We start from the raw sequence: 57,671 nt of genomic DNA, 5'->3' as shown, positions 1-57,671 counted from the left end.
TGGCTGCTTACGCGTTCACTGGCAGCGCCGACCGCATCATACGACTTGGCAACCGCATCGAGACCGGCATGCTGGGAGTGAACACGTTCTCGATCGCGGGCGCGGAAACCCCATTCGGCGGCGCCAAGGACAGCGGCTATGGCCTGGAGGGTGGCATGGAGGGTCTGGAAGCCTACATGGGCACAAAATTCGTCGCTCAAGCGCCTGTACTTTGATTTACGATTGCGGCCTATGCGGGTGGCCGCAGTGCGGCGGTATCATCAACCGCTGGACACGCCGCCGCAATCGGTAAATCAACTTTATATGGAGTACGAATGGCTCAACTACAACGTGCCGGCAACCCGGAACGCACCCCGGTGCGGCTGAGTTACCTGATTTCGCAGGCTTGGTTCGCATTGCGCGACCATATTGACGGCGCATTAAAACAACACGGCGTGACGGGCATGCAGTTCACACTGCTATCGGTGCTTGCCAGCCGCGAAGCGCTGTCGTCCGCACAATTGTCGCGCCGTTTCCACATCACGCCGCAAGCGATGGGTCAGGTACTCACCACGCTAGAAGAAGCCGGCTTGCTCACACGTACCGAGGACCCGGCCAACCGCCGCGTGCTGCTGGTTAATCTGACATCCGCTGGCCGCAGCCTGGTGCGGACGTGCGACGCCGAAATGAAGATGATTGAACAGGCAGCCTTCGCCGGCATCGACGCGAAAACCCTTGCCGCGATGCACTCGGGGTTGCAGACCGTGGTCGCTCAGTTGCGCGATGGAGCGGCGACAGCCGACGGCTGATTCACAGTGCCGTACTTACTCGCACGGTGCTTGTTTTTTGGAATGGGAAACGGAACAGTGAACTTAGTGCTTTTCCGTGTGATTTTACGTTACCGGCAAACCGATGGGTAGAAAAAAGAGGAGACATTCATGCGCAATCCATTCAAGTTGGCGGCCAGTGTTGTTGCTGTGACACTGTGCTTCGGTCAGGCAGCATTGGCGCAGAGCGCTGCGGCTAGCTTCCCGAACAAGCCGATCAAGATCCTGTTGTCGTTCCCGCCAGGTGGCAGCTCCGACCAGATCACCCGCCTGGTGGCGCCGATCATGGCCGAGCGCCTCGGTCAGCCGGTTATCGTGGAAAATCGTCCCGGTGCGGGTGGTGCCATTGCCATCGGCGCGGTCGCGAAGGCCCCACCCGACGGCTACACTATCGGTGTTGGCGCTGCCGGTGGTTTGGGTGTCAATGGCGTGCTCACCGGTCAGCAGCCGTACGACCCGCTGAAGGATTTGACACCCATCGGTAACATGGTCTGGGCATCGTTCATTCTGGTCGCGCCTCCCGACTTCAAGCCGCAAACGATCAAGGAAATCATCGCCCAAGGCAAGCAGCACCCGGGCAGCTTGTCGATAGGACACGGCGGGCCAGGCACAATGATGCATCTTTCCACCGAGCTGTTCAGGCATATGGCGAAGCTTGACACCGTGGTCGTGCCCTATAAAGGCACCGCGCCCGCAACCATGGATGCGATGGCCGGTCAAATTTCCCTCGCCATGAGCGACGTGCCGACCGCGATCTCATATATTAAGTCTAAGAGACTAAAAGCAATTGCGGTGACCTCCAGCGCTCGCGACAGCGCGCTGCCCAACGTACCCACGTTCACCGAATCCGGTCTGCCCGGTTACGAGGCTACAGGCTGGATCGCGATGGTTGCACCCGCAGGCACACCACCGGCGATCGTAAAGCGCCTGAACACCGAGCTGGGGGCTGCGCTCGCGCGTCCTGAAGTGCGAGAGAAAGTACTGGCCAGCGGCTACCAAACCGCCACCGGTACGCCGGAAGAGCTGGGCCAGTTAATGAAAGCCGAGATTGCGAAATGGGGGTCTCTCGTCAAGGAAGCCAAAATCAAAGTCGATTAAGGTTTTGCGCAAGGATGACTTGAGGTATTTTGGAATAGCACGGGAATCAAGATTCGGTGAGTAATCAGTCGCTCCGTCTTGGTAGACAGTGAATAGCTGCTGCCAAGTGGAGCCTCACAAAATCCAATTGTCAACACGACTGACTGGTCGGATGACAACGAATACTTGTAGGCTTGTAGGTCGCTAATACGGAAATGCCGGGCAACTATGCAAAAGCAATTTGACCTCGACCTTGCGGGCTCCAGGTCAAATCCGTTTCATACGTCTATATAGCTGATCAAATTACGCGTTTATTCCGGCTTGATATCCGCAGCCATCGCAATCCTATGCGCACCTTTGACCTCCTCTCTGATACGAACAGCAAGCTCCTCCGGCGTGCTGGAAGTGGTTTCCACACCGAGGTTTGCAGCCATCTGAAGGACGGCCGGCATACGCAGGATTTCGCTCACTTCCTTATTAAGGCGGTCGACGATAGGCTTCGGCGTACCGGCAGGTGCGACCATGCCGAACCATACGATCATGTTATAACCTGGGACCGTCTCGGCAACGATCGGCACATTGGCTTGATCCTTGATGCGCGCCGTTCCGGTGGTGCCAAGCAGACGCAGCTTGTTCTGGCGCACATACGGCATTGAAGACGCTGCACCTTCAAACATAATGTGAACCTGGCCGGTTGCCACATCGGTAATCGCGCCGCCGCTGCCACGATATGGCACGTGCATGATATCAATGCCGGTCATCGATTTAAACATCTCTGTCGCCAGGTGCTGTGCGGAGCCATTGCCGATTGAGGCATAAGTGAGTTTCCCCGGCTGCGACTTGGCCAAGGCAATCAGCTCGGAGATGGAGTTGGCCTGCAACGACGGATGAACGACGACGTACAGCGGCGAAGTGGCCAGCATCGTGATCGGCGCAAAGTCCTTGATCGGATCATAGGGCAGCTTCTTCTTCGCAATCGTATTGAGCACCATACCGCCCTGAGATGCCAGCGCAATCGTGTACCCGTCCGGAGCAGCCTTTGCCGTTGCCTCCATTGCAATGATTTGGCTGGCGCCAGCCCGGTTTTCAACGATAACCGGTTGCTTGAGGCGTTCGCTCAATTGCTGGCCGACGGCACGCACGAGCGTGTCACCCAGGCCGCCTGGAGAGAACGGGACTAGCCACCGGATTGGTCGGCTCGGATACCCTGCTGCTGCATTCTCATTCTGCGCGGCGGCAGGCAAGGCAGGCAAAGCGCAGCATGCGGCAACGATGAATAGTTGTTTCAGTTTCGAAGTGTTCATTGGTTTGTCTCCGTTTATCTATTGATATTCATGGCCCCTGCTCTCTGGCCTACAGTTGCCACCATCCAGATGAAAAAACTCAGCCTTACTCACCCCGTTCGTTCGGAAGTTGTGCAGCAAGGAACTTCTGTGCGTAAATCGCCCGTAAATCAGTTTTCGTACCGCTTGAGCATCGCCCGGGCAATGACGAGCTGCAAGATCTGGCTGGTTCCTTCATAGATGCGCACGCCGCGGGCGTCACGGTACAGGCGCTCCACAGGATAGTCGGCCACATACCCCGATCCGCCGTGAATCTGAACGGCGCGGTCAGCAATCCGTCCCAGTGCCTCTGAACTGAAGTATTTTGCAGCGGCGGCCAAAGTGCGGGCATCCTCGCCACGTTCTAGCGCCTCCGCGGCGCGCATGGTTAGTGCGTGGCTTGCAAGATAATCCGTTTCCGAATCTGCCAGCATGGCCTGGATCAGTTGAAAGTTAGCAATCGGCTCGCCAAACTGCACGCGCTGCAAAGCGTAACGCGCCGCCTCGTCGATCAGTCGTTTGGCCATGCCTACCGCTGAAGCGGCCACGCTCACGCGCCCTCCATCGAGTACGCTCATGGCAATCTTGAAGCCCTTGCCTTCGTTTTGAGGCCCGCCCACAATGTTTTCAGCGGGGATGCGCAGGTTTTCGAACGTGACGTCGCAGATTGGCGAGCCGCGCTGGCCCATCTTCTTTTCCTTTTTGCCGACGATAAGACCGAGCGTGCCACGTTCAATGATAAAGGCAGTGATGCCTTTCGGTCCCTTCTCGCTCGGATCGGTGCGGGCCATTACAGTGAGGACGCCTGCACGCGTCGCATTGGTGATGAAGCGCTTGGCCCCGTTGATCACGTAATGGTCACCATCACGCCGTGCCGAGGTGGTGATACTGGCGGCATCCGAGCCGGTCCCCGGCTCGGTCAGGCAGAACGATGTCGGCAATTCACCGGTAGCCATGCGGGGCAGATATCTACGCTTCTGCTCTTCGGTACCGAACATCACGATGCCGCGCGAGCCGATGCCCACATTCGGCCAGAACACGAGACGGAAGGCCGGCGAGGTCTCGCTGAAAGCCATCTGCACCTTCATCTCCTGCATAAGGTCAAGTTCGAAGCCGCCGTATTCCTGTGGGATGGTCAGACCGAACAAACCCATTTCCCGCATTTCTGCAATCACATCGTCCGGTACTTCATCCTCTTCCTCGACTTTTTGCTCAAGCGGCGTCAGCCGCTTTTTGATGAACCGATCGACGGTATTGAGCAATTCCTGGAAACTTTCGTGATCAAAGGCTGAAGCCATTTTCCCTTGCTCCTCATTGGCTCTTTCCAGACATGACAATCAATGCATCGAGTGCAAGCCCACCTTCGCCAGCCGGGCTGGCGACGAACGGGTTGACGTCAATCTCGGCGATTTCCGGATTTGCGATCATCAGATCCGCGAGGCGACGCACTGCATGGGCCACCGGCGCAATGTCCACGGCTGGCTGACCGCGCAAACCGTCGAACAATGCCGCACCTTTCAGCTTACGAAGTGTGTCGCCGATGCCGGCCTCATCCATATCGGGCGCGATCAGGCATACATCCTTCAATGCTTCAATCCAGATACCGCCCAGGCCAGCCAGCAGAACTACGCCCCACAGCGGATCCCGTCGGGCGCCAATCACCAGTTCCAGACCCTGCCTGGCCATTCCTTCGACCAAGATGCCATCCAGTTGCAAATTCGGCAGCGCTGTTGAGACCGACATATGCATGTTGGTCCAAGCCACCTCAAGCTGAGACTCGTCCTTGATGTTAACGGCAACCCCGCCCACATCACTTTTGTGCATGAGTTCATCAGCCTGCGCCTTGAGTACCACCGGGAAGCCGATATTTCGTGCAATGGCGACTGCTTCATCGAATGCGCGCGCCAGGTGGCCTTCCGGGACGGCGATGCCGAGTTCGCGCAATAGTTGCTTGCCTTTGTATTCCGCAATCGGGCCGTGCCGCGACTCGCGCATGCGCGGTGCCTGGCCGGCGATGACACGTCCAGCCGCGGCAGCAACCATCTGTCCGTATCGGTGCACATGGGCGATCGCGCGCAGTGCGCGGTCCGGTGAACGGAAAAACGGGATGCTGCTGCTGGCGATGATCTGGTTGAATTCATCTGCAAGCGGGTTGGCATCTCCCATTATGACAAAAGCCACTGGTCGATCCGACTTCTCGATCACGGGCAACAGTGAATGCGCCTTGGCGACTTGCTGCGGACCGGACCCGCCCATCAACGAAACGATTACACTGCCGACGCCAGGATCGTCCAGCATCGCCTGCGTGGTAGCGCCGAATAATTCAGGCTTCTGCATTCCGGCGGTCGTGAGGTCGAGCGGATTATCCGGTGTCGCAAAGTCAGGCAACAAGCTGCGCAGCGTGCTGAAGGTGGAATCCTGCAGGGCCGCCAACTCTATCCCGAGGTCAAAACAGGTATCGATCGCAATGCCCCGCAGCGCGCCCGAATTCGATATGACTGCCGCAGCGCCTTTCACCGGCTTCGGGAAACACGCCAGCAGCCCGGTAACATCAAACAGTTCATCAAGCGAATCCACTACCACCACACCTTCTCGCTCCACCAGCGTGCGCATGACGCCATAGTCACCCGCGAGCGCTCCCGTATGCGACTGGGCGGCTTCTCGCGCCTGCGGGCTACGCCCCGCGTGCATCAGCACGACAGGCTTGCCGGCTTCGCGAGCACGGCGTGCGGCACGGAGGAACATCGACGGATTGCGGATCATCTCAACGAATATCGCAAACGCGTCAACCTCTTTAGCCTCGACCAGATGGTCGAGCAGCTCTTCCACGCTGAGCGCCGCTTCGTTACCCGTGGAAATCGAAAACGATACGTTCAAGCCCTTGCCGGTGAATGCCTGACGCAGATTTGCATTCATTGCACCGCTCTGGGCAATGATGCCGATGCGCGGACCGGAAATGTAGGATAGCGGCTCGATAGGCTCAAAGGTGAGGGGCACACCATCGGCGAAATTCACCAGGCCCATGCAATTAGGGCCAACCAGTGCAAGGCCAGCGTCACGCGCAGTCGCGGCGATTTTTTGCTGCACTAACCTCCCATCCTCACCCATCTCGGAAAAGCCGGAGGCGAATACGACCGCTCCGCCAATGCCACGCGCTACACATGCCTGGACCGACTCCAGTACGGCCACCTGCGGGACAATCAACACGGCAACGTCAACGCCTTGCGGCAAGTCGTAAATGGAAGGCACGCAGCGCGCGCCATTGACTTCTGTGCGACTGCGGCTGACAAGATGCACATCGCCGGCGTAGTTGAAACGTCTGAGATTGGCTTGCAACAAGCCCGATACCGATTTGGGATCGTCCGAGGCGCCAACGACCGCGATCGAACGCGGTCGCAGCAAACGGTTGAGGTTGTGGATGTTCATGTCTGCACGCTGCCCTGGATTATTTATCGTTTCGATTGTAGGTGCCGAGGCCCGGGCGATAAGTCTTGTCGTCCAGGAACTGCTTCATTCCTTGCTGACGCCCCTGTTCCTTGTCTTCCACCGTGGATTGCCAATGCTTGGCCATCAGGTAATCGGTGCCCTGCTCCCATGTCATCTCTTCCGACATACGGTATGCAACCTTTGCCGTGCGGAGTACGGTTGGATTTTTTTCCATGAGCACCTTGGCCAGTTGACGGGTACGATTGCGCAGATTTTCGAGCGGCACCGATTCGTTTACCAGGCCCATCTCCGCTGCACGCTTGCCGTTGAAGGTTTCGCCGGTCATCACGTAATACATCGCGTCGCGCTCGCGCACCACTTGCGCGAGCGCACGGCTGACCACGCCCGCCGGGATGATGCCCCAGTTGATCTCCGACAGCCCGAACGTCGCCTCGTCCGCGGCTATTGCCAGGTCGCATGAGATGAGCGGCGTGAAGGCGCCGCCGAAACACCAGCCGTTCACCATCGCAATGGTTGGCTTGACATAGGTACGCAGCTGGCGCCACTGCCATTGCGCATTGGCGCGATACAGCTTGATCTGCTCATTAACTTTACCGTCGGTAGCGCGGAAGTATTCGCGCAAGTCCATCCCGGCCGAGAATGAATCGCCGGCTCCGGTCAATACGAGGACCTTGCAGCGGTCGTCGCTCTCCAGGTCGTTCAGCACCTCGCACATGCTGTAGACAACTGCGGGATTGATGCAGTTGCGTTTTTCCGGCCGATTCAAGGTCACCCATGCAATACCGTCCTCGAACTCGACGGTGACTGCATTATCGCGGATATTGCCTTCGTACTTGGAAGCAGCTGTGGACATAAACACTCTCCTTTATTGGGGTTTGGTCAGGATGTCAGGGAAAGAAAGATTTATTTGTAAAGCTACTTTATATAAAGTTCTATTACTTTGTCAACAGTTTAAACAGTCTGGAATGTTGAGGCACTTTGGCAATAGGATCGCACTGTTGCGGCGTCAGGTAGTTGTAGTGTGTCGGAGCTGGAAAACGGAGTGGACAGCGCGCAAGGAACCGAAGGCGGAACCGAGGAACAGAACGTGTTAAGGAAGCTACTGCATGCTTTGCCGTAGAGTTGCTGCGCGACACCCGCAACAGCAACTGCAGCAGATGCTACTTGCGTGTCCAGTCAATCTGCCATGCCGGTTTTTTGAGGTTTTACGACGGGCATGCGCAGGCAGACCAATGAATGGCTGAAGGCGGCGATCAGCATGCCGCTACATCGGGAGAACAACGATGCCTGTTCGTGCAGGATAAAATTCGATTCTTCGAGAATAGGCCGGAGTCCCCTCTCCTTAAACGATTATTTCAGTCCGTGCCGTGCTTCAAATGACACAACCGGCGCCATCGACTTGAACTGGCGCACTGTCTTTTGCTTCCTGCACTCGCATGGCCGAAGGAATCTTTACGCCGTTTTTCACCGCGGTCAGTTCGGCCAGAATGGAGATGGCGATTTCGGCGGGTGTCTTGCTGCCGATGTACAGTCCGATCGGGCCATGCAGTTTGTCTATCTGTTCATCCGGCAGATCGAACAGTTTCAGTCTTTCCCGCCGCTTGGCATTGTTCGCGCGAGAGCCGATGGCCCCCACATAGAAAGCCTCCGAACGAAGCGCCTCCATGATGGCTAGATCATCCAGCTTGGGATCATGGGTAAGCGCTACCACGGCGCTGCGCGCGTCGAGACCCATTTCCAGAACGAGATCATCGGGCATCGCATGCACGACGCTGACGCCGGGGACCTGCCAGCCGGCCCGGTATTCTTCCCTTGGGTCGCAAACGGTGACATGGTAGTCCATTCCTGCCGCGATCGTGGCAAGGAAGGCGGGGAGTTGTCCTGCACCGATGATGATCAGTCGCCAGCGCGGGCCATGGATGGTGGTGATTGATTTGTCGGTCACACGTAGCTGCATCTCGGGGGATGCAGGGGCAAGCGTCGCTTCGCCGGTCTCAAGATCGACGCTGCGCATGACTAGCTTGCGCTGCGCCAGATGACCGAGAAGTTCCTGGAGGCGGTCATGCGCGGCCAACGGTTCTATAAGGAGTTGAATGGTGCCGCCACAAGGTAGGCCGAAGCGATGGGCTTCGTCGGCGGTAATGCCATAGGTGACGAGGTCAGGTTTCGTCCTAGTAATGCCTTCAGCGCGTACGCGCGCGATCAGGTCATCCTCAATGCATCCGCCCGATACGGAACCGATTACCTCACCGTCTCCGGACATCGCCATGATGGCACCTTCCGGACGCGGGCTGGAACCCCAAGTCTTGATGACGGTAACGAGTTCGCATGGCTTGCCGGCAGCAAGCCATGCGGCAGCCTGGTTAAGAACTTCGTAATCGATGCTGTGCATGCTTGATTATGGAATGTATCTGGTTATGCCTACCGTTTACGCAACGAACATGGCCGCTGTTCCGGCCAGATGAATGTAAACCAGTCACGCGAAAAAAAGAAACAACAATATCGGATTAAATAATTCGAATTACTGAATAATCCGATGGAGATTAGAGTACGGGGCATCTCATCTCTCGCCCGAGTCATTTTACTTCCGACTCCTTCCGGGACGTCCTGATTCATTCACCTTGGTCGCCTCGATGCCGCGAATCGCTAACGCAAGCAATTCACGTAGGCGCGCGATGCCGGCATCGACCTTGGGACTGGCTTGGTTGAGCCAGCGCCGCACCTCGGTCAGGTAAATCGTCATGAACAGTGAAGCGATCAGGGAAGACTCGACATCGCCTGCAATCTTCCCGGCTTCCTGCTGCTGCCGGATGATATCGACAAGAAGCTTTTCAATCTTGGGACGCCGAGCGTAAAAGCGCGCAGTTTCGGGCCCCTGCTCGCCTGTAATTCCTAGAAAATCGAAAGTTTCCTGCACCGCCGGCCGGGCCAGCGCTGGCTCGCTCGCCCAGTAGGCATAGCGGGCGGTGAAGAACGCGGTGAGCTGGTCGATCAGCGGAAGGCTGAGATCAATCGAGGCGACGCTAGATTCGTTGATTTCATCAAGATCGTCGTTGATGATCATCATCAGGAGTTCCCGCTTCTCTCTGGCGTAATTGAACAGTGTGCCGATTCCAATATCGGCCTGGGCTGCGATTTCCCGTGTGGTTGCCGCTTCATAACCCTTGCTGATGAAGACAGCACGCGCCGCTGCCTTGATGCGCCTTCTCTTGTCCAGCTTGCTGCGCTCGCGCAATCCAAGCTGCGGTTGTGAACTATCGTCCGCATCCACGGTACCTGATGTTGCTAATTCTCTTTTTGACATGATGGTTCGGTGACAATGTTGACTGAATTCTTGTAAAGCAATGATACCCGTTCGCTGCCACCCGCTCGCCCCAATGCTCTCGCCAAAACACTGGTGCATAAATACAAGGTTTCTTTGCCCTAAATCAATGTTCGCATAAACAGGTTGACTGTTTAAAAACAAGGACACTAAAATAGAGCGCGCTCATTTTTGTAGTGCGCTCATTTTATTTCGGCGACTGGAACATTTGCAATACTTTCAACATAACGAGGAGACGTAATGCGTATCTGCCGTTTCAACGAAGGCCGCCTTGGTGTGGTCGAGCAGGATAAAGTCTATGACGTAAGCGCGGTGCTTGATGCCCTGCCGGCGTTGAAATGGCCTGTTGCCCCCGGCGATCTGCTTATTGAGCGTCTGCCGATGTTGCTTGAGGCAATCCTGGCCGCGAAAAAAGATGCCAAGACCTTCTCTCTGCAGGAAGTCAAACTGCTGTCGCCGGTGGCAACGCCCTCCAAGATCATCGCTGCACCGCTCAATTACAAGCTGCATGTGGAAGAATCCGCAGCCGATGCACAGATCCACAACAACGTGCACAACTCCGGCTATGAGGGATTTGCAAGTCCTGTCGCAAAGTTCGGCGTGTTTCTGAAAAATGCTGCCGGTCTTGTCGGCCCGTCGGAAGGGGTGGTCATCAACTTCCCCGGACGCCGTAACGACCATGAAGTCGAACTGGCTGTAGTCATCGGCAAGCAATGCAAGAACGTTAAGGCAGCTGACGCGAGGAGCGTGATTGCCGGCTACTGCATTGGCCTGGACATGACTGTACGCGGCACCGAAGACCGCAGCTACCGCAAGTCTGCCGACACCTACTCGGTGCTAGGCCCTTACCTCGTGACCCAAGACGAGATTCCGAATCCGGGCGAGCTGGCTTTTTCGATCCATGTCAATGGCCAAGTTCGCCAAAACGCCAATACGCGCGACTTGATCACCGGTGTTGAAGAACTGATTGAGGTGGCGTCGCATGTATACACGCTTTACCCCGGCGACGTAATCATGACCGGTACGCCCGAAGGCGTTGCCTCCGTACAGCCCGGCGACCTAATGACTGCACGTGTAGAACAAATCGGCGAGATGGAAGTACGCATTCGTTGAACTGTGCTGAATCAGGCCGGGCCACCGCCGTGATAGACGACATCTAGGTCCGACGCATCGTCCGACTGCAGAATGAAGGAGACAGGTGCAATAATGCTGAACCAAAAACAAATTTCGCCAGAGGTCCGCGCGGAGCGCCAACGCTTTTATGAAAAGATTGGGCGTGATGACTTCGCGCCGCTATGGGAACAACTGCATAATCTGGTGACCAAGGTGCCGACGTCGGACTGCCGCACCGCGCACTGGGAATATGCTAAAGCCCGTGCTTACCTTGACGAGGCAGGGGAGCTCATCACAGCCAAGGAAGCTGAACGACGCGTGCTGATCTTGGAAAACCCGGGTATCCGCGGCAAAGCGGCAATCACTCCGGCGCTGTATGCCGGCCTGCAAATGATCCTCCCCGGGGAAGTTGCGCCGGCCCACCGGCATTCCCAATCGGCACTGCGCCTTATCCTTGAGGGAGATGGCGCATTCACGACAGTAGATGGCGAGCAATCGCTCATGAAACGCGGTGACTTTATCATTACGCCGTCATGGACCTGGCACGACCACGGCAACCACACCGATACACCTATGGTTTGGCTGGATGGTCTCGACGTTCCTATGGTCGCAATGCTCGATGCCAGTTTCGCCGAATCCGGCACCACCGAAGCACAAACCTTCCTGCGCCCGCCAGGAGACAGTTCCTTGCGCTTTGGAAACAATATGGCGCCGGTTGACTGGCAGCCCACACCGAACCGGGCCTCTCCGCTATTTAGCTATTCCTACACGAATGCTTCTGCATCACTCGCCGCGATGGCGGCTTCCAGTACGCCAGACACCTGTCACGGCTACAAGCTGCGCTATCTGAATCCGCTCACAGGCGGTCCGGCAATGCCGACTATTGGCGCCTACATCCAGCTGCTTCCCGCAGGTTTCTCCAGCGCGCCATACCGCAGTTCCGCCGGCACAATCTTCGCGGTTATTGAGGGTGGCGTGACAGTCGTTACGGCCGATAAGACCTTCATTGCCGGTACCAATGATGTCTTCGTCATTCCAAGCTGGGTCACACATGAATTTAACGTAATGGAGAAAGCGGTGCTGTTCAGCTTCTCTGACCGTCCGGTGCAGGAAACCTTAGGGCTGTGGCGCGAGCAGCGCAGCGCCGAATAACGCATTTATACACTAACCCTCCGCCTGCGCCTTTGATAGTCCATAGGTAGAGGTTTAAGTCCTCACTCGACAAAAGATATGGAACAAAAACCGATAGTTATTTCAGGCGGCGGTCCGGTCGGACTCGTTGCCGCCCTAGCCCTTGCAGAAAAGGGGATCCAGGTCGTGTTACTCGAAAGCGCCAAGGAAATTCCGCGCGACCTGCGCGCCGGCACCTTTCATCCGCCTACCGTCGAAATGCTGGACCGTCTTTCCATCGGCAACGAGCTGTTGGCCCAAGGGATCAAGGTTCCGGAATGGCAGATCCGAGACCGGCGTACCGGCGTCGTCGCGCAGTTCGACCTCGGCATGATCGCCGACCAGACGCCCTATCCTTTCCGATTGCATTGCGAACAGCACAAATTATCTCAGATTGCTTTTAAGGCGCTATCGCGCTATTCAAATGCTCGCATACTGTTCGGACACAAGTGCACCGGTTTCGCGCAGGACGCGGGCGGCGTTACGGTCAGTGTCACCTCGGAGCATGGCGATACTGAAATTCGTGGCAGTTATCTGATCGGCGCTGATGGCGCACACAGCATCGTCCGCAAGACACTAGACGTCGAATTCGAGGGATTCACCTGGCCAGAGCGCTTCCTCGTCTTCGCCACTACCTATGACTTACGAGAGCAGGGATTCACCGGAAACGCTTATATAGCCGATCCGGATGAATGGTGTGCCATCTTCGTGCAGCCACACGACGGTCCACCGGGCATCTACCGCATCGCCTTTCCTATCAAGCCTGAAATGGAAGAAGAAATGGTCCTCTCAGAACGCTATGTACAAAGCCGCATCCAAGGTTTTCTCTCACCCGACGTGGAATACAACATTCCATACAAGAGTGTATATCGCGTGCATCAGCGGGTCGCAAAGAGCTTTCGTGTCGGCCGTGCCATGCTCGCCGGGGATGCCGCGCATGTAAACAATCCGCTCGGGGGCATGGGTCTCAACAGCGGCATTCATGATGCCATGAATCTTGTGGAAAAATTGCTCGAAGTGCTGGAACATGGACGCGACAACCGCATCCTTGATCTTTACGACCGGCAGCGCCGTCAGACCAACATCGAATATGTTCAGGCCATCACGATCCGCAACAAAAAGTTGCTCGAAGAACGCGACCCCGCCATCCGGACACAGCGTCTGGATGAAATGCGACAGACCGCCGCGGACCCTGAAAGACACCGCGCATTCCTGCTAAATTCATCGATGATTAACAGTGTTCGGCGTGCAGCGGAAATTAAATAAAAAGCAGAAGCGGCAGGCAGCAGGGCTTGACGATAGCGGACTGCCATGAAATGCATGCATCAGAACGCATACTGGAATTCCAACAATTGGAGCGAGGAGACAATTATGACCCACACTTTCATTCCGAAACGCCGCCAACTGCTCACGGCGGCCAGCGGCTGCCTGCTGCTAGGTACAGCACTAGCCAGTTTTGCACAGTCAACCAATGGTTCGGCCCCCCTCAAGATCATCATCCCGTTTAGTCCCGGCACCACACCCGACCTGATGGCGAGATTGCTCGACCCGAGACTGGCGCAACGTCTCGGCAGGCCAGTTATCGTCGATAATAAGCCTGGCGCATCCGGTATTCTCGGCATGGACGCCGTGGCGAAGGCTGCGCCAGACGGTCAGGTCCTGATGATCGGCACGTCGACCGCGCTGACTATTCCCTATTTTTACAAGAAAGTTCCGTTCGACGTTATTCAAAGTTTTCAGCCAATTACCATGGTGGGCCGTACGAATTTCGCCCTCGTCGCACATCCATCGGTGCCTGCAGTGAATGCAAAGGAACTGATCGCCTATCTCAAGAAAAATCCTGGCAAGGTAACCTATGGCTCACCAGGCAAGGGCACTTTCCACCACTTGGTTATGGAGCAGCTCGCATCGCAGACCGGTACCGCAATCACGCATGTGCCTTACAAAGGATCGGCAGGAGTATTCACTGATCTAGTAGGGGGGCATGTCAATCTCGCGATCATGCCGCTGCACGTGGCCGCTCCGCTGGAAGCTTCTGGCAAATTGAAAATCATCGGCGCGACTCGGGCCGAACGAGACCGATCCTATCCGAAAATTGCAACGCTCCAGGAAGGCGGCATTGCATCGTTCAACAACGATGCTTGGTATGCGGTTTGGGGCCCGAAAGGCATGCCTAAGGTACTGGTGGCAGCTTACGCATCAGCATTGCACGAGGCGCTAGGTAATGAGGAAGTTAAGTCAAAACTAGACCAGCAAGGCGTCAGTGTCACGCCAAGTTCGCCAGAAGAGTTGAATAAAGTATCGCATGCCGAGTATGAACACTGGGGTCGTATCATCAAGGCGGCGAACATTCAGCCGGAATAATTCATGTTTTCACAATATCAATGCATGTCACAGGCGCCGGATCACAAGTGCAACCCCGACGCATTTACGGTGACTGCGCTGCAGACAACACAACAGGGTCACCTGGTTTTGGCAGTTCCCGCACCCATGCAGTGCACGGCCCGACCTCCGAGCTCTACGGTTCGAAACGTCTGATCGAAAGTAATCGATTGGCAAGAAATGCTGGCGGAGCTCTTGGCCGCTTTTATCCATATCGCTTCGCCAGAACAACCGCCTCAAACGTGTTTGCCCTTCTCCATTATCCAATGCGTTACGATCGGCGGCGTATCACCACGATGGAAATCGAATTTCTGCTTACGCAAAGCTTTATCTGCCATAGTGGAGCGGCGGAGACGGCGCAAATGTTCAGTCCATGACTCGTCAATCACTTGTTCGACATATCGTCCGGGCTCCGCCGCGTTATGCAGCAAGTTCCACCCAATAGCACCTTGGCGCAGGCAGTTTCGACGACTTGCCTTCATGACTTCAATGAATTTCGGAGCCTGTTCTGGATTGATGCAATACTCAATAAATAAAAAAACCTGCCCACTATCTGAAACTTCGTTAATGCACTGGCTGGAATCATCATATGAGGAAGTGAGATCCTCTTCACCATTATGGATTGCGAAGACGCGATGCGCGACTATCATCGCCGCTACACCAGCAATGCAGGAAACCAGTAGGCTCAATTGGACACTAGTCAATGCCGCCAACTTACCCCATAAGGCGGCACCGACCGCGCCTGCGCCCATGATGGACATTTGATACATTGCCATACCTCTCGCTCTTACCCAGTTGGGTAGGGCGAGCTGTGCAGACATATTGAGCGAATTGGCTACCGTCAGCCACCCGGCCCCGGCGAGGAACATTGCAGGCAACGCAACGTACACACTCGGAGCCAACGCTACGGCAACGGTAGACGACGACTGCACGAGCGCACCTGCAATGACCAGAACGCCGCGATACTTTGAGGCACGCAGGCGCGGCAATAGACTTGCACCACTGATCGCGCCTGCACCCATTGATGCCAGAAGCATGGTAAAGACTTCGGTGCTGCCATCCAGGTCACGTGCAATTAAAGGCAACAGGGCAAGCAGCGAGGTGGAGTGGAAAAAGAAAAGGGCCACCGTCAGAAAAACGCTAATGAGGTGGTTGGACTGACGGACGAACTGCACGCCCACTCGCATGGCACTGCGCAGTCGTTCGGGACCAAGGGGGGCAGAGACAGCATCAGGCTTCCAGCGCAAGAGCATGAGTGCTGCGATCATCGAAAGCACCGCATTGAGGATGAAAACATAGGCGGTACCAGCACTGGCAATCACTAGTCCTGCGATCAGGGGCCCCGCGATACGTGAAGAATTCAGTGCAATGCCATTCAGGGCTAGCGCAGCCGGCAGCTGTGGGCGACTCACTAACTCTGGCACGATGGCTGCAAACACCGGCCACCGCATCGCGAGCCCGATGCCGTTGGCGAATGTTAGTGACAGCAGCAACAAAGGCGTTACCTTACCGGTAATTACAGCAGCACAGAGGATCAATGCCACACCGACAACCCATAACTGAGTGGCGATGAAATAGCGCCGCCGATCCAGAATGTCGGCCAGCGCACCACTGGGCAGTCCAAGCATAAATACCGGCAAGGTGGATGCTGTCTGGACCAGAGCTACCCAAACCGGCGAGGCAGTAAGAGAGGTCATCATCCAGGCTGCCGCGACATCGTTCATCCATGTACAGGTATTAGCGATGATCCAAACAATCCATAGCAAGCGGAAGATGGAGTTTTTGAGCGGCACAAGTGCGGAAAGCGGAACGGGGGTAGGCTCTTCCAAGACAGACGAAAGTGTCGACGGAGCAGGCAATTTGTTTGGTTCAGAGACGGACATGGATATATTTCGCTCGGCAACCAGAGACAACGTTGTTGCCGGATGCGGTTCGGTCTAGCAATTCTGAACCGAATACCGATTGGTTCTATGAGCAAGATGGCTAGAGCATTGTCACATTGACCGGCTTAATTGAGACCGAGTTAGATAGCCTCTGGGATATAACGTGGCGACGCGACATGGCGGGGTCATAGCTATGGAACTTCGTCGGCCCACACACAACGCGGCACCATGGGCAAACCGCACGGAACCGGCAAGGCGATCACGGTGAAAACGCTTTAGCGCCAATGCCCTTGAAAACAGGAGCCGCCAAATTGCTTCTTTGTTACGGCTTCCTGCATGTGCCAATTCTATTCTACGAACGCTTCTTCGCGCTTCTTTCTCAAGGACGGAAGCACCACCAATGCCATGGCCAAGGCCGACAACACCAGCATCACTGCACTGATCGGTCTTTCAAGAAACACCATCGGATCGCTGCGTGAAAGCAATAGCGCACGGCGCAAATACTCTTCCATCATCGGGCCAATAATAAACCCTAGGAGCATCGGAGCGGCTTCCATTTCCAGTTTGGCACAGACATAGCCAAACAATCCGAACAACGCCATCAGGTACACATCGAATTCACTATTATTTAAGCTGAACACTCCAATTGCGCAGAATACTAGAATAGCCGGATACAGCAGATGATAAGGCACCATGATCATACGAACCCACAGGCCGATCATTGGCAAGTTCAGAACGACCAGCATGAAATTACCGATCCACATCGAAGCAATCAAGCCCCAAAACAATGCTGGCTGTTCCGTCATGACTGCCGGCCCGGGCTGGATGCCCTGAATAATCATTGCACCAATCATCAACGCCATTACTGGATTAGATGGAATCCCAAGCGTTAGCATTGGAATGAAAGACGTCTGAGCACCGGCATTGTTTGCTGACTCGGGAGCAGCCACACCTTCAATTGCCCCTTTTCCAAAATTGCTAGCATTCTTTGATACTTTTTTTTCAATAGAATAGGCTGCGAATGAGGCAAGCATCGCGCCACCACCGGGAAGGATACCGAGCGCCGAACCAAGGGCCGTACCGCGGAGGATCGGTGCGACGATGCGCTTTAGGTCTTCCTTGTCTGGCATAAGCTTTTCGATTTTTCGGATCGTCAGCGTACGGGTTCCCTCGTGTTCCAGATTGCGAATGATTTCACCCAGGCCGAACATACCCATCGCCACCACTACAAAATTGATTCCGTCTGCCAACTGTGGAAGGTCGAAGGTATAACGCGGCGTGCCGGAGTTTACGTCAGTGCCAACCAAACCTAGCAACAGTCCAACGACAATCATGCCAATGGCGCGCAGAAGCGAGCCGTGAGCCAAAACGACCGAAGCCACCAAGCCGAGCACCATTAGCGAAAAATACTCAGCGGGACCGAAGCTCAATGCAAGTTCCGCCAACGGCGGCGCAAACAGTGCCAACAGCACAGTGGCCACTGAACCGGCAAAGAAGGAGCCAAGCGCCGCAGTCGCCAGCGCCTTGCCAGCATTGCCATTGCGCGCCATCTGATAGCCGTCGATGGCGGTCACTACTGATGATGACTCTCCCGGCAGATTGACCAGGATGGCGGTCGTTGATCCACCGTATTGAGCGCCGTAATAAATACCAGCAAGCATGATCAGCGACGAGATCGGCGGCAACGAAAACGTCGCCGGAAGCAGCATAGCGATAGTGGCAACCGGGCCAAGACCAGGCAGCACGCCGATAGCGGTGCCAAGGAATACACCGATCAAGCAATACAACAGGTTGGACGCAGTGAAAGCGGTATCTAGGCCGAGAGTCAGATTACTAATTATTTCCATTACTGTCTTTCTTCGTTCAAGATCCAAACCAGGTGCCGAGTATCGGCATCGGCAATCCGAGCCCTTTAACAAATACCAATGCACTAAAAATGGCCAAGCCAGCGGCCAGAAGCAATGAAGGCAAGAGCTTAAACTTGACGCTGGCGCAAGCACCGATCAGCACCAGGCCTACGATTGCAGGCACCACGCCGGCTCCGCGCATAAGCAATCCGAAACCTAAGACGCCTATTAGTACCAGTAGCAGACTTTTGACGGCAAAACGTTCGAGCGATTCCCCGGGACGCAGCAGCGAGCGCAATACGCTGACTGATCCCAGCACCGCTAACAACGCACCGAGAATAGTTGGAAAATATCCTGGGCCCATTCTTCCAGTTGTCCCCAAAGAGTAATCACGCCCTATCAGAATTGCCGCCAAACCTATGCCAATGAATATTACTCCAGACCAGAAGTCCTTCGGATTGCGAGTAAACGATGATGCCAAATCATCCTCCAATGATGACCATACGCGCAAATGCGCAGGGAAATGAGACGCGAGGTGTTCCGCATAGCCGCGGAAAGATGTGCGGCGCCAATATGGAATAGCCGTATTAGATATCCACGCACCAGACTATGGTGACGTTTGAAGCGAACGGTTTATTGCGACTGCTTATTCAGCGACAATGCCCGCGCGCTTGATGATACGTCCCCACTTTTCCGTATCGGACACTACCGCTTTCGCGAGATCAGCGGATGTACCCAACCAAGGTTCAACGCCAATCGAACGCAGTGACTCGCTCAAGCCCTTGTCGGCGACCACTTCCCGCACGTGCTTTTCCAGCAGCCTGGTAATCTCGGGGGGCGTCTTAGCCGGCACGAAAATCCCGAACCAACCGATCAAGTCGTAGCCTGGCAGGCCAGCTTCGGCCATTGTCGGCACGTCCTTGAGTGCCGATACACGGGTCGCATTCGTGACCGCTAATCCTCTCACGCGCCCACCCTTGATCTGCGGAATCGCCAACGAAGCATCCGCCATCACAAAGTCGACCCGGCCACCGATAAGATCGGTGACCGCTGGCGGCACGCCCTTGTAGGGCACATTCAGAATATCAACGCCGGCCAGATGAGTGTACAGCGCGCCCGCGACCTGTCCGGTAGCATTGCCTGTGCCATAGCTGTACTTGCTCGGATCCTTTTTTAATAGCGCGGTCAGCTCACCGAGCGTCTTGACGGGCAGCTTTTCTGGATTGACTAGCACTACGAAGCCGAGTGTGGCTACTGGGGCAACCGGTGCGAAGTCCTTGACTGGATCGAAGGGGAGCTTTTTGAACAGATGCACGTTGGCCACCGGTGCGGAGTTCGGTGTGAATAGAATAGAATAGCCGTCAGGTGTCGACGTGGCCACGTTTTGCGCGGCGATGTTACCGAGCGCTCCTGGTTTGTTGTCAACATAAACAGTTTGACCCAGGGTTTTCTCCATGCGCTGGGCCACCTGGCGCGCCACATTGTCGATACCGCTGCCTGCAGGGTAGCCGAGTACCATCCGGATCGGCTTGCTCGGATACGTTTGTGCCGAAGCGGCGCCGGCTAAAGCGAGCATGGAAAATACCTGCATGAGCAAGGCGGCTTTCATCAGGGTGCGTCTCATTGCTTGTCTCCTCGTTATCTGTTTTTCAACTCGTGCAACCGCCGTTTTCTCAAAAGCGGGCTGACAGCGCAGTGGCTGCGAGATTGGCCGCAAAGCTACTCGCAGCCTGGCCCGACATCTCTGGCGCAAGGCGCAGATACTGTTTTACAGCGCGCAGGCTGACCGCGCTGTTGGTCAGCATGGTGCCGATCAGTTTCTCAGCTTCCGCTTCGAGTTGCTCCGCCGGCAGCACCCGTTTGACTAATCCCGCCTGCATGGCCTGCTCCGCTGTCAACGATTCGCGGCTGTACACGAGATAGCTCAGAGTCTTGACCGGTACGCGGTCGACGAGCGCCGTCATCACCAAAGTTGGAGGAATGTCACGTTCCATCTCTGGGATGGAATATGTTGCATCATCGGCGCTGAGCGTAATGTCGCACACGCAGGCAAGACCACAGCCTGCGCCCGCCGCCCTGCCACGCACCAGCGCTATCACCGGGGCCGATGCATTCTTGATCGCGTCGTACAGCGCCAGCGGTGGTGCGGCAACCACCTTGCGTATAGTTTCTGCCGACGGCTTAGGGCCGAGCGTCGGAATAGGGGAATCCCTGCCTGCACAGAAATCGGCGCCAGCACCGGACAAGCGCACGACCTTTACCGTCTCGTCTATCGCATCGAGCGCGGCGATGATGGCGTCGCCCATTTCGGCCGTCAGAGAGTTTCCTTTCTCTGGCCTGTTGAGCACGATATCCAGCAAATCGCCGTCGCGGCGGATGATGACCTGATCAGACTGCATTGGCTTGATCCTTATGTTGTTGAATGTAATTCCAGATCACGGCGGGGGTGGCCGGCATCGGAATTTCGTCATTTCCGACATCACGCAGTGCATCCGCCAAGGCGTTGAAGATGGCTGCCGTCGCGGGAGTAATTCCACTCTCTCCCCCACCCTTCACCCGCAGCGGGTTTCCACTCGTCGGGTCTTCCGAGAATTCCAGCGTCAGCGGAGGAACGGCACCGGCGCGCGGTACGCCGTAATCCATGTATGAGCCAGACAGCACCTGCCCACTACTGCGTTCGATGTAATAGCCTTCAAGGAATGCCTGCCCGATTCCCTGAGCCAGGCCGCCATGCACCTGTCCTTCGAGAATCAGGGGGTTGATCGGCTGACCAACATCGTCGATCTGCGTATAGTTGAGCAGCGCGGTGTCGCCAGTGTCGGGGTCAATCTCCAGTTCGCATACCGCGCATCCGGTAGGATGCGCTGGCATCCGGCCGTTGAATTCGGCATCCGCCTTATAGGCGCGCTCGCTCATATCGTTCCTGGCACCCATGCCGTGTTGCTGGATGTCTGATGCAACTTCGAACAGGCTAACGAAACGCCGCATCCCGTCGTCACGAAAGCCGCCGTCGGCGAAGACCAAGCTCCCCGGAGAAGTATCCAGCATACGAGCCGCAACTTCTCTGCCCGTTGCAATTAGCTTCTCCGATGCCTGCACCAGCAGTGTTCCCGCCAGACGCATGCTGCGGTCTGAGTGCGAACCGCCGCCGAGCTTGACGAAGGCGGTATCGCCGGTGCGCAAGCGCACAGATTCAATTGGCACGCCGAGCTGGGTTGCGACAACTTGGGCGAAGGTAGTAGCATGGCCTTGGCCTTGCGTCTGCGTACCGGACACAATGTCAACGATGCCTTCCGGCAGGATTGTCAGCTCTATGCGCTCACGCGGCGCACCGACCGGCGCCTCGACGTAGTTAGCCATACCAATGCCGCGCAATCTCCCTTTTGCGGTCGACGCGGCGCGGCGCAACTCGAAACCTGCCCATTGGCCGACGTCCAGCGCACGCTTCATGTTGCCTTCGAAATCGCCGCTGTCGTACGTGAGACCCATGGGACTGCGGTAGGGAAGCTGACTGCGCTTGACCAAGTTGCGCCGGCGGATTTCCAAGCGGTCGATGTTCATCTCCCGCGCCGCAATGTCGAGCATGCGTTCCATCATGTGATGCGCCTCGGGTCGGCCGGCGCCGCGATAAGGCCCGGTCGGCACGGTGTTGGTCAGCACGGCACTGATGTGCACGGCCGCCACTGGAACGTCATAGACTGTAGTCATCACGCGGGTGCCATTGGCCATCGGTACATATGACACGGTATGCGCACCGACGTTGCCGATCCACTCATTGTCGATAGCCAATATACGGCCATCCTTATCAAAGGCGAACGCCGCCTTAATAATCTGGTCACGGCCTTGGTAGTCGGATAGGAAGGCTTCGCTGCGGTCACCTGTCCACTTGACTGGGTGTCCAACGTGACGGGCACCCCACACCACGGCAAGCTGCTCCACATTGAGCATGCTGCGTGGACCGAAACCACCACCCACGTCTGGGCAGATTACACGCACCTTTTCCGGCGGCACTCGCAATGCGCCCACCAAACAGGCTTTTTGGCGGTGCGCACCCTGACTGCCGGAGAGCAGCGTATAGCTATTATCCTTTTCGTCGTACATGCCGATGGCCGCTCGAGGCTCCATCTGACAATTGACGATGCGGCTGTTGCGGAACTCGCGGCGCACTACATGAGCGGCCTGCTGGAACAATCGCCGCGCTGCCTCCTTGTCGCCGAGTTGGGTCTGGAAACACAGGTTACCTGGTGCGCCTTCCCACAACTCAGGCGCGTTGTCCATCATTGCGTCGTCGGCGACCACCACTGCTTCGAGCACTTCATAATCAACTTCAATCAACTCCGCGGCGTCCCGCGCTTCAAGTGCAGTGGCGGCGATGACCATCGCGACCGGCTCGCCGACATGGCGCACTTTGTCTATGGGCAACGGCAAATGCAATTGGTTGAACACGGTTCCGGTCAGTGAACTAGTGAACGCAGGTTGAGTATGGATGATTGCATCCGCCGGGTTAGGCACATGCTCGATACCCTGATAGCCGGCGTTGAGATAGTCTTGCCCGGTCAATACCGCTAGCACGCCGGGCGCCGCGCGCGCAGCGTCGGTATTGATTGCGCAGAGAATGGCATGTGCATGTGGAGAACGTAGGAACGCGGCATAGACCTGACCGTCGATGTTGAAATCGTCGGTGTACTGACCATTGCCGGTCACCAGACGTCGGTCCTCTAGGCGTGGCAGCGGCTGGCCGATCATGCTGCCACCTTTGCCATCACATGCTTCGGCAGGTCGGGGTACATGCGATAGGCCGCACGCCGCACCGCTTCGATGATGTTCACATAGCCGGTGCACCGGCAGATGTTGCCTTCCAGTGCGGTATGAATAACATCGTCGTCTAGTGAGACGGGGCGTTTTGAAAGAAAGTATTCGATCGCCATCATCATCCCCGGTGTGCAGAATCCGCACTGTAGGCCGTGACACTGGATGAAGGCTTCCTGTACCGGATGCAGCGTACCACCATTGGACAGTCCTTCGACGGTCACCACCTCTCCGCCGCTGGCTTGGGCTGCGAGCACGGTGCACGATTTCACAGCCACACCGTTGAGCTTAACGGTACAAGCACCACACTGTGTTGTGTCGCAGCCGACGTGCGTGCCTGTGAGGCCACATTTCTGGCGCAGGAATTCGACCAGCAGTGTGCGGTCCTCGATGTCTTCGGCCCTACGCTCGCCGTTGACCTGAAATTCAACTCTAACCATTTCTTTTCGTCCTGACATGCCTGCAATCGCATTGAACATGAGCCGTTCTGCTTGGGATCTTATGCTTTGGCCATCGCGCTGACGTTGGCATTGAAGCGCTTGAAGAACTCATCGGCAAGCTTGTTAGCGACCGACGACACCAGACGCGATCCAATCTGAGCCAGCTTGCCTCCGACTTCCGCGGTTGAAAAATAGGTGAGCTCGGTGCCGCCGTCCACGTCGGCCAAGCGGACTTCCGCGTTCATCTTGCCGAAACCGGCAATGCCACCTTCACCCTGGCCTGCGATCCGATATCCGACTGCCTCGACACGATCGGACAGCACTAGATTGCCCTTGAATTTGGCTTTCACTGGGCCGACCGAAGCAACGACAACCGCAAGAAATTCGTCCTCGCTCTTCGCGGTAAACGATTCACATCCCGGCACACATGCCTGCAAAATTGCCGGATCGTTCAAGCATTTCCAGACGACTTCGCGCGGCGCTTCGATTGTTTGGGTTCCTTTGAATTCCATCATGTCTCCTAGATAAGTTTGCTGCAGATTGCAGCTTTGGACTGGCCTTGTGGCTCAGTTGCCGTTCGTCATTTCCTCGACCGCGCGGCGCGCGTACACCTTGACCAAATTGGCGCGGTACACCGCCGGCGCGTGGATATCGTCGAGCAGGATGGAATCGTCAAGCTCCACTCCTTGAAGCGATGCGGGGTTGAAGTCGTGCCCCAACGCCTCTTCGGCTTCGGTCCAACGGAACACCGACGACCCGGCTCCCGTGACCGCTACTCTGGCCTCGCCACCGAAACGGGCCACGAACACGCCCGCAACCGCATAGCCGGATGCGGCGTGTGCATACTTGAGATAATTGGCTGCGTCTGGACGGTTGAATTCAATGGCGGTTACCAGCTCTGTTTCTCGCAATACGGTTTCGAACATGCCAACGAAGAATTCATCGGCCGGTATTCGCCGTTCGTTTGTCACGACCGTGCCATTCAATCCAAGAACACCCGCCGGATAATCGGCAGCAGGATCGTTATTGGCCACTGATCCGCCGATGGTGCCACGATTGCGCACTTGAGGATCGGCAATCAAACCAGCGAGGCGGGACAGCGCCGGGATTGCCGCTGCAACGATTTCCGATGCTGCGACCTCGGCATGGCGTGTCGCCGCGCCGACACGCAGGATGCTACCGTCGACGGCAATGCCTTTCATCTCTGGTATCCATGTCAGATCAACCAGATGTGATGGCGAGGCCAGGCGCTGCTTGAGCGTCGGCACCAGCGTCATGCCGCCGGACAGCGGCTTGGCGCCTTCGTGTTCTTTTAAGAAGGCGACGGCTTCCTCAATGGAAGCTGGGCGGAAATAGGAAAAGGCGTACACATTGTCTCCACTTGCTGCGTTAGGCCATGCAGGAATAGACCGTGGCGGCGTACCGCATCAGGGCTGGCGCAAAAATTCTTGTATTGTCGCGGACAGAGCCAGCGGCACTTCGAACATCGGATAGTGTCCCGAATTCGATAGCGTCTCCATCATCGAATTTGGATACCAGGACAGCCAGGTACCCTGCATTAGGTCCGCATTCAGAGTGGGATCATGCTCGCCGATAAGAACCTTGACGGGCGTGGTATTGCCCTGCACCAGCTCGGAGAAATCCACGGTTGCCCACTGCTTTAGATAGGAGCCAAATGCCTCCGCCGTCGAGCGTTCCTTCGAACGCCTTGCCGCCTGCCTGATCCACGTAGCCGGCAGCCGGCTGCGAGTAGAAAAATTGATAATGAATTCGCGCTTCTCAACATCCGTCACGGCGCTCTCGAACATCGCGAGCCGCTGTGCATCCATGCGTGCACTGCATGCCGGCACCGCCGTCACTGCGACCATCTTCTCTACACGCCCAGCGGCCGCCAGCATCAGTCGCTGTATGGCAACGCCGCCCATCGAGTGGCCGATCAGCGAAAACCGATCCCACCCAAGCTGATCCACCAGATGCATGGCGTCGTTAGCGCTTTCCTCAAAGTTGAATTCACCGGTCAAATGACTGGAGAGGCCATAGCCGCGATAGTCGAACAGCACGATGGTGAATTCCTCAGGATCAAAGGCGTGTGCCATCGTGCTCCAATCCGTCGCTTCACCGAACCATCCTCCCATGGCCAACACTTTTCGGGGTCCATGCCCAATCTGCAGATAGCCGTTCAATTCATTCATGTCGTTTCCCGCCAGTTGTTGATCATGCCGGCCATGCCCGCGCCGGCTGTATACGCCCGCGGCATTCTCCGAAGCCGATAGTGACTGCGCCTTCGCGTGCAGCTCTGCCTCGGAATATGATTTCATCGCCGTCTTCAAGCGCAGTGCGGAACTCATTATTTCCTACGGGCAATGGATCTTTACCTGCATTGGTCAGTTCGGTGATGCAAGCGCGCGAGATGTCACTTTCACCCGAAATCGTGCCGCTGCCGATGAGGTCCCCTGGCCGCAGGTTGCAGCCGTTGCTGGCGTGGTGCGTGATCATCTGGCCAAAAGTCCAGTAGAGATTCTGCAAGTGGGTACGCGTGATGCAGACCGCCTCCTGCCCGGCGCTACGCTGCGCGGGCGTGGAGATCCAAGCTTCTAGGGCAATGTCGATGCCGCCCTCGGCCTGGTCGCGCTCGCCGTTGAGATGATCCAGCGGTGGCGGATCTCCAGCTGGGCGAGCGGGTGCCGGCAGACGGAACGGCAGCAGCGCTTCCTCGGTCACGATCCATGGTGAGATCGAGGTGATGAAGCTTTTGCCGAGGAACGGCCCAAGTACCTGTTCCCACCACTGTATGCTCTTGGCTGACCAGTCATTGAGTAGGCAATAGCCGAAGATATGGTCGCGCGCGCGGTCGATCGGGATGGGTTGTGTCAATGCATTTCCGCGGGCAATGAAGGCAGCCAGTTCAAGCTCGAAGTCCAGCATCGGCGCTGGGCCGAAACGCACTTCTCCTTGCGCATCCTTGTACTGCCCGTTGGGTCGTACCACGTCGGTTCCGGTGATCCGAATTGACGAAGCGCGGCTATGATAAGCGACTGGCAGTGACTTGAAAGCAGGAGGTAAAGGATCTTTCAAACCCTTGAATCGCCCGTGCCGTTCGGTATGGTGCAGCGAAGTCAGGAAATCCGTGTAATCGCCGATGCTGCAGGGCACGTTCATGCTTACCTTGCTCATGTCGAGAAGGATAGACTCTGCATTGGCACGTGCGCTCGAGAGCCGCTCAGAACTTGCACCAATACTAAACAAATCCGATAGTTGGCCGCGCAATGCCGACGCGAACAACGGGTCCATTTCCATTAATGCATTTAAGCCGCCGCTGGAGGTAGCATGCACCGCCAAGGCAGCATGTCCATCGAGCAAACCATGCCGCAGCAATGCCTGCAAGTTGATGACCTTGTCGCCCAGCGCGACGCCGGCGCGGTGGACGCCACTTTCGGTGAAAACGCCGAACGGAAGGTTTTGGATTGGAAAATCGCAGCCCGGTTGATTGGCAGACTCCAGCCAGGAGCGCCGTTCGGGATCGTGCGTTGCGTTCAGTTGCGCCATATGTCAGTTCTTGTTGTTGCGGGCCGCTTTTTCACGCGTCCACTCGTTGATCTTGGCGTGCGCTGCCGCCTCGTATTCACGATGCTGCTCTGGGCTACCGACCGGGACCGTGAATTCCATCCTAAATCCGTTGGGATCGAAAAAGTAGATTGACCTAACGAAGTGATGGTCAGTTACACCCACCACGTCAACGCCTGCATCTTCCAACCGGCGCTTCATTACCGCCAACTCCTCCAGCGAGCTCAATCGCAATGCGATGTGGTTTACCCAAGGCGGCGTGTTCTGCGACGGCTGCGCTGTCTGGCCATCGCCGAGGTCGAAGAAGGCGATGTTGGAGCCGTCTGCCATTTCGAAAAATATATGCACATAGGGACAGTACTCGCCGGTGCTTGGCACGTGATCGGCCTTGATGACATGCACCAGACGCATGCCGATTAAGTCTTCATAAAAGCGGCGGGTCTCCTCGGCATCGCGGCAGCGCCATGCAAAGTGATGCAGGCCTAGAACGCTGGGTATGGCAGACATGTCATTCTCCTGATTTGTAATGGGCCGTGCGGCGCAGGCTTGTCAGAGCTCGACCGCATCGACGTCGTAATTGAACAGCCACTCGTAGCGCTCCTTGACCTTTTCCTCGCCAAATTCGCGAGTGACGTACTCGCCCGCGCCTTCGGCGTCAGCCAATGCTGGATTATGAAAGCGCTTGGTATTTGCCGCAGAGCCGATCACCACCCGGGCGGTACGCTCCTTGCGCGCCGCCTCGTAACGTTCGAATGCTGTCGGGACCGAATGCGCATACTTCTCCAATGCGCGCGCCAAGATGAAACCATCCTCAATGGCCATGCCCGCGCCTTGAGCGAGGAACGGTAAGGTGGGATGGCAGGCGTCGCCTAACAGCGTCATATTTCCCTTCGACCAGAGTGGCATCGGGTCGCGTACTTTAAGCACCCACTTAAAGGGTGTTTCGATTGCTTTGATCATGGTCTGCACATCTTCATGCCAGCCCTTGAAGTCGTTTAGGCACTCCTCATGGGTGCCTTGTTCCGACCATGATTCGTTTTCCCACCGGTTACCTTCCACCGCGCCGACGAAGTTGATTAACTCACCCCGACGCAACGGATACTGAATGACGTGCGCGCCTGGGCCCACCCAGTTGGAGCCGTAGGGCTCGCGCAAGTGGGCCGGCAGCGACGACGCCTGAATCACCCCTCGCCATGCCATCACGCCGGAGTAGCGCGGCGCATCAGGTCCGAACATTGCCTCGCGCGTCTTCGAGTGCACGCCGTCGGCACCGATCACGACATCCGATTCGTACACCTTGCCGTCTTGCGCAGTCAGCGTCACGCCACCGCCATTCTGCTCATGGCCTACGATCCGCACGCCTAGCTTGACGGCGTCCGGCTTGAGGCGCATGACCGCGTCCGCTAGCACTGCATGCAGGTCGGCACGATGCAGCGTAAAGTAAGGATAGCCATAGATTTCACGCGACACGGTGCCGAGATCGAACAGCGGCCAGATCTGCCCGGTACTCCAAAGCCTGACTCGCTTCCCCATCGGCTCAGAAGCAATTTGTGACAATGCCTCGCCAAGCCCAAGCCGAAACAACACGCCGGTCGCATTTGGTCCGAGCTGTACCCCGGCGCCGATTTCCTTCAGCTCGCTCGCCTGCTCAAGGATGGAGACATTAAACCCCTTTTTAAGCAGGGCGACAGCCGCCGTCAGGCCACCCAGGCCTGCTCCGATAATAGTGATTTTCATTGTAGTGCAGCAGTTAGATGAGTTAAAAAGAAGACGTCGCAGCGGCACTTATTCGACGACCGGGTTGACCTTCTTCACCAGCCTAGTCCATTTGGCCAGTTCCGCTTCAATATCACGCTTGAATGCTTCCGGCGAGCTTTTCACGGGATCAAGCCCGGTAGCTTCGATTTCGCGCTGCAATGCAGAATCATTCTCGGAGGCCTGCAGCGCGTCGGACAGCACTTTCAAGACGTCGGCCGGCGTGCCTGCGGGTGCCACCAGACCAACCCAGGAATAGGCCTCGAAGTCGCCGCCGATCACTTCCCGGACCGTCGGCACGTTGGGCAATTGCGGCGCGCGCGTCTTTCCCGTGGTAGCCAGCACCTTCACCCGGTTAGTCTTGATGAACGACGACACGGTGGGGATAGTTTCAAGCGTCATGTCAACTTGCCCGCCTAGCAGGTCGTTCAGTGCCGGCGCCCCACCCTTGTAGGGCACATGCATCGTGTTGATCTTTGCTTCATCATTGAACCACTCGGCCACCAGATGGGTTATGGAGCCGTTACCGGCCGACCCATAAGACAGCTGCTGCGTCTTCGCAAGGTCGATGAACTCCTTGAGCGATTCGGCCTTGATGTTGCCGCGCGCCGTCAGCACAATGGGGCTGCGTGCAATCATCGCCAATGGCGAGAAAGACGTGAGCGGCGAATAGCTCAGTTTGGGATACAGCGCCGGCGCAACCCCAACGCTGCTGGTGCTTGCCCACAGCAGAGTGTAGCCGTCAGCCTTTGCACGTGCGACATAGGCTGAACCCGTTGTGCCGCCAGCGCCGGGCCGGTTCTCGATGACTACCGGCTGCTTGAGCCTTGTGCTTAGCGACCTGCCGATCAGTCGCGCGCTACTGTCGGTGGGTCCACCCGGCGCGAAAGGAACAACGAGCGTGATGGTGCGCACAGGATAGGACTGCGCGAGCGCCGATTGGGTAGCTACGCAAGCCATCGCAGCCAATGTTACGGAGAGAACAATGTTCAAGGGTTTCTTCATTATACTGGGGCTGATTGGTAAGACCGCGTCAACGGAAACGACATCGGCGTGGTTGACCCTTAATATAAAGAAGCGCGGATGATTGCAGAAGCAAAAAGAATTTATCGTCTTATAGAGAAATACGAACAATAAGAGCAGGTCCTCCCTTTTCGGTAGTGAACTGGCTGGAAAATGGCGTGAACAGGATTTGGCGTGAACCGGAAAGCGCGAACTGCAAATTCATTTGTAGCGGCAAAAAGAAAGGAAATGGCATGCAATATCCGTCACGGCGCAGGTCGCACCTTAACCGTGCGAAACGGGATACGCAGAAAATTTGCGGCAGAAATTGAAATTAAGCGGATTCGCTTTTACGCTTTGCTGTAGCTCGCTTGCTACGGTGGGATAGTGTTTTCTCGAATTCCTGCGCCACTTCACGGAAGACTTCCGAGAACTGCTCGATGGCCTCAGTGTTGCCGCGTCCGGAACGCGTAATGCAATAAAAAGCCAGTTCCAACAGCGGTTGCACCTTGTCCAAACGGACGCGGAAGCGCTGGCAGGTCGCTTCGGAAAAGGAAGGCACGATGGCCACCCCGAAGCCCGCTTCGGCCATCGCGATGGCAGTCTCGAGATGGCCGACAATGATGCGCTTGCCGGTTGTGACGTGCTCGCGCGACAGGTTGTCCTCCACTAAGCGCTGGATCGGATTGTCCTTGTGAAAGGAGATCATTGGTACGTCCTGTAAAGCCGCCCAGGTAACATTGCTGGAGGAAAAATCCGGCCACTGCCGATCCTCGGTCAGCGGCGAGGCAATCACGAAATGGGTTGGAAAAATCGGCTTACGCTCAATGCCGGATGCCTTATCGAAGAAAGCGCCGAACGCTGCGTCGAGCTCGCCATCCTCGACCAGTCGCAGCAGATCGCCCGGTGGCTTGTCGCTGACTTCAACATGCACATCGGAATGGACTGACAGGAACCGCTTCAAGACCGTGGGTACGATACTGACCGCCACATGCGGCGTAACGCCTACACGCAAAATGCGACGCTCCTCGCGGCCGACTTTAGCTAATTCCAGCGCCGAGTTCTCCAATACCTGTACGATATGCATAGCAGTTGGCAAGAACATGCGGCCGGCTTCCGTTAGACTCACGGTGCGCGTATTACGGTCAAGCAAGCGGCATTGGAGTTGGGTTTCCAGCTCCCGGATAATCGCGGACAGGGCGGCCTGACTAAGATGTAGGCGCTGTGCGGTCTTGGTAAAGCTAGAACTGTCCGCCACGCCGAGAAACACTTTCAATTGCCGAAGTGAAAGATTCATAGCCTAATTACCTGAAGGATCGCTGAAAGCTGCGCTCCAACCGGCGGGGCGCAAAAACAACAAAGTTGCTCACATGCGGTAGCAATTAGACAAAAACTTAGGTCGGAAGAGGATGCCGAGCATTGCATAAATATTCACGACGGAAAGGAACATAGCATTCATTGTAATGAAGCTTTCCCGTGATTGCATTACTGCATCAGTCAATCGTCTGCAATTCCGCAAATATGCTCACCGCCCTCATCCGACACATAAGCCTATAGAGCGCTGATTGATTGGTCGTCCTGATATATTTATCAGACGACAACGGAACTAGCAAGCCAAGGGCACCGTGCTAGTCGCTGTTGCTCAAAGGCTTTAATAGCATCCTGATGCTGCAGCGTTAGCCCTATCTCGTCCAGACCGTTGAGAAGATTATGTTTAATGAATGGCGCGATTTGGAATTGATAACGTTGTCCGGTATCGTCCGTGACCGTTTGTTGTGGCAGGTCTATCGTCAATTGCTTACCAGGCTTTGCAGCAGTCGCTGCGAATAAAGCATCGATTTCCTTCTCGGCAAGGATTATTGCAAGAATGCCGTTCTTGTAGCAGTTTTGCAAGAAAATTTCGGCAAAGCTGATCCCAATCAGTGCTTTAAAACCATACTGGGAGATAGCCCAAGGAGCGTGCTCTCTGGAACTGCCGCAGCCAAAATTGCGCCGCACCAGTAAGATGGTAGCATTTTGATATTGGGGCTGGTTGAGCACGAAGTCTGGATTAAGTGGACGTACCGTATTGTCCATGCCTGGCTCGCCGATATCGGTGTAACGCCAAGCATCAAAGAGGTTGGGCCCAAAACCGGTGCGAGCCACGGATTTCATGAATTGCTTTGGAATAATGGCGTCGGTGTCGACATTGTCACGGTCCAGCGGTGCCACCAGTCCGGTCAGAGTGTCAAACTTGTCCATTACGCCCCAGCCTTCCCTTACTTGCCAGTAGTCTGATGTCAACGAAATGCCCGGCCATTGCAGCGGCAGCAGCCATCGCTGGGCTTACCAAATGACTGCGTCCGCCGGCACCCTGTCGCCCTTCGAAATTGCGGTTGGAAGTTGATGCACAGCGCTCCTGTGGAGCAAGCTTGTCATCGTTCATTGCGAGGCACATCGAGCAGCCCGGATCTCGCCACTCAAATCCCGCCGCAGTAAAAATTTTGTCGAGCCCTTCGCGTTCCGCTTGGGCCTTAACCAAGCCCGAGCCGGGCACCACCAACGCAAGCTTCACATTTCCTGCAATACGTCCGCCCATGCTATGCACCATGCCCGCTGCAATGCGTAAGTCCTCGATGCGACTATTGGTACAGGAGCCGATGAAGACCTTATCGATATCAATTTCCTGAATTTTTTGACCTGCCGAGAGGCCCATGTAGTGCAACGCAGCTTCGAGCGTCAAGCGGCGTGCCGGGTCGGTTTCGATTGTCGGGTCGGGCACGCAGCCGTTGACGTCGGACACCATTTCCGGCGAAGTTCCCCAAGTCACCTGTGGAGCCACGGATGAGGCATCCACCTCGATTTCGCGATCGAACTGTGCGCCGAAATCGGAGACCAGATTACGCCATTCGGCGACTGCCAGATCCCAATGTTCGTCCTGCGGCGCGAACGGTTTGCCGCGTACATATTCGACAGTGGTTTCATCCACTGCAACAAGCCCCGAACGTGCACCAGCTTCGATTGCCATGTTGCACAAGGTCATGCGTGCTTCCATAGTAAGACTGCGGATAACTGGCCCAGCGAATTCGATGGTGTAGCCCGTTCCGCCCGCCGTGCCAACGCGACCTATAATGGCCAGCGCGAGATCCTTTGAAGAGCAGCCAGGAGCGAATTCTCCCGAAACAGTGATGCGCATGTTCTTGCTTTTCTTCAAAGCCAGCGTCTGCGTCGCGAGCACATGTTCCACCTCGGAGGTACCAACGCCAAAAGCCAGTGCGCCGAGCGCACCATGCGTGCTGGTATGAGAATCGCCGCAGACCACGGTCATACCAGGCAAAGTCAGCCCCTGTTCGGGAGCGATGACATGCACGATACCCTGGCGAAGATCATTCATACGGAACTGTGGTATTTGATGTCGATCGCAATTATCGGCCAACCGCTCCACCTGCACGCGCGATAGCGGATCGCGGATACCAGCTGCTCTGCTCGCAGTAGGAACATTGTGATCGCAGACGCCGAAATTTGCCATCGGGCGCCATACCGGTCGGCTGAACTCGATCAGCCCTTCAAATGCTTGGGGGCTGGTCACTTCATAGACAAGATGCCTGTCCACATAGAGCAGTGCCGTGCCATCGCTTTCGATACGAACGACATGATCGTTCCATAACTTGTCGTAGAGCGTGCGCGGTGTGTTCATAATGGATCAGGCTGAAACAGGTTATTTATTAGAAGCGGTGCATAATGCCAGACACGATGCCAGTCTGATTTTCGCCTGGAACTGCAGGCGTGCTGTTGGCTACACCTTGTGTGCTTGCGCCGTCATTCGTGACGTATGCCGCGTTCAGGTAAAGCTGCGTGCGCTTGGATAGATCGTAGAATAGCGAGGTGCCCAACAGCGTAGCCTTGTTCGGCGAACCACTTTGAGACGCGCGAGACAACTGCGCAGCGATGCCGAGCTGGCCGGTGATACCCTGCCTGACGCCGACCCAGTAGATGTGACTTTTCGTATCGATTGCCGGCACATCGTTCTCGCGACGCACGACACCAGCATACAACTTGGTGCGGGTACTTGCAATGTCATAGATGCCAGCAAGCAGATACCGGCGGTCAGCCTCCGAAGCGGTCGTGGCAGTGACTCCCTGCTGCTGGTCGTAGCCCAAACCGATGCTCACCGGACCTGCGACGTAATTGAGGCTCGCGCCGAGCTGGCGACCTATACGGGAATTTCCTGGTACTTCACTTTGGCTGCCAGCCGGCGTTCCAGTGAGCGCATCACGACCAAAGCTGTATAGCAGCGAGCCGGACAAGGCACCTGCCTTGTAGCTATACTTGATCGAGTTGTCGGGACGCTGTGTAAAGAATGCGTTGTCGTGCGCAGTGACACCGTAGGTGGCAAGAGGAAGCGGGTCGTAAACAAGAATTTGATCGAAGATCGTATTTCTCTGACGACCTGCCAGTACTGTACCCCAAGGGCCCTCCAGTCCGACCACGGACGCGCGTCCGAAAAGCCGGCCATTCTGCAACAAGCCGCCAGTGTCGGGGCTGAAGCCGCTTTCAAGATTGAATACTGCTTTTAAACCGCCACCTAGGTCTTCGGTTCCGCGTAAGCCCCAACGGGAGGCGAGCTGATTGCTGCCGTTAAGCCGGGTCAGATTTTCTTTTCGTCCACCCGCGGCAACACCGTGAGTATATTCGATGCCGGCGTCGACGATGCCATAGATGGTCACACTGGATGTGTTCTGTGCTAAAGACGATTGCGTTGATAAGGCTAAGCCGAGCGTCATGCACCCGGCAAGGCCGAGCTTCTGCATTGATTTGGGCATCTGTTTCCTCCAATAGAATAGTTTTGGTGCAGCGTAGCGTGTTCGACAAACAGCCTTCATGACACTGCGAAAGCACGAACGATGTTGAATATAGTGGACTGTCCTGGCATACAGAAGCAAAAAGATTCTATTAATTAATCATGAAAAGTGAACAGTCATTTAGGCTTGAAGCGCTTAAGGCAAACCTTACATCGCGTTACATGGAACAGCCTTCGAAGGTGTGCTCCTCATTTGAAACAGGGGCGATTACGTAATAGCGTTTGTTTAATAAAAATGCAAAATGCCGTGTAAGCACGAGGCATGACCTTGTGCTTACACGGCGATAGGGACTACGGACGGCGAAAGCCTTGAATATGCTTTAGGAATTGCAATTACAAATATTGGAGCGGCAATCGATGGTCATTGCGGCTCGATCCCTGCATCCTTCATCACTTTGGCATAATCACGCAGCTCATTGCGAATTCTCGTGCCAAGTTGCTCCGGCGTGCTTGGTAACACATCGGCGCCGAGATTAGCGGCCAGTTCAAGCAGCTTCGGTGATTTCTGGACTTCCTTGATTTCCTTATTCAAGCGGTCGACGATTGGCTTGGGTAAGCCCGCCGGCGCCACTAAGCCAAACCAGACTTCTAGCGAGAACCCCGGAAACGTTTCAGCGAGTGTTGGCAAACCAGGCGCAGCCTTCTCAGTACGCTCGTCGGCAGTTGATGCGAGCGCCCGCAGCTTTCCCTGCCGCACGTAAGGCAAGGCCGATGCTCCACCTTCGAACATCATGTGTACCCTGCCGCCCAGCACGTCGGTAATGGCCGGTGCACTTCCCTTGTAGGACACTTGCATAAGATTTACGCCGGTCTTCGTTTCAAACATGACCGAGGCGAGGTGTGTGGACGTTCCCTCACCGATGGTTGCTACCGTATAGAAATCCGGCTTGGCCTTGGCAAGCGCAATTAACTCCTTAACCGAATTCGCTTCGACCGAAGGATGCACCACCAGATATAGTGGCGAGGAAAATAGCATGGAGATAGGAGTGAAATCCTTTACTGGATCGTAAGGCAGCTTCTTTCGCGCGATGGAGTTAAGTACCAATCCCGACTGCGTTCCCATAAACAAGGTGTAGCCGTCAGCCGGAGCCTTTGCCGCAGCAGCGGCGCCGATGGCTTGGCTGGCACCGGGCATGTTTTCAATGATGACCGGCTGGCCCAACCTCTCGGACAGGTCTTGTCCGACGGCCCGCGCAAACGAGTCTCCTAGGCCGCCTGGCGAATACGGAACGATGAATTTGATCGGCCGGTTCGGATAGGCCGCCGCGCCAGACTGCGCTTGGGCAGAAGGCATCATTCCAACGGTACCAATGGCAATAGCCAGTGCCGCGGCGCTCATACAGGTCAAGAGCTTGCGTCGTGTCTTGCTTGTCAAGTTAGTCAATTTTGTCTCCTATAAAGATATTGAAGTGACATCTCGCTGCTTTGATGCCACCATGTTGTATTTCAACTGAAGAAGTAGCGGCCTTCTTCGTCGCGTGCGATTGCGCGCGTTGCACCGATGTCTTCGAGCCAGCGTACGACTTCGCGTCCGTCACGCGTGCCGATAGAAGCCATTAGTTGTTCAAAGCTTTTCGGACCATCCGCGAGCGCAGCCTCAAGAGAAGCGAAACGGCGGCCTTCAAAGGTGGGGGGAGCAGGAACTCGGTGCTCGATGGATCGGCTCATGCCCGGACGAAGGAAAGGCAGGGTCAAATCAAAGCCCGCCTTGGCCGTATGATGGGAGCCGCCCAGCGAAGGATCAAGCGGCATAGCGCGCATGCGGTCCTGCAGTACTAGGTCGCGGTCAGCCTGGAAGCGTGTCGCGAGCGCCCATTCCATTTGCTCATCCGAGAAGATGTCGATGTCGGGATCAACCACGAAGACGTGCTTAACGTTAGCCAGGCAGGAGAAAACGGCAGCGATGGCGTTACGAGCCTCGCCCGGTACGCGCTGTTGCATAGCGATGCGGACGTTGAACATGCCGCCAGTGGCAGCATTGGCGTACACCGCCTTCACTTCCCGTACCGCCACTTCGAGCGCACGCCAGACGGTGACTTCCGTGCGCAGCGCGCAAAGTTGCGAGGTATCGGTCCTGGCCATTGTGCGGCCGCTAATGGTGGCCGTCTGAAAAACCGGGTTGTTGCGGTGTGTGATCGCGGTCAGATGAAACACCGGATTTTTTTTGACGCCGCCGTAATACCCTAAAAACTCACCGTACGGTCCTTCGGGTTCGACATGTCCCTGCTCATCGAGATAACCTTCGAGAATGTATTGCGCATCGGCCGGCACCATCAAATCGTTTGTGACGCATTTGACGACGCCCAAGGGAGCGTCTCGCAGTGAAGCAATCAGCGCCAACTCATCGGTCGGAATGCGCATCGTCGCGGCCACATGATCGACCGGATGTGTGCCAACAGCGAAGGCGATAGGCAGTTTCTCGCCACGGTTGGCATGCTCGATATAAATGGCGCGTAGATCGGACGGCGCGACCAAGTCAACACCTGCAGTGCGACGTCCGCGAAGCATCAGGCGGCGCACACCTACATTGGTCCAGCCTGTGTTCGGGTCGATAACGAAATCAATCGATGCGGAAATGTAGGGCGCACCGTCCAGTCCGTGCTGCAAGTGGACAGGCAGTTTGGTGAAATCGCATTCGTCTCCTGTCAACACAACTTGCTGAACGGGCGCAGCGCTGCGGGAAACCTCGACCACTTCACCCTTCTTGCGCAATCGCGCAAGCACTTCACCCAGCAAGTTTTCGGATGTGGTATTGAATGCCTTCGCCAAGCGGCTGCGGCTGCCAGCAACGTTGCCGGCGAGAGGAATGGTCTCGTTAGCGGGTCGATGGAACAGCACGGCCTTGGGGTTGCCTTCAAGCATGGAGGCAATCTCCACGAGATCCACCGAATTGTCGACACTGGAGAATTCATCGCTGCCCAGCGCGTCGAGGAAACGGCGAAGATCAAATTGTTCGAGGTCTACGGCGGTCTCGCTTCCCTCCTCGTTGCGTTTTCCGGGCAAACTGGGTATTGAGCTCAATTGCATCTCCATGTTGTGTGTTGGCTGTGGAACCGCCGCGTGCACCTCAGTAAAACTTATAGCGATGTGCAAGCACTAAAAGATGTAAATCTAATGGAGAGTCGAAAAGAAAAGAAGCAACAAAATTTGATTGAGTTATTCAAATAAGTGAACAATCAAAAAGCTCGTTCAAAGCATTCCATTTCGCGCAAACCCTCTGGTAATATGCGTGGCACCTTGCACCGGGATAACAGCTGCAAGGCTCCCAGTCAGCGCCAACGATCCGGCGAGACATGACAACACCGACAGAATTGGAGACTTCGAATGAGTGCTGATGCGCCATCTCGCCCGCGCATGGTTGTTGGAATCAGCGGCGCTTCCGGCATCGTCTACGGCATAAGGATGCTGCAGGTGCTGCGAGAACTCAGCATCGAGTCGCATTTGATCATGAGCCGATCTGCGCAGATCACGCTTACGCACGAGTCTGGCATGAGCTTGGCTGACGTCAAATCACTGGCCGACGTTAACTATTCGAACAACGACATCGGTGCCGCCATCTCTAGCGGCTCGTTTAAGGTGTCCGGCATGGTGGTGGCGCCCTGCTCGATCAAGACACTTTCCGAAATCGCCACGGGCGTCACCAGCAGCTTGCTGTCGCGCGCGGCCGATGTGAATCTGAAGGAGCGCAGGCGCCTCGTGCTGATGGTCAGGGAAACGCCTCTACATCTCGGCCATATCCGCAGCATGGCAACGGTCACGGAAGCAGGAGCGATCGTCTATCCGCCTGTGCCGGCCTTCTATGCCAGGCCGACCTCGCTTGAAGAGATGGTCAATCACACGGTGGGACGGGTGCTTGACCTGTTCGGAATCGATTCTGGCGGCGTCAAGCGGTGGGACCCGAAGACAAGCCGGCAGGAACCGCAGGAATAACAGGAATAACAGGAATAACAGGAATAGAAGCGGCGGTGCCTGTCTCACGCACCGCATTCACGCACCTCCCCTTCCCGACCCGATTCAAGCAGGCCCGACAGGGACGGTGATGGCATCGTAGCCGTAGATCCAATCCACCGGCAAAGGCTGCGGCGGCACCATCTGGTTGTTCAGGAACTGCCGCCGCGCCTGCAGCTGCACGCGGCTCGCACGCGGCTGACGCTGGTTTTCATACGCTGACAGTGCCGCCGTGACATCCGAGCGGTACGCGTCGAGATGACGCGCCAGCACATAGCCGTCTTCCATCGAGATCGCTGCACCCTGCGCGAGCGTGGGCATCATAGGATGGGCGGCGTCGCCCAGCAGGGCAATGCGTCCCGAGACCCATCGTTCCAACGGATCGCGGTCATAGATGCCCCATTTATATGTTTCGGTCGCCCGCGACAATACGTCTAGCATGCCCGGATGCCAGCCAGAATAGGCCTCAAGCATCTCATCGATGGCGCTCGGCACGGCCCAAGCTTCGTCGGCCCACTGTTTCGACACTCTTCCCGCGAAGATATTGAGCAGATCGCCTCCACGCAGCGGATAGAACAGCACATGTCCGGATGGTCCCAACCAGCCAGTGTATTCGCTTCCGTCTAGCGGGACGGGCAGCTTGCCGGCCGCCTTGTGCAACTCCTCCATCGGAAGGATGAGGCGCCAGCAGATCTGGTTGGTAAAGCGCGCCTCGCTCCTGCCGAACAGTTGCATGCGCACCACCGAATGAATGCCATCCGCGCCGATGACGGCATCAGCCTCCACTTCCTGGCCGCTTGCCAGACGCATCACTGCTCCGCTTGCGGTGTTGGCAACGCCCGTGCATTCGGCGTCGGTATGGATTGCATGTTCCGGCACAAGCGACAGCAGCAGCCTGTGCAGATCGGCCCTGTGCGCCATGTGATAGCTCGCCCCATACATTTCCTCCATGCGACCTCGAAACGGCTCCCGCGCGCGCACCGTGCCGTCGTCCCACTTCAGCGACAGGCGCGCTTTCGGTTCCGCGGCAACGCGTCTGAAACGGTCCTCGAGCCCGAGCGCCCGGATCACTTTGACCGCGTTCGGCGCCATCTGCAATCCGGCCCCAACTTCTCCGAGCTGCGCTGCACGCTCATAGACCATGACTTCGAAGCCCTCCATCCGGCACAGCGCAGCGGCGGCAGTCAGCCCGCCGATACCGGCGCCCACGATCACGATGCGCTGCTTGCGGCGCGCTTTGCCTGTCTCCATGCATCCTCCATGTATCCGTGCCGTGCCAGGCGGCGTCGGCCGCCGCTTGGCGATTGTGCTGTTTCCCGGCGCACTTGCGCCGGCGTCATTCGAGCGAGATGTTCGCGGTCTTAATGATCCTTTCCCAGGCGGCCCTGTTTTCATCCAGAAACTTTCTGAATGCGTTCGGATCTCCGTTAAACAGATCGATGCCTTGTTCGGTATAACGCTGGAGCACGCTCGGCTTCTGCATTGCCTTGTTGATTTCCGCATTCAGCAGCGACACGATAGGTGCAGGCGTACCGGCCGGAGCGAGAACGCCCAGCCATGCCACCGCTTGGTAATCCTTGATGCCTGCTTCTTGCACAGTAGGCACGTCGGGAAGCACCGACACGCGCTTTGAGCCGGTGACGGCAAGCACGTTCAGTTTTCCAGCCTGCAGATAAGGCAATGCTCCCTGCAAGTCGCTAGCGAGTAGCTGGGTCTCGCCCGAGAGTACGGATGTAATGGCAGGTGCGTACCCCTTGTAGGGAACATGCACCATCTTGACGGAAGCCCGCTGCGTCAGTCCTTCGACGGCCAAGTGCGAGAAGCTACCCAACCCGACCGACGCGTAGCTGATTTTCTCCGGGTTGCGCCGCGCATAGGCGATGAGCTCACCGAAGTTTTTTACCGGTAGCGAGGGATGCGTGATGATGGCTCCCGGAAGCGTCAATGCAAGAGCAACAGGGGTCAGGTCCTTGTCCGCGTCATAGGGCAGCTTCTTGTAGAGCGCGCCGTTCGTTGACACATTCGTGCTGCCCATCAACAGGGTGTACCCATCAGCGGGGGCTTTTGCCACTGCCTGGGTTCCAATGATCGCTGCGCCGCCCGGTCGGTTTTCAACCAACACCGTTTGGCCGAACCGCGCTGAAAGTTCCGCTGCGATGAGGCGTGCAGTGCCGTCGGCAATACCTCCCGGGGCAAACGGCACGATAATCTTTACCGGTTTTTCCGGATACGCTGCCTGGGCCGGGGCAGCTTGCAGGGCAGCCACCGGGATTAGTGCCGTACACAGCCTGAACAGTTTCCTCATTGCGTCTCCCTTTTTTGCATTCTGTTAATCGGCAATCTCGGCACTACCTAAGCCGAACTCATTCCGGTATGCCCGCATCGATATGACGAAACGATGTTAGTCGGCATTCTTTAGCAGCAGATGCAGATACGCCGGCACACCGTCGCCGAACGTAAAAGTGACCATCCGCCATTTATACAATGTATAATCGCGTGTGATAGTGTATAATTAGTATAGGTTAGCTCAAATTGCCCGTCAACGCAGGAGAAGGACTTGCCGACCAACATAAAAACGCTTGTCGAGAAACGCGAGCCACGCCGGATCAAATCAATTGAAGTGGGTTTCCGCATATTGCGCGCCCTAGAGCAGGAACAGCGCAAACTGCCCTTAAAGGAAATCGCGGCGCGGGCTGGAATGCCGGCAAGTAATGCATATCTCTATCTGATGAGTTTTGTGCATGAAGGAATGGTCGAGCAGGACGCCGCGACCGGACACTACAGCTTGGGTGCCTTTGCGATCCAACTGGGCGCGGCATCGCTGCGCCAGTCCAGCCTGATCGAAATTGCCAAGGATCTTCTTACCGGCTTGAGGAACGAAACCCGCAATTCGGTGTATCTATCGGTATGGGGCAATCGGGGACCGACCATCGTCTTCAAGATCGATGGCGATGAGTACGGTCCACTCGGCATTCGCGTCGGCCATGTTCTGCCTCTGCTCGCTACAGCGACGGGGCGCGTCTTCCTTTCCTATATCGGCGACGATTTCACTACGTCACTGGTAGAACAGGAACGGGTTCACAGCGCTGGTCTTAACGGAACATTTAATGATCGCATACGCAATTTGGTCGTCAGCGATATTGCAGACGAGGTAAAGACGAATGGCTATGCCCATACCGACGCTAGTCTAAGTGGTGGCTATGCAGCTTCGGCGGCACCAGTATTTGACCAAAGCGGCCGGATTTGCGCTGCGATCACCATCCTTCGTCCAGAACCAGGCTTGTCCCTGCCTGCAAAGGGCGTTAACCTGCGCCTAGTGGAGACTGCACGAGAACTGTCAGCAAAACTAGGTTGGGTCGCATAGTTTATCTTTGCCCCACTTTTCGGGGAATTACCTCATGCCGTATGAGCCGTTGCCAGCCGAAATCAACATAGGCCATGGCAATGTGCGCGTTGACAAAAAAGGTATGCTCAATTCTGCGCGAGCCTTAATTATTGGAGAATGTCGGTGATTTGAACCTGCATGCGACGTCGGTGTAGACTTTCGACTTATTCGTAATTGCATATGGCGGCTCTTAATAAAATGCAATCTTACAACACCGGACTCGATCCGATTGGGGTTTTGCTTCAATCTTTGTCATACTGACGAATGGTTTGCTGAATGTCGCACCCAACTCATACTTCGGCGCATCAGATTTTGCGTCATTATTTGTTGTAGGTCCGGCCCGTTCACGGGATAACATAATTGATTTTCAATTCCACTTGGTTTTGGTTTCGAATAACGATCGGCGCCTGAAAATTTGACATTATCCCTTGGACTGTTCATAGTCACTCTCCCCTTACCATCGAATTGACCGTCACACCGCGCAGAGAACAGAGTTGATGAAGCGAACTGTTAGTTATGTAAAATCACATTTCATATTAACGGTGCGCCACGAAGCTTTCATTCGAAAACCACAGTAACTAAATATCTCGGCCCACTGCAACAAAACCACTACAGCTAAGGCGAAATAAACCGGATAAAAAAAGGCGCGGTTAACCCGCGCCGAAAAACCTTGTCAATTAATGACTGGGGATACTACTTTAGGACACGTGACGTACACCGAAGTTGAACGCCTTATCGCCGGAGCCTTGGCTGGAACCATTGCCGACGGTATAAATTGCCATCGACAAGAGCGGCTCCAATACGGCCGCCATCGTCAGTATTCAGGACGACAGCGGTCTGGCCATTGTGCTGCCCCAGTCGAAGTACCTCAACAATATCGTCGAGCAAGACCACCGGGCCATCAAACGCGTCACGCGGCCGATGCTCGGATTCAATGCCTTTCGCTGCGCCCGAATCATCATCGCAGGCATTGAAACCATGCATATGATTCGCAAAGGCCAACTTGGCGACATCAAAGACCAAGCCTCGTCGGCAGCGAATCAGTTCTACTCACTGGTATTCTGATCGCCGCCGGCCTCGCGGCCATGCTTAACCTAATCGCGCTATCGCGACAGAGCCGACCTGATCGCGTATCTCGATTATTCATAAGTCTGTGCGTTCTATTCGTTGTCTCGTGGGACATGACATACTGCTCTGCTATAGGAGGCAGTGTAGCGAAAGCACAAACCAACAACATTTAGATCTCGAAAGTATCAGACGCTGATCCAACCGGTATCGATATAGGGATGTTGTTGTAGATTCAACGACTACGTTGATGTCCGCCGTTCAAAATGAATTTCTTCTTCGGTGACCAGTTCTTCCGCTATGTCCCGCGGCACTTCGAATGACGCATTGCTTTTGTGGTTACCGATATCAGCGACGAACGCTTTACATGCGAGTTTCGCAGAGTTGGTTAGGGGTGGATAATTATGGCCATGTTCCAAAACAAAGCCACCGGCCATGTCAAACACGAGAATGAGTTTGACTATCCTGCATATACCCTTGTTGCAACGAGGACGCGTGAGGAGGTTATTGCGGAACTCAGAAATGCTCAAGCTGATGGATCACTCCGGTTCCAGGACCACGATTATCCGTCCGCATTTCAACAGCCCATCGGTCAAAGAACGGCGACACTGGTCGGCAAAGGTGTAGCTACAGCTGTAAAGAACTGATGTGTTTGTCGACCGCTAGCAATGCTGTCCGCAGTGGCGGCGTTGCTGGTCTTACCGCTTAGCCTTTCCATTGTTGGATGGCGTAGCGACTCGTTGCTACGCCATCCAAGTCAGCCAGACTTTGAACTTCACATCGATGGATGCCAACAAGCTTGTATCGGGCAACCTCAACGGTTTCATATTCTCAACCAAGAGAATCGTGACGCGCTGGCCAGAGTATCGAGATGGAGGATCAGAACTGTCTAATTGACAGGGAAAAACGGCGATCTCCCTCTATACCGCTATTTCATTGGTACTGAATCAGCCGGACACGCGTAGCAAAATCTTCCCGACATGCTGGCTCGACTCCATGAGCTTATGTGCGCTAGATGCTTCAGCAAGAGGATACACTTCATGAATTTGTGGCAGGCAACGCTGATTTAACAGAATCGGCCAGACGTTCGCCTCCAGCGCGGCAATGAGAGCTGCCTTTGCTTGTGGACTACGTGCACGTAACGTCGAACCGGTGAAGGTCAACCGTTTCAGCATGATGGGTGCCAAATCAATCTCAAGCCGACTGCCCTCCAAAAAGGAGATTTGTACTAGCGTTCCTTCTAACGCAAGTGCAGTAAGGTTTTTCTCAACGTATTTTCCTCCCACCATATCGAGAACAACATCAACGCCCCTTCCGGTGGTAGCCTCATCTATTACTTTGTTAAAGTCTGCTTCCCGGTAGTTGATGACGGTATCAGCACCAAGATCGCGGCAAAAACTTGCTTTGTCCGCACTGCCCACGGTCGTAAATACAGTACCTCCAAAGTGTTTGACGAGTTGAATTGCAGTAATGCCAATCCCGCTTGTCCCGCCATGGATTAGGATTGAATCGCCTGATTCGAACGCACGATTGGCTAACAGATTCGCCCATACAGTCGTGTAGGTCTCCGGGAGTGCAGCTGCTTGTGCCATATTGAGGGAGTCTGGAACAGGCAGGCAATGCCCCCCATCGGCAACACAAAATTCCGCATAGCCCCCTCCATGCGTCAACGCACATACCCGGTCCCCGACGCTCCATCTGGAGACGGACTTGCCAACTTCCGCAATCGTTCCCGAAACTTCAAGGCCCAGGTATGGGCACGCATCCGGAGGTGGGTTATACAAACCCTTTCGCTGCAGAACATCCGGACGGTTCACGCCGGCGTAAGCGACACGGATCAAGACTTCATGGTCCCCAACGGAAGGCGTTGGCCGTTCCGCAATCCGTAGCGAATCGGCGCCACCGGACAGTTCATGTTCGATAAATTTCACTTAGGTTCTCCCTACAATATCGGATCTAGGATTAGGCGATTCCAAAGCCACCATCTATCGGCAGAACCACACCAGTGATGTAGCTTGCATCCTCGGAGCAGAGGAATCGCACTGCACGGGCGACGTCGATTGGTCGGCCCCAGCGCTTGAGTGGTAAGCGGGAAAGTATGGCTGCGCTTCGTACAGGATCATTGATCGCTCCAGATGCCAACTTTGTCGTTACCCATCCAGGCGCGACAGCGTTGACTCGGATACCCTCTTCGGCAAATGCTACGGCGTGTGAGCGAGTAAGCGCCGTAATGGCTGCTTTGCTTGCAGCATAACCAGGGTTGCGCGGCGATCCAAAGTAGCTCCACATAGACGCCACGTTGACAATGGCACCCTTTGCCTTTGCTAGTCTCTGTCTGGCGACGAGCGAGACGATATTGGAGCCGGACAGGTTAACGTCTACAACCTTCCGAAACCCTTCAGCAGTGAATTCGCGCCCTTCGTGCAGAATAATTCCCGCGCCATTGACCACGACATCGATTCTTTCAAGGTGGCTAAGTTCTTCCTCGACGGCCATTTCGGACGTAACATCAACTTTCCGAAAATTCAATTGCTCGGGGAGGTCGGCGTCAGCGTCCATGCCAAGGCAGACAACCTGCATTCCACTAGCGTGAAATAGTTCAGCCACCGCACGCCCTATCCCGGTTCCTCCACCGGTTACCACTGCAACACCCTTGCTCATGTTCTCTCCTTGGTTATGTCTTCAGTCTGCGAGACAAAGAAATTTCGTATTACATCGCCTACTCTCGGCTGCGCTATATGCCCAGATACGTTTGCCTTAAGTGGGGATTCCGGAGCAATTCGGCGCCTGTACCAGACATCGCGATCTCTCCATTCTCCACCACGTATCCACGGTCTGCCATTTCCAACACCTGGTTGACATTTTGTTCGATGACCAGAATTGCAAGATCTCTTTCCTTGAGTTGTCTAATACTCTGGAACAGTCGGTCGACCATGATAGGAGCTAGGCCGAGCGAAGGCTCGTCCAAGGCGAGCACAGAAGGCAACGCCATTAAGGCACGACCAACCGCAAGCATTTGCTGCTGCCCGCCAGATAAGGTACCGGCGAGATTCGCCTGTCGCTCTTCCAGAAGTGGAAAGAGGTCAAAAACTTCTCTCAGGGTTTGACGCCGCCGCTTCTTAGCACGAGGATTCGAAGCGCCTATCAACAAATTGTCCAGGATGCTCATCTCCAGGAAAAGTTGCTTCCCCTCTGGAGACTGTACGAATCCTTCCGCAACGATTTGATGCGGGGGAAGACCGTCCAACGGTTTTCCATTGAGGCAAATGCTGCCCCGCGTACGCTTCAGCAGCCCAGAGATAGTACGTAGGAACGTCGTCTTTCCGGCGCCATTCGCGCCAATGAGCGCTGTGATTGATCGGGGAGCGAGTGTCAGTTCCATCCCCCGCAATATTTGCTGCTCTCCATATCCGGACCACAGATCCGTCACACTAAGCACTGGCGCTGACATACTCACCTCCACTGACATAGCCATCTCCAAAATAGGCTTTTAGAACCTCCGGCATACGGACCACCTCAGACGGGATGCCGTTTGCAATCAGTTTTCCCTGTTCCATGACAATGACGCGATCCGACAGTCCCATGATCACCTTCATCACATGTTCGACAATGAGTACCGTAATGCCGCGGTCACGTACCCTTCTCACGAGTTCCACCATTTCGCCAGCTTCTGACGGCGTCGCTCCCGCTACAACTTCATCCATTAACAACAATCGAGGCTGTGTCGCCAGTGCGCGGCCGAGTTCCAGTTTGCGCTTGTCAAACGCGGTAAGGTCATTAGCATCGACATCGGCCTTTGCTGCCAGGCCTAGGAATTGCAGCAACTCGGATGCGCTGTGCCGGGCCATTGTGCGGTTGGATGCACGGGCAAACGCGCCGACCATAATGTTCTCAATGGCGGTCAGGCCGCCGAAGGGCTTGGACAACTGAAAAGTTCGGGCAATACCCGTTTGACAGATTTGATGCGGTACCATGCCGGCAATGTCTTTCCCTTCAAAGCGGATCTCGCCTTGATCAAGCCGATGAAATCCAGCGATCAGGTTGAAGGCCGTTGTCTTGCCAGCACCATTTGGGCCCAACAACCCGAGTATTTCTCCGGGCGCAATGTCAAATGACAGGTTGCTCACTGCTTGCAGTCCACCGAACCGCTTGGACAGAGAACGCACTTCAAGAATATTGCGGCTCATTCTGGCATCCTCCTGGTTGTGCTTTTGAACTTGATGCGGCTTAGCCAACGCTCGAATGGTGCAATAACGCCTTTCGGGAAATACAACACTGCGATCATCAACACAATCCCATAGATTATGAGGTGCAGCCCTAGGAAGCGGCCGCCAAGATATGCGCGCGTAAATTCGGCGAGTGGATGCAGTATCAATGCGCCCACGAGAGGTCCCATGACCGTACCTTGCCCGCCAACGATCGCCATGATCGCAGTGTCAAGAGACAATTCCATACCCATATTCCGCTCTGGGTTGATATATCGGAAAAATTGAGCGTAGAACGCACCGCCGAGTCCGGTCATGAACGCACTGAATGCGAGCGCCACGAGGGAGTACTTGGTTGGGTTAATCCCCAGTGCCTCCGCCCCACTCTGATCACCCCGAATAGCTTTGAGGTAGTAGCCAAGCTTCGAGCGCTCTAACAGGACGGTGGCAAGCAACATCACGACCAAGAGAGTCAGCGCGATATAGTAATAGGGTATTTTTCCTTGGAACTGGAACACTTGCCAACCGAGAGCCGACGGAGGAACTACCAATCCCTGCGCACCTTTTAAGGGGATACCCATAAAGTCATCAGTATTTTCAAGCCAGATACGGACGATTTCCGCGAAGGCAATCGTTGTCAAAGTGAAGTACGGTCCTTTTAACCGGAATGTCGGGTAGCCGATCAACACCGAGAGGAGCGCTGCCACTGTGCCGCCGATCATCATTCCTGCCCATGGCGAAAGTCCTACACCGGTAAAGAGGAGGACTGTCACGTATCCGGCAATGCCGGCAAATACAGAATGACCTAACGACATCTGTCCGACATAACCACAGACAAAGTTCCAGGCTGACGCCATATACGCGAAATATATGATCATGGTCAGCGAATGCAGTGTGTACGCATCCTTTACCGCCAGCGGAAGTAGCGCTCCGAGCAATAGTAATGGCACGCCTAGAGCCCTTGTGGCGTTCAATTTTCTTTGGTTCATATCTGCTCCCAATTATTTCCGTCCCAGTAGACCGTTAGGCCTTAACAGGAGGACTCCGATGAAGAGGCAAAACGAGAACACAGACGCGGACGTGGCTGTGACGAATTGCGATGCAATGGATTCGAAGACACCAAGTAGGATCCCCCCCAGGATCGAACCGGGGATTGAACCGATTCCTCCGAGCACAACTACCAGGAAGCTTTTTATGCCGAAGCTCAATCCTGTCGTAGGGGTAATGGACAAGAACGGGACAAGCAATGCGCCGAATAAGCCGAGAATACCGGCGCCTATTCCGAATGTGATGTTATAGACCTGGCTAACGTTAATCCCTGACATCGCGGCAGCGTCACGGTTTTGTGCGGTAGCGCGGATGGCTCGGCCCATGTCCGTTGTCTTCAGCCATATTGCCAGTGATGCAGCGACAACGAGGGCGGCCGCCCCGCCAACCAACCTTCCGATATTGATTGGGAGCGACCCAAGAATAACGGATCCATTTGCAAAATCAGTCGAGACTGAACGTACGTCAGGTCCAAAGGTCATTAGCACCGCATTGTCGATGACGAGAAACACACCTGTAGTCAACAACAGGGCTCCCAGCGGCTCAACAACGAGAGCCGTCTCTCGCTTATAAAGAGGTGCGATGACTACGGCCTGAGTTAGATAGCCCAGAACGAACAGAAGTGGTACGGTGAGAATTACGGCAGCATACGGATGAATGCCAAACGTTGACCAGAGGGCATAACTGGCATACATCGCGAGCATAAGAAACGAGCCGTGCGCGAAATTAATCACTCGCAGGACGCCAAATATGAGGCTAAGCCCGAGGGCTACGCCACCATAGATACCCCCAAGGAGCAATCCATTGGCGACCGCGTAAGTTAAAATGATTGGGTCCATGATTGATGTACTTAATGGAGTTGTATAGATGCGTGCGGAAAGGGTGAGGAAGTCTTCCCCTCCTCACCTTGCATCACATTGGATTGTGCTGGACTATGCTGAAGATCAGCGGCCCGACGGGTCGGGAAGCGGCCATGTGGGTTTCACGTCCGCTAAGCGATTCTCGGCTGGCCAGACAGTTCTCCGTTCACCATTAAGGTTTTGGGAAATCACCCCATGGGCAAAGGTGTTTTGACCTTCGCCATCGAACTGGATACGGCGATATCCGGTTATCAGCGCAGGGCCGCTCGTGATATCCGTTTTGGCAAGCGCTTCACGAAGCTTCTCCTTGTCTGCCGATCCGGCCCGTTCAAGCGCATCCTTCACGATGTACATGTTGGACACTCCTTGTGCGCCGTAGGAATTCAGCCCATACCCCATCGCGGCTCTGAATTTACTGTCAGCGCTAATAGCGGTCGGGTCTTTTGCAGCCCGCATGATATCGACCTGGAAATCATCTTGGACGAACATGTACTTTACGGCACCAGCGGGAACTGCTTTATAGAAGCTTGGATCTTCCGATCCGCCGCCTACAGAATGAATGCCGTACGGCATATACAATCTGCTTTCGTGAAACTGCCGTGTGAATAATATGTGGTCTGGTGTATAAGCCACTACAATTAACGCTTCTGGCTTAGTTGCACGGATTTTCAACAACTGCGCAGAGAAATCGGTTTGATTCGGCGGATAGGATTCATCGAGTGTTATGCGATAGCCACGATCCTTGATCAGCTTCTTGATGTTAGCAGCGTGCGAGCGGCCCCAGTCGGTACCTTCATAAAACAAGCCGATCGTCTTGGGGCCTTTTCCAGTTTCGGCCTTCAGCTGGTCAATGGCGTCTAGCTGCTCCCTGGCATCATAGGTAGCCTTGTTATTCGGGCGGAAGATGTATTTGAACCCGCGTTCGGTGATTTCGTCCTTGACCGCACCGCTTACGAGCCAAGGTGTTTTGTAGCGCTCTGCAACCTCCGTTGCGGGAAAGGTGACTGCGCTGTTATATGCTCCAACAATCAGAGCAACGTTCTCACGTTGGATCAACCGTTCCGTCTCCGCAACGCCGACATCTGGCTTCGACTGTGTGTCTGCAAAGACTAATGTCAATTTGGCGCCGCCCATTGACTTGATGCCACCTGCCGCATTGATCAATTCGGCGGCAATCTCTGCACCCACCTTCGTTTGGTTGCCGATTGTCGCGGTACCGCCAGTAAGTGGAAGCAGTACTCCTACTTTCACCTCTTTGGTCTGTGAAAATGCCGGTCCGGTTAGGAATAATGCGAGGACACCTGCAAGTACGTCCGTGGCGCCTCTTCTTGTGATACTGGTCGTTCTTTTCATGTTGCGTCTCCTGTCTATTATCTACGTTGGAATTGCCACTTCAGGCTGCTCGTCATCTAAGTGCCGCGACCAGAACGCATCACGTCTGCTCCCCGTTCTGCTCGTGGCAGACGTGAGGCGCGTCTAGGCTATTGTTTGCGGAGTGCTTCAAGTGCAACGTTCTCGATACCGTCGGCGTCGAGCTTGTAATGTGCATAAAGATGTGTTGGCGGGGCAATCAGGCTATATTCGTCCTGGATGCCATGCCGGACCAGGCGTACTCCTGTGCCTTCATCAGCGAGGATTTCTGCTACTGCACCACCAAGTCCGCCGAGTACGTTATGTTCCTCTACCGTCATGATGATGCGTGATCGTGCAGCTGCCTTGAGTACTGCTTCCCGGTCAATGGGTTTGACGGTCGCCATATCGATCATTCCAACCGAACGGCCCGCTGCGTTGAGCCGGCGGCTAGCCTCGAGTGCCGGATGAACAGTCGATCCACAGGCAATGATCGTGAGTTCCTCCCCTTGAAGATGCTCAATTGCTTTCCCAAATTGAAACGCGACATTGTCTTGATAAACAATTGGGTCACGGCCACGGCCGATGCGGAAATAGATTGGCTGGGGATAGTCCACGCTGGCTTTGATCGCGGCGACAAGTTGTGGGCCATCCGCCGGCGCGACGACTGTGAGGTCGGCGATCGACCGCATGATTGCAAGGTCCTCCGTCGCATGGTGCGACGTTCCATAAAAGCCTAGCGAAATACCCGTGTGGTGACCAATCAGGCGTACTGGAAGTGCGCAATAGGCGACGTCCATGCGGATTTGTTCACAGCACAGCAATGCGAGAAATGACGCAAATGTGGCGACGTATGGGATACAGCCGGCGGTGGCCATACCAGCTGCGGCGGTGACCATGTTTTGCTCAGATATTCCGAACTGCGTGTAACGCTCGGGAAATCGCTCGGCGAACCGTACCAGCCCGTTCGAGTATTGGAGGTCGGCGGAGCCTGCTACGACCGGATGCCCTGCTTCAGCTAGTTCAATCAATGCATTGGAAAGATAACTCAACCCTGGCGTAATGGCATTCAAGCCGCGGTACTGCCAGGATTCCTTTGAAAGTGGTTGATTCATTTCAGATCTCCTGTCCCATAATTTCTTCTATGGCGCGCTCTGCATCGTCAGGCGCGAGGTAACCGAGGTGCCAGCCGGGTTCGGTTTCCATATAGGACACGCCCTTCCCCTTCACGGTCTTCGCAATGACGCATACCGGTCGAGTGCGACTGTCATCGGCCCTTAGCTGTCGCAGCAGTGCGGTCAATTCTGCGATGTTGTGACCATCGACGGTATGTACCTCCCAACCGAACGCTTCCCATTTCCTGTCGAGTGGCTCGATGCCCATAACGTCGTCAACGGCACCGTCCAGTTGATAACCATTGCGGTCGATGATCGCGATCAGACGGTTGGCACGATGATGTGCGGCGGCGATAGCCGCTTCCCATACTTGGCCTTCTTGCATTTCGCCGTCGCCCAACATGACAAATGTTGTGTAGTCCTGCTTTAAGAAGCGACCCGCCAGAGCCATACCGAGTCCTGCCGAGAGTGCATGTCCGATAGAACCGGAGCTGAAGTCGACCCCTGGGACCTTGCGCATGTCGGGATGGTCACCCAGAGGGCTACCTAGTCGGGTGTAATCGTCGAGCCAGGCTTTCGGGAAGAAGTCGAGATCGGCAAGAACCGGGAACAGGCCAACAGCAGCGTGACCCTTACCCATGAGAAACCGATCCCGCATTTCCCATTTCGGCTGCCCCCGACGGATGTTCATTACATCGTAATAAAGAGCAGCAAAGGTCTCTGCGGCTGAAAAGACCGAAGTGTAATGCCCTGTTTTAGCAATTTCGATCAGGCGAATTGTTTCAAGCCGAATAAACCTTGCGCGTTCTCTGAGAAATGCGACCTCTTCGGCCGTTGGACTAAAGCCGACGTGCTTAGTCGCAACTGTGGATGTATTACTAATCATTCATCGTTCTCCTTTTATGCGCGGCGATCCGAGTCTGCCGCATCCGCTGATACATCGAATATGATATATCATATATAAAAAAGCAAAAAACACAATGCTCTCTGTGATTTATTTTTCAGTGCCTTTGAGGCTTAAATGGTATGCCCGGCGTGGTCAGCCGAAAAATAATGTGTTTACCGCAACATTGCACTGAGACATTGGTCAATGGACGCTACCCAAGCAAAGATATTTCAGCTCCATATATTCATCGATGCCATAACGGGATCCCTCGCGTCCCAGGCCCGACTCTTTCACGCCCCCAAAAGGGGCCACCTCGTTGGATATCAAGCCCTCGTTGATACCAACCATGCCGCATTCAAGCCGTTCCGCTATACGCCAGACCCGATTGACATCCTTTGTATAAAAATAGGCCGCCAATCCGTATGGCGTATCGTTAGCGAGTTTTAGCGCTTCTTCTTCTGTCTTAAACCGGACGAGCGGTGCGACGGGCCCAAAGATCTCCTCCTTCAGGATGCGCATCCCTGGTTTGACCTCGGTGAGCACAGTAGGGGGATAGAAACTCCCCCTGTCGTCCTCTCTTTTTCCGCCTGTTACTGCCACAGCGCCCTGATCGATGGCATCCATAACCAGGGCATGGACTTCGCTGGCTGCCCTCGAATGAATCAGAGGGCCCACATTGACCCCGTTCCGCTTTCCGTCGCCCATTACTAGCTGGTTGACCGCCTCAGTCATCCGATTTACGAATCTTTCGTAGATACCGTCCTGAACCAGAAAGCGATTTGCACATACGCAGGTTTGACCTGCGTTTCTATATTTCGAAGCCATCGCACCCTTAACGGCTACGTCAAGGTCCGCATCGTCAAACACAATAAAAGGAGCATTGCCACCTAGCTCAAGGGATAACTTTTTGATCGTGGATGCGCTTTGCGCCATTAACTGCTTGCCGATTGCAGTGGAGCCGGTAAAGGACAATTTACGCACCACGGGATTCTCGGTGAGCTCTTGTCCAATTACGCTAGAACGCCGGCCTGTCACGACGTTGAAGACGCCAGGAGGAATGCCCGCGTCCTCAGCCAGTACTGCTAGTGCAAGTGCGCAGAGAGGTGTTTCGCTAGCAGGTTTTAGGACCATTGTGCAGCCAGCAGCGAGAGCAGGTGCTGCTTTCCGTGTGATCATTGCGACAGGAAAATTCCAGGGTGTGATCGCCGCGGTCACGCCGATTGGTTGTTTTATTACGAGCAACCGCCGATCCTCGCTCGGTGCCGGAATGATGTCGCCGTATGTGCGCTTGGCCTCTTCTGCAAACCACTCAACGAATGAAGCGCCATAGGCAACCTCTCCACGCGCCTCCGCCAGCGGCTTCCCTTGTTCATAGGTCATCAAAGCTGCGAGGTCATCTTGGTTGGCGATGATCAGGTCATACCATTTCTTCAGATACGCTGCACGGCGCTTCGCGCTCATTGCGCGCCAGGTCAGAAATGCATTCTCGGCCGCCTCAATTGCGCGCCGTGTCTCCATTTGACCCATGTTGGGCACTTCCGCAATGGTGCTACCATCGACTGGGTTGCTAACGTTGAAGGTCGTACCGTCATCAGCAATAGTCCACTGCCCGTTGATATATGCACGGTCTTTCAGCAACCGCGGGTTCACGAGTTCAATCGTCTCTTTCACGTTAACGCTTCTCCTATTTGACCATTGGTATTAGCATTCTTAGACCGTGTGGCGAACTGCCTATGTGGTTACAAGCACCCCGATCTGAGCTCTGCGCTCGACCTCCAGCATCGCCGCCACGATGTCTTTTTGAGTCAGCACTCGCTTGAAGTTCTTTGCATGCGGCGCAGCCAACGTTAACTCCGCAACCGTATCGAGTTCTTCGGCTAGGACATTCTGAAGACCAAGCTGTGCCAGGCTCCGTGGCAATCCGGTGTCGGCGTGGAACTGCTCGATACGTTCTCGAATGCCATCGTTGCGCTGTTCAAGCTCTATCTGTACGAGCAGTCCATAGGCAACCTGAAAGCCATGTGGCGTGCGATTGACTTCCCTAAGCACTGATAGTCCGCGTGTCATTGCATGCGCAACAGACAGTCCCCCACTTTCAAATCCAAGCCCCGCCATCAGGATCGTGGCCTCGACGACCCGTTCAAATGCTGTATTCGGTCGTCCTGTCCCTGCCACCTGGAGTGCGGCGGCTGCATCATCAAGCAAAGTCGCAAAGCAGGCATCCGAGAGAACACGTGCGCTTGCTAGCGGACGCGCTTGGAACATATTCAGGCCTGCGAGGGCAGCGGCACACTGGTCAGCTTCAAACTTCTTTGCAATGGCATCCCCAATCCCAGCCCGCAAAAGCGCTGCTGGTGCGTTAGCAATCAACGCAGTATCAACAACGACATAAGCTGGACTTGAGATTAGATGCTCAACCGCGGCGAGTCGATGGTGTTCGTCATATAGCACGTAGTTCTTACTGGTCGGCGCATCGTTGGAAGCAGCAGTGGGCACGGTAATGATTGGACAGCCCATTTTTTTGCTCAGCGCCTTGCCCGTATCGATGCTTCGCCCACCGCCAGCAGCAATGATGAAATCTGGCCTAGTTACTTCGCATTCAGTCGTCAGACGGCTGACCAAATCAAACGTCAGTTCACCCTCAAAGGCGAGACAGTTTATCTGTACGCCGGATTTTTCACAGCTCGTAACGATGCGGTCTCCTGCCAAATTCATGACCAGTGGATCAGCAACAAGAGTTGCTCGCTTGCCAAGCAGGCTTGCAAAGTGACCGATCAGGTTTACTGCCCCGGCACCTTGAACGTAGCGTCCTGGCGAACCAAAAATTCCAATTCCTTGCATGTAATGCTCCTTTCTCTAGTTATTGCTCGACCCCAATCCGCCGATAACCCAATCTCCTCTTATTTGATATATCATACATCCTATATGATAAATGACGCCAGCTTTTTAGCCGGACGCCCCACTAAAACCTGAAAGGAAGATATTTCTATGGAGAAAATTGTTTCAAAAGGAGAAAACGTTGCGGCGCCATCGCTCCGGGTCGATGGAACGACACGTGTCGTCGTCCTTCTTGCCTATCCCGCCACACATGTACGGACACCGGCATTCTTCAATGCGTTGGCAGCTGCGCGTGAGTTGAATGCGGTTCTGGTGCCCTGGCAAGTGGCCCCTTCGGAACTACCAGCGGCACTGAATGGCTTGCGATCTGTCGAGAATCTGGCCGGCGTGATCGTTACAGTTCCCCATAAAATCAACGCTGCAGAACTGTTTGATGAACTTGAAGGGATTGCTGGCGTCCTGAGAGTCGCGAACGTTGCCCGGCGAACTTTCGACGGCCGTTTCATCGGGCGTATGTATGATGGTCTTGGGTTTGTCAATGGCATGCAAAGCCATGGCATCACGTTGCGGGGCCAGTCGGTGCTTCTGCTCGGCGCTGGCGGCGCTGGCACCGCTGTTGCGGATGCATTACTCGGCGCCCATGTCGGCAACTTGGCGATCCATAATCGGGACGCGGCAAAAGCTAAAGCCCTTGTGGCAAAATTGAAGGAATTGCACGCTGGCGCACCCATTGAAGTGGCTGACGGGACTCAGGGTACTTGGGATATTGTAATCAATAGCACATCGTTAGGGCTCCACCCCGATGATCCGCTCCCTATTGATCCGAAGCATATTAACTCTCGCATGGTCGTTGCAGACGTCATTATGCAGCCGGACGAAACTGCATTGCTAAAAGCCGCCAAGCAAATCGGATGCAGGACTCACAAGGGTGTTCATATGGTGACTTCTCAGGTGGAGTACCTCATGGATTTTCTTCTTTCTGAAGGGTAATCGGCGGACGTCGCGTTTTTCTGTTTACGCAGTTCATTAGTAAAACCACGGATCGTTGACCCGGTGTAGGCGTCCTAGGGTTTGTCGCGTACACTTTGTATATGATATTTTTCGCGAGTTTTAGGCTATGACTTCCCTAGCGCCGGTTGAAAAAAGCAATCTTTCTTCCAGGGTATACGACGAGATTCGGTCGGCCTTGATGAATGGTCAATATGTTCCGGGAGACCGACTTCGGATCAGCGAGCTTGCTGCGTCTTTGGGAACCAGCCCGACTCCGGTGCGGGAAGCTATATTCAGACTGGTCAGCGAGCAGGCATTACAGATGACCGCTGCTACGGCGATTACGGTTCCCGAGCTTGGTCCTGAAACCGTCTCAGAGATCCAACTGATCCGCCGCCTCTTGGAAGGTGCGTCTGCTGAAGCAGCGGCGCTAAAGGTGACGCAACGCGAAATACTGGAGTTACGTCAAATTAATGACGAGTTCATTCAATCAGTCTGGAAAAGTCCGCGTGAAGCCGCACAATTGAACAGGACCTTCCATTTTGCATTAGTGAACGCCGCAAAGCTGCCTAATTTATATACCGTCGTCGAAAGCCTCTGGGTTCGGATGGGACCGCTATTGCACATTTTTCATACCGAATTACGTGCGGACCGAATCGACCTGAATAGTCATCCGCATTATCGCGTCCTTGAAGGGCTTGAAGGCAGAGATCCTGTCAAAACGGCTGACGCCATCCGAGCTGATATTCAATGGGGAGAGACGGTGCTTCTTGACTGGATGAGACAACGGGAAGCCGAGGATATCCGACAGGTGCAACATGGCTGATGAAGCGGAACTGGACTATTGAAATGCGTAGTTTAGGACTGCGGATCAAAGCCACGTGATAGGTATCCTGAGCAACGGATCGCAACCTTGCTTCATGATTCCTTACTCGCTTGCTAGTCCTAATCGATCAGCGTGCAGGGTTAAGTCTCAGTGCCTAGCTCACTGGGGCAATGTCACGTTAACGATGGACGCTGGTAAAGTCGGGCAATGAAGATACCCAAAGCCCTTTACTATCGCCATCGTTTCCCCAGTGCGGTCATCAGTTGCGCGGTGCGCTGGTATTTCCGTTTCCAGCTGAGCCTGCGGGATATCGAAGAGCTGCTGCTGGAGCGCGGCGTGATAGTCAGCTATGAGACGATCCACCGGTGGTGCGACAA

51 protein-coding genes and 2 pseudogenes (1 of these 53 running past the window's edge) are annotated in these 57,671 nt (G+C 55.3%); 14 read left to right on the top strand and 39 right to left on the bottom strand.

Features of this window, described 5'->3' with window-relative positions:
- From ACFQUU_RS24045 to ACFQUU_RS24035, 3 genes are all read left to right on the top strand, one after another.
- Positions 1-215: the final stretch of an NAD-dependent succinate-semialdehyde dehydrogenase gene (locus ACFQUU_RS24045; RefSeq protein ID WP_382250654.1), read on the top strand. The gene continues 1,231 nt to the left of window position 1, outside the view; the window shows 215 of its 1,446 coding nt (coding positions 1,232-1,446); its start codon lies off the left edge, out of view; the stop codon is at positions 213-215.
- 99 nt (positions 216-314) lie between these two features.
- The gene (locus ACFQUU_RS24040) at positions 315-788 is read left to right on the top strand and encodes a MarR family winged helix-turn-helix transcriptional regulator (RefSeq protein WP_382250653.1); all 474 of its coding nucleotides are present in this window, start codon (positions 315-317) and stop codon (positions 786-788) included.
- 129 nt (positions 789-917) lie between these two features.
- Positions 918-1,904: a Bug family tripartite tricarboxylate transporter substrate binding protein gene (locus ACFQUU_RS24035; protein WP_382250652.1), complete on the top strand. Its 987-nt coding sequence runs from the start codon at positions 918-920 to the stop codon at positions 1,902-1,904.
- Positions 1,905-2,194: 290 nt separating this feature from the next.
- On the opposite strand, the gene ACFQUU_RS24030 is transcribed toward ACFQUU_RS24035, so the two are convergent.
- The 6 genes from ACFQUU_RS24030 to ACFQUU_RS24005 form a co-directional block, all read right to left on the bottom strand.
- Positions 2,195-3,187, bottom strand: coding sequence for a tripartite tricarboxylate transporter substrate binding protein (locus ACFQUU_RS24030; RefSeq protein WP_382250651.1), 993 nt, complete (start codon positions 3,185-3,187; stop codon positions 2,195-2,197).
- A 149-nt stretch (positions 3,188-3,336) separates the two neighbouring features.
- Positions 3,337-4,467 (bottom strand): acyl-CoA dehydrogenase family protein, encoded by a 1,131-nt coding sequence (locus ACFQUU_RS24025; protein ID WP_382250650.1) that lies wholly within the window; start codon positions 4,465-4,467, stop codon positions 3,337-3,339.
- 49 nt (positions 4,468-4,516) lie between these two features.
- Complete coding sequence (locus ACFQUU_RS24020; RefSeq protein WP_382250649.1) at positions 4,517-6,631, bottom strand: acetate--CoA ligase family protein; 2,115 nt, start codon at positions 6,629-6,631, stop codon at positions 4,517-4,519.
- Positions 6,632-6,650: 19 nt separating this feature from the next.
- Positions 6,651-7,505: a p-hydroxycinnamoyl CoA hydratase/lyase gene (locus ACFQUU_RS24015; RefSeq protein WP_382250648.1), complete on the bottom strand. Its 855-nt coding sequence runs from the start codon at positions 7,503-7,505 to the stop codon at positions 6,651-6,653.
- Between the two features lie 519 nt (positions 7,506-8,024).
- Positions 8,025-9,044: an XdhC family protein gene (locus tag ACFQUU_RS24010; RefSeq protein WP_382250647.1), complete on the bottom strand. Its 1,020-nt coding sequence runs from the start codon at positions 9,042-9,044 to the stop codon at positions 8,025-8,027.
- Positions 9,045-9,233: 189 nt separating this feature from the next.
- On the bottom strand, positions 9,234-10,124 hold the full coding sequence (locus tag ACFQUU_RS24005; protein ID WP_382250646.1) for a TetR/AcrR family transcriptional regulator: 891 nt from the start codon (positions 10,122-10,124) through the stop codon (positions 9,234-9,236).
- 90 nt (positions 10,125-10,214) lie between these two features.
- On the opposite strand from ACFQUU_RS24005, the gene ACFQUU_RS24000 reads away from it, so the two are divergent.
- From ACFQUU_RS24000 to ACFQUU_RS23985, 4 genes are all read left to right on the top strand, one after another.
- Positions 10,215-11,087 carry a fumarylacetoacetate hydrolase family protein gene (locus tag ACFQUU_RS24000; RefSeq protein WP_382250645.1) on the top strand — a complete coding sequence of 291 codons (873 nt, stop codon included), beginning with the start codon at positions 10,215-10,217 and terminating at the stop codon, positions 11,085-11,087.
- A 93-nt stretch (positions 11,088-11,180) separates the two neighbouring features.
- On the top strand, positions 11,181-12,239 hold the full coding sequence (gene gtdA, locus ACFQUU_RS23995) for a gentisate 1,2-dioxygenase (RefSeq protein WP_382250644.1): 1,059 nt from the start codon (positions 11,181-11,183) through the stop codon (positions 12,237-12,239).
- Between the two features lie 78 nt (positions 12,240-12,317).
- Positions 12,318-13,523, top strand: coding sequence for an FAD-dependent oxidoreductase (locus ACFQUU_RS23990; RefSeq protein ID WP_382250643.1), 1,206 nt, complete (start codon positions 12,318-12,320; stop codon positions 13,521-13,523).
- A 105-nt stretch (positions 13,524-13,628) separates the two neighbouring features.
- A complete protein-coding gene (locus tag ACFQUU_RS23985) occupies positions 13,629-14,621 on the top strand; it encodes a Bug family tripartite tricarboxylate transporter substrate binding protein (RefSeq protein WP_382250642.1) in 993 nt (330 codons plus the stop codon).
- A 254-nt stretch (positions 14,622-14,875) separates the two neighbouring features.
- Here the strand turns inward: ACFQUU_RS23985 and ACFQUU_RS23980 are convergent, their stop codons facing one another.
- The 20 genes from ACFQUU_RS23980 to ACFQUU_RS23885 all read right to left on the bottom strand — a co-directional run bounded on the left by ACFQUU_RS23980 (position 14,876) and on the right by ACFQUU_RS23885 (position 37,800).
- On the bottom strand, positions 14,876-16,522 hold the full coding sequence (locus ACFQUU_RS23980) for an MFS transporter (protein ID WP_382250641.1): 1,647 nt from the start codon (positions 16,520-16,522) through the stop codon (positions 14,876-14,878).
- Positions 16,523-16,869: 347 nt separating this feature from the next.
- Positions 16,870-18,369 carry a tripartite tricarboxylate transporter permease gene (locus tag ACFQUU_RS23975; protein WP_382250659.1) on the bottom strand — a complete coding sequence of 500 codons (1,500 nt, stop codon included), beginning with the start codon at positions 18,367-18,369 and terminating at the stop codon, positions 16,870-16,872.
- 16 nt (positions 18,370-18,385) lie between these two features.
- A complete protein-coding gene (locus ACFQUU_RS23970; protein ID WP_382250640.1) occupies positions 18,386-18,850 on the bottom strand; it encodes a tripartite tricarboxylate transporter TctB family protein in 465 nt (154 codons plus the stop codon).
- Positions 18,851-19,015: 165 nt separating this feature from the next.
- Positions 19,016-19,993: a Bug family tripartite tricarboxylate transporter substrate binding protein gene (locus ACFQUU_RS23965; RefSeq protein WP_382250639.1), complete on the bottom strand. Its 978-nt coding sequence runs from the start codon at positions 19,991-19,993 to the stop codon at positions 19,016-19,018.
- A gap of 49 nt (positions 19,994-20,042) precedes the next feature.
- Positions 20,043-20,768, bottom strand: coding sequence for an enoyl-CoA hydratase/isomerase family protein (locus ACFQUU_RS23960; protein WP_382250638.1), 726 nt, complete (start codon positions 20,766-20,768; stop codon positions 20,043-20,045).
- Positions 20,758-23,115: a xanthine dehydrogenase family protein molybdopterin-binding subunit gene (locus tag ACFQUU_RS23955; protein ID WP_382250637.1), complete on the bottom strand. Its 2,358-nt coding sequence runs from the start codon at positions 23,113-23,115 to the stop codon at positions 20,758-20,760. The genes ACFQUU_RS23960 and ACFQUU_RS23955 overlap by 11 nt, the downstream gene beginning before the upstream one ends.
- Positions 23,112-23,618, bottom strand: coding sequence for a (2Fe-2S)-binding protein (locus ACFQUU_RS23950; RefSeq protein ID WP_382250658.1), 507 nt, complete (start codon positions 23,616-23,618; stop codon positions 23,112-23,114). Before ACFQUU_RS23950 ends, ACFQUU_RS23955 begins: the two co-directional genes overlap by 4 nt.
- A 59-nt stretch (positions 23,619-23,677) precedes the next feature.
- The gene (locus ACFQUU_RS23945; protein ID WP_382250657.1) at positions 23,678-24,130 is read right to left on the bottom strand and encodes a CoxG family protein; all 453 of its coding nucleotides are present in this window, start codon (positions 24,128-24,130) and stop codon (positions 23,678-23,680) included.
- Positions 24,131-24,184: 54 nt separating this feature from the next.
- A complete protein-coding gene (locus ACFQUU_RS23940; RefSeq protein WP_382250636.1) occupies positions 24,185-24,988 on the bottom strand; it encodes an FAD binding domain-containing protein in 804 nt (267 codons plus the stop codon).
- Between the two features lie 57 nt (positions 24,989-25,045).
- Complete coding sequence (locus ACFQUU_RS23935; protein WP_382250635.1) at positions 25,046-25,810, bottom strand: alpha/beta fold hydrolase; 765 nt, start codon at positions 25,808-25,810, stop codon at positions 25,046-25,048.
- Between the two features lie 22 nt (positions 25,811-25,832).
- The gene (fahA, locus tag ACFQUU_RS23930; protein WP_382250634.1) at positions 25,833-27,164 is read right to left on the bottom strand and encodes a fumarylacetoacetase; all 1,332 of its coding nucleotides are present in this window, start codon (positions 27,162-27,164) and stop codon (positions 25,833-25,835) included.
- 3 nt (positions 27,165-27,167) lie between these two features.
- Entirely contained in the window at positions 27,168-27,689 is a 522-nt protein-coding gene (locus ACFQUU_RS23925; protein WP_382250633.1) for a VOC family protein, read from the bottom strand.
- Between the two features lie 42 nt (positions 27,690-27,731).
- Positions 27,732-28,919, bottom strand: a complete 1,188-nt coding sequence (locus tag ACFQUU_RS23920; protein WP_382250632.1) for an FAD-dependent monooxygenase — start codon at positions 28,917-28,919, stop codon at positions 27,732-27,734.
- A gap of 48 nt (positions 28,920-28,967) precedes the next feature.
- The gene (locus tag ACFQUU_RS23915; protein ID WP_382250631.1) at positions 28,968-29,930 is read right to left on the bottom strand and encodes a Bug family tripartite tricarboxylate transporter substrate binding protein; all 963 of its coding nucleotides are present in this window, start codon (positions 29,928-29,930) and stop codon (positions 28,968-28,970) included.
- A gap of 343 nt (positions 29,931-30,273) precedes the next feature.
- Positions 30,274-31,236, bottom strand: coding sequence for a LysR family transcriptional regulator (locus tag ACFQUU_RS23910; RefSeq protein WP_382250630.1), 963 nt, complete (start codon positions 31,234-31,236; stop codon positions 30,274-30,276).
- Positions 31,237-31,529: 293 nt separating this feature from the next.
- Entirely contained in the window at positions 31,530-32,180 is a 651-nt protein-coding gene (leuD, locus tag ACFQUU_RS23905; protein ID WP_382250629.1) for a 3-isopropylmalate dehydratase small subunit, read from the bottom strand.
- Positions 32,167-33,615 carry a 3-isopropylmalate dehydratase large subunit gene (leuC, locus tag ACFQUU_RS23900; RefSeq protein WP_382250628.1) on the bottom strand — a complete coding sequence of 483 codons (1,449 nt, stop codon included), beginning with the start codon at positions 33,613-33,615 and terminating at the stop codon, positions 32,167-32,169. The genes leuD and leuC overlap by 14 nt, the downstream gene beginning before the upstream one ends.
- A gap of 28 nt (positions 33,616-33,643) precedes the next feature.
- The gene (locus ACFQUU_RS23895; RefSeq protein WP_382250627.1) at positions 33,644-34,741 is read right to left on the bottom strand and encodes a porin; all 1,098 of its coding nucleotides are present in this window, start codon (positions 34,739-34,741) and stop codon (positions 33,644-33,646) included.
- Between the two features lie 399 nt (positions 34,742-35,140).
- Positions 35,141-36,163, bottom strand: coding sequence for a Bug family tripartite tricarboxylate transporter substrate binding protein (locus ACFQUU_RS23890; RefSeq protein ID WP_382250626.1), 1,023 nt, complete (start codon positions 36,161-36,163; stop codon positions 35,141-35,143).
- A 62-nt stretch (positions 36,164-36,225) separates the two neighbouring features.
- Positions 36,226-37,800, bottom strand: coding sequence for a UbiD family decarboxylase (locus tag ACFQUU_RS23885; protein ID WP_382250625.1), 1,575 nt, complete (start codon positions 37,798-37,800; stop codon positions 36,226-36,228).
- A 303-nt stretch (positions 37,801-38,103) separates the two neighbouring features.
- Here ACFQUU_RS23885 and ACFQUU_RS23880 point away from each other — a divergent pair, with 303 nt between their 5' ends.
- Positions 38,104-38,709 carry a UbiX family flavin prenyltransferase gene (locus tag ACFQUU_RS23880; RefSeq protein WP_382250624.1) on the top strand — a complete coding sequence of 202 codons (606 nt, stop codon included), beginning with the start codon at positions 38,104-38,106 and terminating at the stop codon, positions 38,707-38,709.
- 84 nt (positions 38,710-38,793) lie between these two features.
- Here ACFQUU_RS23880 and ACFQUU_RS23875 read toward each other — a convergent pair whose 3' ends face one another.
- Both ACFQUU_RS23875 and ACFQUU_RS23870 read right to left on the bottom strand, forming a co-directional pair.
- Entirely contained in the window at positions 38,794-39,978 is a 1,185-nt protein-coding gene (locus ACFQUU_RS23875; protein WP_382250623.1) for an FAD-dependent monooxygenase, read from the bottom strand.
- Between the two features lie 85 nt (positions 39,979-40,063).
- The gene (locus ACFQUU_RS23870; protein ID WP_382250622.1) at positions 40,064-41,032 is read right to left on the bottom strand and encodes a tripartite tricarboxylate transporter substrate binding protein; all 969 of its coding nucleotides are present in this window, start codon (positions 41,030-41,032) and stop codon (positions 40,064-40,066) included.
- A 252-nt stretch (positions 41,033-41,284) separates the two neighbouring features.
- Here ACFQUU_RS23870 and ACFQUU_RS23865 point away from each other — a divergent pair, with 252 nt between their 5' ends.
- The 3 genes and pseudogenes from ACFQUU_RS23865 to ACFQUU_RS23855 all read left to right on the top strand — a co-directional run bounded on the left by ACFQUU_RS23865 (position 41,285) and on the right by ACFQUU_RS23855 (position 43,824).
- Positions 41,285-42,091 (top strand): IclR family transcriptional regulator, encoded by an 807-nt coding sequence (locus ACFQUU_RS23865; RefSeq protein WP_382250621.1) that lies wholly within the window; start codon positions 41,285-41,287, stop codon positions 42,089-42,091.
- Between the two features lie 795 nt (positions 42,092-42,886).
- Positions 42,887-43,177: pseudogene (locus tag ACFQUU_RS23860) on the top strand (DDE-type integrase/transposase/recombinase); the annotation flags it as partial.
- 404 nt (positions 43,178-43,581) lie between these two features.
- On the top strand, positions 43,582-43,824 hold the full coding sequence (locus tag ACFQUU_RS23855; protein WP_382250620.1) for a DUF4148 domain-containing protein: 243 nt from the start codon (positions 43,582-43,584) through the stop codon (positions 43,822-43,824).
- A gap of 300 nt (positions 43,825-44,124) precedes the next feature.
- Here ACFQUU_RS23855 and ACFQUU_RS23850 read toward each other — a convergent pair whose 3' ends face one another.
- The 11 genes from ACFQUU_RS23850 to ACFQUU_RS23800 form a co-directional block, all read right to left on the bottom strand.
- Complete coding sequence (locus tag ACFQUU_RS23850; protein ID WP_382250619.1) at positions 44,125-45,108, bottom strand: NAD(P)H-quinone oxidoreductase; 984 nt, start codon at positions 45,106-45,108, stop codon at positions 44,125-44,127.
- A 31-nt stretch (positions 45,109-45,139) separates the two neighbouring features.
- Positions 45,140-45,838: an SDR family NAD(P)-dependent oxidoreductase gene (locus tag ACFQUU_RS23845; RefSeq protein WP_382250618.1), complete on the bottom strand. Its 699-nt coding sequence runs from the start codon at positions 45,836-45,838 to the stop codon at positions 45,140-45,142.
- A gap of 73 nt (positions 45,839-45,911) precedes the next feature.
- Positions 45,912-46,559, bottom strand: coding sequence for an ABC transporter ATP-binding protein (locus ACFQUU_RS23840; protein WP_382250617.1), 648 nt, complete (start codon positions 46,557-46,559; stop codon positions 45,912-45,914).
- A 49-nt stretch (positions 46,560-46,608) separates the two neighbouring features.
- Positions 46,609-47,364, bottom strand: a complete 756-nt coding sequence (locus ACFQUU_RS23835; RefSeq protein WP_382250616.1) for an ABC transporter ATP-binding protein — start codon at positions 47,362-47,364, stop codon at positions 46,609-46,611.
- Positions 47,361-48,371 carry a branched-chain amino acid ABC transporter permease gene (locus ACFQUU_RS23830; protein ID WP_382250615.1) on the bottom strand — a complete coding sequence of 337 codons (1,011 nt, stop codon included), beginning with the start codon at positions 48,369-48,371 and terminating at the stop codon, positions 47,361-47,363. Before ACFQUU_RS23830 ends, ACFQUU_RS23835 begins: the two co-directional genes overlap by 4 nt.
- 12 nt (positions 48,372-48,383) lie before the next feature.
- Positions 48,384-49,268 carry a branched-chain amino acid ABC transporter permease gene (locus tag ACFQUU_RS23825; RefSeq protein ID WP_382250614.1) on the bottom strand — a complete coding sequence of 295 codons (885 nt, stop codon included), beginning with the start codon at positions 49,266-49,268 and terminating at the stop codon, positions 48,384-48,386.
- A gap of 105 nt (positions 49,269-49,373) precedes the next feature.
- Positions 49,374-50,642 (bottom strand): ABC transporter substrate-binding protein, encoded by a 1,269-nt coding sequence (locus ACFQUU_RS23820; protein WP_382250613.1) that lies wholly within the window; start codon positions 50,640-50,642, stop codon positions 49,374-49,376.
- A gap of 128 nt (positions 50,643-50,770) precedes the next feature.
- Positions 50,771-51,754, bottom strand: coding sequence for a transketolase family protein (locus tag ACFQUU_RS23815; RefSeq protein ID WP_382250612.1), 984 nt, complete (start codon positions 51,752-51,754; stop codon positions 50,771-50,773).
- A gap of 1 nt (position 51,755) precedes the next feature.
- Positions 51,756-52,640, bottom strand: coding sequence for a transketolase (locus ACFQUU_RS23810; protein ID WP_382250611.1), 885 nt, complete (start codon positions 52,638-52,640; stop codon positions 51,756-51,758).
- A 201-nt stretch (positions 52,641-52,841) separates the two neighbouring features.
- Entirely contained in the window at positions 52,842-54,311 is a 1,470-nt protein-coding gene (locus ACFQUU_RS23805; protein ID WP_382250610.1) for an NAD-dependent succinate-semialdehyde dehydrogenase, read from the bottom strand.
- 60 nt (positions 54,312-54,371) lie between these two features.
- On the bottom strand, positions 54,372-55,481 hold the full coding sequence (locus tag ACFQUU_RS23800) for a glycerol dehydrogenase (RefSeq protein WP_382250609.1): 1,110 nt from the start codon (positions 55,479-55,481) through the stop codon (positions 54,372-54,374).
- A gap of 147 nt (positions 55,482-55,628) precedes the next feature.
- Here ACFQUU_RS23800 and ACFQUU_RS23795 point away from each other — a divergent pair, with 147 nt between their 5' ends.
- The 3 genes and pseudogenes from ACFQUU_RS23795 to ACFQUU_RS23785 all read left to right on the top strand — a co-directional run.
- Positions 55,629-56,468, top strand: a complete 840-nt coding sequence (locus ACFQUU_RS23795) for a shikimate dehydrogenase family protein (RefSeq protein WP_382250608.1) — start codon at positions 55,629-55,631, stop codon at positions 56,466-56,468.
- Positions 56,469-56,595: 127 nt separating this feature from the next.
- Positions 56,596-57,294: a GntR family transcriptional regulator gene (locus ACFQUU_RS23790; RefSeq protein WP_382250607.1), complete on the top strand. Its 699-nt coding sequence runs from the start codon at positions 56,596-56,598 to the stop codon at positions 57,292-57,294.
- Between the two features lie 207 nt (positions 57,295-57,501).
- Positions 57,502-57,671, top strand: a pseudogene (locus ACFQUU_RS23785) (IS6 family transposase); the annotation flags it as partial.

This window comes from Herbaspirillum sp. GCM10030257, from assembly GCF_042666555.1.
Taxonomy (GTDB): Bacteria; Pseudomonadota; Gammaproteobacteria; order Burkholderiales; family Burkholderiaceae_D; genus Noviherbaspirillum.
This window is presented reverse-complemented; position numbering and strand designations above follow the sequence as displayed.

What these genes read in the sequence shown, in the direction of transcription:
- ACFQUU_RS24040 (WP_382250653.1), top strand. Translation starts at nt 315, where the DNA reads ATGGCTCAACTACAACGTGCCGGCAACCCGGAACGCACCCCGGTGCGG.
- ACFQUU_RS24035 (WP_382250652.1), top strand. Translation starts at nt 918, where the DNA reads ATGCGCAATCCATTCAAGTTGGCGGCCAGTGTTGTTGCTGTGACACTG.
- ACFQUU_RS24030 (WP_382250651.1), bottom strand. Translation starts at nt 3,187, where the DNA reads ATGAACACTTCGAAACTGAAACAACTATTCATCGTTGCCGCATGCTGC.
- ACFQUU_RS24020 (WP_382250649.1), bottom strand. Translation starts at nt 6,631, where the DNA reads ATGAACATCCACAACCTCAACCGTTTGCTGCGACCGCGTTCGATCGCG.
- ACFQUU_RS24015 (WP_382250648.1), bottom strand. Translation starts at nt 7,505, where the DNA reads ATGTCCACAGCTGCTTCCAAGTACGAAGGCAATATCCGCGATAATGCA.
- ACFQUU_RS24010 (WP_382250647.1), bottom strand. Translation starts at nt 9,044, where the DNA reads ATGCACAGCATCGATTACGAAGTTCTTAACCAGGCTGCCGCATGGCTT.
- ACFQUU_RS24000 (WP_382250645.1), top strand. Translation starts at nt 10,215, where the DNA reads ATGCGTATCTGCCGTTTCAACGAAGGCCGCCTTGGTGTGGTCGAGCAG.
- gtdA (WP_382250644.1), top strand. Translation starts at nt 11,181, where the DNA reads ATGCTGAACCAAAAACAAATTTCGCCAGAGGTCCGCGCGGAGCGCCAA.
- ACFQUU_RS23990 (WP_382250643.1), top strand. Translation starts at nt 12,318, where the DNA reads ATGGAACAAAAACCGATAGTTATTTCAGGCGGCGGTCCGGTCGGACTC.
- ACFQUU_RS23985 (WP_382250642.1), top strand. Translation starts at nt 13,629, where the DNA reads ATGACCCACACTTTCATTCCGAAACGCCGCCAACTGCTCACGGCGGCC.
- ACFQUU_RS23980 (WP_382250641.1), bottom strand. Translation starts at nt 16,522, where the DNA reads ATGTCCGTCTCTGAACCAAACAAATTGCCTGCTCCGTCGACACTTTCG.
- ACFQUU_RS23975 (WP_382250659.1), bottom strand. Translation starts at nt 18,369, where the DNA reads ATGGAAATAATTAGTAATCTGACTCTCGGCCTAGATACCGCTTTCACT.
- ACFQUU_RS23965 (WP_382250639.1), bottom strand. Translation starts at nt 19,993, where the DNA reads ATGAGACGCACCCTGATGAAAGCCGCCTTGCTCATGCAGGTATTTTCC.
- ACFQUU_RS23960 (WP_382250638.1), bottom strand. Translation starts at nt 20,768, where the DNA reads ATGCAGTCTGATCAGGTCATCATCCGCCGCGACGGCGATTTGCTGGAT.
- ACFQUU_RS23955 (WP_382250637.1), bottom strand. Translation starts at nt 23,115, where the DNA reads ATGATCGGCCAGCCGCTGCCACGCCTAGAGGACCGACGTCTGGTGACC.
- ACFQUU_RS23950 (WP_382250658.1), bottom strand. Translation starts at nt 23,618, where the DNA reads ATGGTTAGAGTTGAATTTCAGGTCAACGGCGAGCGTAGGGCCGAAGAC.
- ACFQUU_RS23945 (WP_382250657.1), bottom strand. Translation starts at nt 24,130, where the DNA reads ATGGAATTCAAAGGAACCCAAACAATCGAAGCGCCGCGCGAAGTCGTC.
- ACFQUU_RS23935 (WP_382250635.1), bottom strand. Translation starts at nt 25,810, where the DNA reads ATGAATGAATTGAACGGCTATCTGCAGATTGGGCATGGACCCCGAAAA.
- fahA (WP_382250634.1), bottom strand. Translation starts at nt 27,164, where the DNA reads ATGGCGCAACTGAACGCAACGCACGATCCCGAACGGCGCTCCTGGCTG.
- ACFQUU_RS23925 (WP_382250633.1), bottom strand. Translation starts at nt 27,689, where the DNA reads ATGTCTGCCATACCCAGCGTTCTAGGCCTGCATCACTTTGCATGGCGC.
- ACFQUU_RS23920 (WP_382250632.1), bottom strand. Translation starts at nt 28,919, where the DNA reads ATGAAAATCACTATTATCGGAGCAGGCCTGGGTGGCCTGACGGCGGCT.
- ACFQUU_RS23910 (WP_382250630.1), bottom strand. Translation starts at nt 31,236, where the DNA reads ATGAATCTTTCACTTCGGCAATTGAAAGTGTTTCTCGGCGTGGCGGAC.
- leuD (WP_382250629.1), bottom strand. Translation starts at nt 32,180, where the DNA reads ATGGACAAGTTTGACACTCTGACCGGACTGGTGGCACCGCTGGACCGT.
- leuC (WP_382250628.1), bottom strand. Translation starts at nt 33,615, where the DNA reads ATGAACACACCGCGCACGCTCTACGACAAGTTATGGAACGATCATGTC.
- ACFQUU_RS23895 (WP_382250627.1), bottom strand. Translation starts at nt 34,741, where the DNA reads ATGCCCAAATCAATGCAGAAGCTCGGCCTTGCCGGGTGCATGACGCTC.
- ACFQUU_RS23880 (WP_382250624.1), top strand. Translation starts at nt 38,104, where the DNA reads ATGAGTGCTGATGCGCCATCTCGCCCGCGCATGGTTGTTGGAATCAGC.
- ACFQUU_RS23875 (WP_382250623.1), bottom strand. Translation starts at nt 39,978, where the DNA reads ATGGAGACAGGCAAAGCGCGCCGCAAGCAGCGCATCGTGATCGTGGGC.
- ACFQUU_RS23870 (WP_382250622.1), bottom strand. Translation starts at nt 41,032, where the DNA reads ATGAGGAAACTGTTCAGGCTGTGTACGGCACTAATCCCGGTGGCTGCC.
- ACFQUU_RS23855 (WP_382250620.1), top strand. Translation starts at nt 43,582, where the DNA reads ATGGCCATGTTCCAAAACAAAGCCACCGGCCATGTCAAACACGAGAAT.
- ACFQUU_RS23845 (WP_382250618.1), bottom strand. Translation starts at nt 45,838, where the DNA reads ATGAGCAAGGGTGTTGCAGTGGTAACCGGTGGAGGAACCGGGATAGGG.
- ACFQUU_RS23840 (WP_382250617.1), bottom strand. Translation starts at nt 46,559, where the DNA reads ATGGAACTGACACTCGCTCCCCGATCAATCACAGCGCTCATTGGCGCG.
- ACFQUU_RS23835 (WP_382250616.1), bottom strand. Translation starts at nt 47,364, where the DNA reads ATGAGCCGCAATATTCTTGAAGTGCGTTCTCTGTCCAAGCGGTTCGGT.
- ACFQUU_RS23830 (WP_382250615.1), bottom strand. Translation starts at nt 48,371, where the DNA reads ATGAACCAAAGAAAATTGAACGCCACAAGGGCTCTAGGCGTGCCATTA.
- ACFQUU_RS23825 (WP_382250614.1), bottom strand. Translation starts at nt 49,268, where the DNA reads ATGGACCCAATCATTTTAACTTACGCGGTCGCCAATGGATTGCTCCTT.
- ACFQUU_RS23820 (WP_382250613.1), bottom strand. Translation starts at nt 50,642, where the DNA reads ATGAAAAGAACGACCAGTATCACAAGAAGAGGCGCCACGGACGTACTT.
- ACFQUU_RS23815 (WP_382250612.1), bottom strand. Translation starts at nt 51,754, where the DNA reads ATGAATCAACCACTTTCAAAGGAATCCTGGCAGTACCGCGGCTTGAAT.
- ACFQUU_RS23810 (WP_382250611.1), bottom strand. Translation starts at nt 52,640, where the DNA reads ATGATTAGTAATACATCCACAGTTGCGACTAAGCACGTCGGCTTTAGT.
- ACFQUU_RS23800 (WP_382250609.1), bottom strand. Translation starts at nt 55,481, where the DNA reads ATGCAAGGAATTGGAATTTTTGGTTCGCCAGGACGCTACGTTCAAGGT.
- ACFQUU_RS23795 (WP_382250608.1), top strand. Translation starts at nt 55,629, where the DNA reads ATGGAGAAAATTGTTTCAAAAGGAGAAAACGTTGCGGCGCCATCGCTC.
- ACFQUU_RS23790 (WP_382250607.1), top strand. Translation starts at nt 56,596, where the DNA reads ATGACTTCCCTAGCGCCGGTTGAAAAAAGCAATCTTTCTTCCAGGGTA.